At 67.7% G+C, this 56,079-nt stretch carries 51 protein-coding genes and 1 tRNA gene (2 of these 52 running past the window's edge); 19 read left to right on the plus strand and 33 right to left on the minus strand.

Annotated elements, in window-relative coordinates; all coding sequences use genetic code 11:
* The 5 genes from gcvT to O9Y01_RS17975 form a co-directional block, all read left to right on the plus strand.
* Positions 1-426, plus strand: partial view of a glycine cleavage system aminomethyltransferase GcvT gene (gene gcvT / locus O9Y01_RS17955; RefSeq protein WP_269632985.1) — the final stretch only. It extends 699 nt beyond the left edge of the window; the window shows 426 of its 1,125 coding nt (coding positions 700-1,125); its start codon lies beyond the left edge, outside the window; its stop codon occupies positions 424-426.
* Positions 427-530: 104 nt separating this feature from the next.
* Complete coding sequence (gene gcvH / locus O9Y01_RS17960; RefSeq protein WP_183104644.1) at positions 531-905, plus strand: glycine cleavage system protein GcvH; 375 nt, start codon at positions 531-533, stop codon at positions 903-905.
* A gap of 144 nt (positions 906-1,049) precedes the next feature.
* A complete protein-coding gene (gcvP, locus tag O9Y01_RS17965; RefSeq protein ID WP_269632986.1) occupies positions 1,050-3,950 on the plus strand; it encodes an aminomethyl-transferring glycine dehydrogenase in 2,901 nt (966 codons plus the stop codon).
* A 36-nt stretch (positions 3,951-3,986) separates the two neighbouring features.
* On the plus strand, positions 3,987-4,364 hold the full coding sequence (locus O9Y01_RS17970; protein WP_269632987.1) for a hypothetical protein: 378 nt from the start codon (positions 3,987-3,989) through the stop codon (positions 4,362-4,364).
* Positions 4,365-4,373: 9 nt separating this feature from the next.
* Complete coding sequence (locus O9Y01_RS17975) at positions 4,374-5,765, plus strand: L-serine ammonia-lyase (RefSeq protein WP_269632988.1); 1,392 nt, start codon at positions 4,374-4,376, stop codon at positions 5,763-5,765.
* 181 nt (positions 5,766-5,946) lie between these two features.
* On the opposite strand, the gene O9Y01_RS17980 is transcribed toward O9Y01_RS17975, so the two are convergent.
* A complete protein-coding gene (locus tag O9Y01_RS17980) occupies positions 5,947-6,801 on the minus strand; it encodes a PEP-CTERM sorting domain-containing protein (RefSeq protein WP_269632989.1) in 855 nt (284 codons plus the stop codon).
* Between the two features lie 198 nt (positions 6,802-6,999).
* Here O9Y01_RS17980 and O9Y01_RS17985 point away from each other — a divergent pair, with 198 nt between their 5' ends.
* The 8 genes from O9Y01_RS17985 (at position 7,000) to glk (ending at position 15,913) form a co-directional block, all read left to right on the plus strand.
* Positions 7,000-7,701, plus strand: coding sequence for a response regulator transcription factor (locus O9Y01_RS17985; RefSeq protein WP_269632990.1), 702 nt, complete (start codon positions 7,000-7,002; stop codon positions 7,699-7,701).
* Between the two features lie 18 nt (positions 7,702-7,719).
* Positions 7,720-9,186: a sensor histidine kinase gene (locus O9Y01_RS17990; RefSeq protein ID WP_269632991.1), complete on the plus strand. Its 1,467-nt coding sequence runs from the start codon at positions 7,720-7,722 to the stop codon at positions 9,184-9,186.
* 238 nt (positions 9,187-9,424) lie between these two features.
* Positions 9,425-10,603 (plus strand): maltoporin, encoded by a 1,179-nt coding sequence (locus tag O9Y01_RS17995; RefSeq protein ID WP_269632992.1) that lies wholly within the window; start codon positions 9,425-9,427, stop codon positions 10,601-10,603.
* A gap of 64 nt (positions 10,604-10,667) precedes the next feature.
* Positions 10,668-11,930: an ABC transporter substrate-binding protein gene (locus tag O9Y01_RS18000; protein ID WP_430765641.1), complete on the plus strand. Its 1,263-nt coding sequence runs from the start codon at positions 10,668-10,670 to the stop codon at positions 11,928-11,930.
* Between the two features lie 192 nt (positions 11,931-12,122).
* On the plus strand, positions 12,123-13,004 hold the full coding sequence (locus tag O9Y01_RS18005) for a carbohydrate ABC transporter permease (RefSeq protein WP_269632993.1): 882 nt from the start codon (positions 12,123-12,125) through the stop codon (positions 13,002-13,004).
* Positions 13,005-13,012: 8 nt separating this feature from the next.
* Positions 13,013-13,876 carry a carbohydrate ABC transporter permease gene (locus O9Y01_RS18010; protein WP_269633234.1) on the plus strand — a complete coding sequence of 288 codons (864 nt, stop codon included), beginning with the start codon at positions 13,013-13,015 and terminating at the stop codon, positions 13,874-13,876.
* 4 nt (positions 13,877-13,880) lie between these two features.
* Positions 13,881-14,945 (plus strand): ABC transporter ATP-binding protein, encoded by a 1,065-nt coding sequence (locus O9Y01_RS18015; RefSeq protein ID WP_269632994.1) that lies wholly within the window; start codon positions 13,881-13,883, stop codon positions 14,943-14,945.
* Positions 14,942-15,913, plus strand: coding sequence for a glucokinase (glk, locus tag O9Y01_RS18020; protein WP_269632995.1), 972 nt, complete (start codon positions 14,942-14,944; stop codon positions 15,911-15,913). The genes O9Y01_RS18015 and glk overlap by 4 nt, the downstream gene beginning before the upstream one ends.
* Before the next feature lie 4 nt (positions 15,914-15,917).
* On the opposite strand, the gene O9Y01_RS18025 is transcribed toward glk, so the two are convergent.
* The 5 genes from O9Y01_RS18025 to O9Y01_RS18045 all read right to left on the minus strand — a co-directional run bounded on the left by O9Y01_RS18025 (position 15,918) and on the right by O9Y01_RS18045 (position 23,267).
* Positions 15,918-16,643 carry a substrate-binding periplasmic protein gene (locus O9Y01_RS18025; protein WP_269632996.1) on the minus strand — a complete coding sequence of 242 codons (726 nt, stop codon included), beginning with the start codon at positions 16,641-16,643 and terminating at the stop codon, positions 15,918-15,920.
* A 291-nt stretch (positions 16,644-16,934) separates the two neighbouring features.
* Entirely contained in the window at positions 16,935-20,174 is a 3,240-nt protein-coding gene (locus O9Y01_RS18030; protein ID WP_269632997.1) for an efflux RND transporter permease subunit, read from the minus strand.
* 12 nt (positions 20,175-20,186) lie between these two features.
* Positions 20,187-21,404 (minus strand): efflux RND transporter periplasmic adaptor subunit, encoded by a 1,218-nt coding sequence (locus O9Y01_RS18035; RefSeq protein ID WP_269632998.1) that lies wholly within the window; start codon positions 21,402-21,404, stop codon positions 20,187-20,189.
* Positions 21,405-21,596: 192 nt separating this feature from the next.
* Complete coding sequence (gene aroC / locus O9Y01_RS18040) at positions 21,597-22,697, minus strand: chorismate synthase (RefSeq protein ID WP_269632999.1); 1,101 nt, start codon at positions 22,695-22,697, stop codon at positions 21,597-21,599.
* A gap of 102 nt (positions 22,698-22,799) precedes the next feature.
* On the minus strand, positions 22,800-23,267 hold the full coding sequence (locus O9Y01_RS18045) for a CBS domain-containing protein (protein WP_269633000.1): 468 nt from the start codon (positions 23,265-23,267) through the stop codon (positions 22,800-22,802).
* An 85-nt stretch (positions 23,268-23,352) separates the two neighbouring features.
* On the opposite strand from O9Y01_RS18045, the gene O9Y01_RS18050 reads away from it, so the two are divergent.
* The gene (locus tag O9Y01_RS18050; protein ID WP_269633001.1) at positions 23,353-24,672 is read left to right on the plus strand and encodes an O-acetylhomoserine aminocarboxypropyltransferase; all 1,320 of its coding nucleotides are present in this window, start codon (positions 23,353-23,355) and stop codon (positions 24,670-24,672) included.
* A 10-nt stretch (positions 24,673-24,682) separates the two neighbouring features.
* A complete protein-coding gene (locus O9Y01_RS18055; protein WP_269633002.1) occupies positions 24,683-25,489 on the plus strand; it encodes an alpha/beta fold hydrolase in 807 nt (268 codons plus the stop codon).
* Positions 25,490-25,492: 3 nt separating this feature from the next.
* Here the strand turns inward: O9Y01_RS18055 and O9Y01_RS18060 are convergent, their stop codons facing one another.
* Positions 25,493-26,293 carry a hypothetical protein gene (locus O9Y01_RS18060; RefSeq protein WP_269633003.1) on the minus strand — a complete coding sequence of 267 codons (801 nt, stop codon included), beginning with the start codon at positions 26,291-26,293 and terminating at the stop codon, positions 25,493-25,495.
* Positions 26,294-26,518: 225 nt separating this feature from the next.
* Here O9Y01_RS18060 and O9Y01_RS18065 point away from each other — a divergent pair, with 225 nt between their 5' ends.
* Entirely contained in the window at positions 26,519-26,836 is a 318-nt protein-coding gene (locus O9Y01_RS18065; RefSeq protein WP_269633004.1) for an Mpo1-like protein, read from the plus strand.
* 22 nt (positions 26,837-26,858) lie between these two features.
* Here O9Y01_RS18065 and O9Y01_RS18070 read toward each other — a convergent pair whose 3' ends face one another.
* From O9Y01_RS18070 to kbl, 3 genes are all read right to left on the minus strand, one after another.
* Positions 26,859-27,731 carry a MipA/OmpV family protein gene (locus O9Y01_RS18070; RefSeq protein WP_269633005.1) on the minus strand — a complete coding sequence of 291 codons (873 nt, stop codon included), beginning with the start codon at positions 27,729-27,731 and terminating at the stop codon, positions 26,859-26,861.
* Positions 27,732-27,814: 83 nt separating this feature from the next.
* A complete protein-coding gene (locus O9Y01_RS18075; protein WP_269633006.1) occupies positions 27,815-28,768 on the minus strand; it encodes an NAD-dependent epimerase/dehydratase family protein in 954 nt (317 codons plus the stop codon).
* Between the two features lie 48 nt (positions 28,769-28,816).
* Positions 28,817-30,022 carry a glycine C-acetyltransferase gene (gene kbl, locus O9Y01_RS18080; RefSeq protein WP_269633007.1) on the minus strand — a complete coding sequence of 402 codons (1,206 nt, stop codon included), beginning with the start codon at positions 30,020-30,022 and terminating at the stop codon, positions 28,817-28,819.
* Positions 30,023-30,156: 134 nt separating this feature from the next.
* Between kbl and O9Y01_RS18085 the strand changes: the two genes are divergently transcribed.
* Positions 30,157-30,735 (plus strand): helix-turn-helix domain-containing protein, encoded by a 579-nt coding sequence (locus O9Y01_RS18085; protein WP_183104620.1) that lies wholly within the window; start codon positions 30,157-30,159, stop codon positions 30,733-30,735.
* A 69-nt stretch (positions 30,736-30,804) separates the two neighbouring features.
* Here the strand turns inward: O9Y01_RS18085 and O9Y01_RS18090 are convergent, their stop codons facing one another.
* A complete protein-coding gene (locus tag O9Y01_RS18090) occupies positions 30,805-32,082 on the minus strand; it encodes a YihY family inner membrane protein (RefSeq protein ID WP_269633008.1) in 1,278 nt (425 codons plus the stop codon).
* A gap of 19 nt (positions 32,083-32,101) precedes the next feature.
* On the opposite strand from O9Y01_RS18090, the gene O9Y01_RS18095 reads away from it, so the two are divergent.
* Both O9Y01_RS18095 and O9Y01_RS18100 read left to right on the plus strand, forming a co-directional pair.
* Positions 32,102-32,521, plus strand: a complete 420-nt coding sequence (locus tag O9Y01_RS18095; RefSeq protein WP_269633009.1) for a DUF2069 domain-containing protein — start codon at positions 32,102-32,104, stop codon at positions 32,519-32,521.
* Between the two features lie 18 nt (positions 32,522-32,539).
* Positions 32,540-33,949, plus strand: a complete 1,410-nt coding sequence (locus O9Y01_RS18100; RefSeq protein ID WP_269633010.1) for an FAD-binding oxidoreductase — start codon at positions 32,540-32,542, stop codon at positions 33,947-33,949.
* A 15-nt stretch (positions 33,950-33,964) separates the two neighbouring features.
* Here O9Y01_RS18100 and O9Y01_RS18105 read toward each other — a convergent pair whose 3' ends face one another.
* The 22 genes from O9Y01_RS18105 to tpiA form a co-directional block, all read right to left on the minus strand.
* Positions 33,965-37,180 carry an efflux RND transporter permease subunit gene (locus O9Y01_RS18105; RefSeq protein ID WP_269633011.1) on the minus strand — a complete coding sequence of 1,072 codons (3,216 nt, stop codon included), beginning with the start codon at positions 37,178-37,180 and terminating at the stop codon, positions 33,965-33,967.
* Positions 37,181-37,183: 3 nt separating this feature from the next.
* Positions 37,184-38,341, minus strand: a complete 1,158-nt coding sequence (locus O9Y01_RS18110; RefSeq protein WP_269633012.1) for an efflux RND transporter periplasmic adaptor subunit — start codon at positions 38,339-38,341, stop codon at positions 37,184-37,186.
* Positions 38,342-38,515: 174 nt separating this feature from the next.
* Positions 38,516-39,028: a DUF1178 family protein gene (locus O9Y01_RS18115; RefSeq protein ID WP_269633013.1), complete on the minus strand. Its 513-nt coding sequence runs from the start codon at positions 39,026-39,028 to the stop codon at positions 38,516-38,518.
* A 13-nt stretch (positions 39,029-39,041) separates the two neighbouring features.
* Complete coding sequence (locus O9Y01_RS18120) at positions 39,042-39,662, minus strand: NUDIX domain-containing protein (protein WP_442952769.1); 621 nt, start codon at positions 39,660-39,662, stop codon at positions 39,042-39,044.
* Positions 39,649-39,957 carry a DUF2818 family protein gene (locus tag O9Y01_RS18125; RefSeq protein ID WP_269633014.1) on the minus strand — a complete coding sequence of 103 codons (309 nt, stop codon included), beginning with the start codon at positions 39,955-39,957 and terminating at the stop codon, positions 39,649-39,651. Before O9Y01_RS18125 ends, O9Y01_RS18120 begins: the two co-directional genes overlap by 14 nt.
* Before the next feature lie 6 nt (positions 39,958-39,963).
* On the minus strand, positions 39,964-41,442 hold the full coding sequence (gene nuoN / locus O9Y01_RS18130) for an NADH-quinone oxidoreductase subunit NuoN (RefSeq protein WP_269633015.1): 1,479 nt from the start codon (positions 41,440-41,442) through the stop codon (positions 39,964-39,966).
* 15 nt (positions 41,443-41,457) lie between these two features.
* Positions 41,458-42,930 carry an NADH-quinone oxidoreductase subunit M gene (locus tag O9Y01_RS18135; RefSeq protein WP_269633016.1) on the minus strand — a complete coding sequence of 491 codons (1,473 nt, stop codon included), beginning with the start codon at positions 42,928-42,930 and terminating at the stop codon, positions 41,458-41,460.
* A 21-nt stretch (positions 42,931-42,951) separates the two neighbouring features.
* Positions 42,952-44,994 (minus strand): NADH-quinone oxidoreductase subunit L, encoded by a 2,043-nt coding sequence (gene nuoL, locus O9Y01_RS18140; RefSeq protein ID WP_269633017.1) that lies wholly within the window; start codon positions 44,992-44,994, stop codon positions 42,952-42,954.
* 26 nt (positions 44,995-45,020) lie between these two features.
* A complete protein-coding gene (gene nuoK, locus O9Y01_RS18145) occupies positions 45,021-45,332 on the minus strand; it encodes an NADH-quinone oxidoreductase subunit NuoK (protein ID WP_183104610.1) in 312 nt (103 codons plus the stop codon).
* On the minus strand, positions 45,332-45,985 hold the full coding sequence (locus tag O9Y01_RS18150; protein ID WP_269633018.1) for an NADH-quinone oxidoreductase subunit J: 654 nt from the start codon (positions 45,983-45,985) through the stop codon (positions 45,332-45,334). Before O9Y01_RS18150 ends, nuoK begins: the two co-directional genes overlap by 1 nt.
* A 158-nt stretch (positions 45,986-46,143) precedes the next feature.
* Positions 46,144-46,626, minus strand: coding sequence for an NADH-quinone oxidoreductase subunit NuoI (gene nuoI, locus O9Y01_RS18155; protein ID WP_269633019.1), 483 nt, complete (start codon positions 46,624-46,626; stop codon positions 46,144-46,146).
* 6 nt (positions 46,627-46,632) lie between these two features.
* On the minus strand, positions 46,633-47,745 hold the full coding sequence (gene nuoH, locus O9Y01_RS18160) for an NADH-quinone oxidoreductase subunit NuoH (protein ID WP_269633020.1): 1,113 nt from the start codon (positions 47,743-47,745) through the stop codon (positions 46,633-46,635).
* Between the two features lie 4 nt (positions 47,746-47,749).
* Positions 47,750-50,074: an NADH-quinone oxidoreductase subunit NuoG gene (nuoG, locus tag O9Y01_RS18165; RefSeq protein ID WP_269633021.1), complete on the minus strand. Its 2,325-nt coding sequence runs from the start codon at positions 50,072-50,074 to the stop codon at positions 47,750-47,752.
* Positions 50,075-50,091: 17 nt separating this feature from the next.
* Positions 50,092-51,435 carry an NADH-quinone oxidoreductase subunit NuoF gene (nuoF, locus tag O9Y01_RS18170; RefSeq protein ID WP_269633022.1) on the minus strand — a complete coding sequence of 448 codons (1,344 nt, stop codon included), beginning with the start codon at positions 51,433-51,435 and terminating at the stop codon, positions 50,092-50,094.
* 8 nt (positions 51,436-51,443) lie between these two features.
* Positions 51,444-51,950, minus strand: a complete 507-nt coding sequence (gene nuoE / locus O9Y01_RS18175; protein ID WP_269633023.1) for an NADH-quinone oxidoreductase subunit NuoE — start codon at positions 51,948-51,950, stop codon at positions 51,444-51,446.
* Entirely contained in the window at positions 51,947-53,200 is a 1,254-nt protein-coding gene (locus O9Y01_RS18180) for an NADH-quinone oxidoreductase subunit D (RefSeq protein WP_183104603.1), read from the minus strand. Before O9Y01_RS18180 ends, nuoE begins: the two co-directional genes overlap by 4 nt.
* Positions 53,201-53,205: 5 nt before the next feature.
* Positions 53,206-53,802, minus strand: coding sequence for an NADH-quinone oxidoreductase subunit C (locus O9Y01_RS18185; RefSeq protein ID WP_269633024.1), 597 nt, complete (start codon positions 53,800-53,802; stop codon positions 53,206-53,208).
* A gap of 15 nt (positions 53,803-53,817) precedes the next feature.
* The gene (locus O9Y01_RS18190) at positions 53,818-54,294 is read right to left on the minus strand and encodes a NuoB/complex I 20 kDa subunit family protein (protein WP_046113908.1); all 477 of its coding nucleotides are present in this window, start codon (positions 54,292-54,294) and stop codon (positions 53,818-53,820) included.
* Between the two features lie 137 nt (positions 54,295-54,431).
* On the minus strand, positions 54,432-54,791 hold the full coding sequence (locus O9Y01_RS18195) for an NADH-quinone oxidoreductase subunit A (RefSeq protein WP_183104601.1): 360 nt from the start codon (positions 54,789-54,791) through the stop codon (positions 54,432-54,434).
* Between the two features lie 240 nt (positions 54,792-55,031).
* Positions 55,032-55,116, minus strand: a tRNA-Leu gene (locus O9Y01_RS18200).
* Positions 55,117-55,315: 199 nt separating this feature from the next.
* Positions 55,316-55,699 carry a preprotein translocase subunit SecG gene (secG, locus tag O9Y01_RS18205; protein ID WP_269633026.1) on the minus strand — a complete coding sequence of 128 codons (384 nt, stop codon included), beginning with the start codon at positions 55,697-55,699 and terminating at the stop codon, positions 55,316-55,318.
* Between the two features lie 70 nt (positions 55,700-55,769).
* On the minus strand, positions 55,770-56,079 hold the end of the coding sequence (gene tpiA / locus O9Y01_RS18210; RefSeq protein ID WP_269633027.1) for a triose-phosphate isomerase. The gene runs 431 nt beyond the window's last position; 310 of the gene's 741 nt are visible here — the last part of the coding sequence; its start codon lies beyond the right edge, outside the window; it ends in the stop codon at positions 55,770-55,772.

Below are 56,079 nucleotides of genomic sequence, written 5' to 3' on the forward strand. Positions count from 1 at the left end.
GAAGCCGGCCTGTGCCTGTACGGCCATGACATCGACACCACCACCACCCCCGTGGAAGGCGCCCTGACCTGGGCCATCCAGAAGGTGCGCCGCGCCGGTGGCGCCCGCGCCGGCGGCTATCCTGGTGCCGACATCGTCAACGAGCAGCTCGCCAACGGCGTGCAGCGCAAGCGCGTGGGCCTGATCTCCGCCGAGCGCATGCCCGTGCGCGAAGGCGCCAAGCTGGTGAACGCAGACGGCACCGAGATCGGCGTCGTGACCAGCGGCTCCCTTGGCCCCACGGTCAACCAGCCGGTGGCCCTGGGCTATGTGCAGACGGCCTACGCCCCGCAAGGCACGGAAGTCTTCGCCCTCGTGCGTGACAAGCGCGTCGCCATGACCGTGGCCGCCACCCCCTTCGCGCCGCACCGCTATTTCCGCGGCTGACATCCGCTTCCGGGGGGCCGATACTGGCCCCTCGCCGGCTATCTACGTCCAGTTTCTCCCGTCCAGTTTTCCCTGGTCTTTTCTCCCGACATTCGGAGCACACCATGAGCATCAAGTACACCGCCGACCACGAGTGGATCCAGATCAACGCTGACGGCACCGCCACCGTGGGCATCACCGTCCATGCGCAAGACGCGCTGGGCGACGTGGTGTTCGTGGACCTGCCCGACGTCGGCAAGAGCTTCGCCGAGAAGGAAGTCGCCGGCGTGGTCGAGTCCGTCAAGGCCGCCGCCGACGTCTACATGCCCGTCAGCGGCGAGATCACCGAGGTCAACGAAGCCCTGCGCGCCGACCCTTCCCTGGCCAACAGCGACCCGCTGGCCTCGGGCTGGTTCTTCAAGGTCAAGCTGTCCAAGCCGGCCGAGCTGGACGCCCTGATGGACGCCACCGCCTACGACGAGCTGGTCAAGAACAGCTGATCGCCGTGAGGTGAACAACGGGCACCGACAGTCCTGTCCGTGCCCGTTTCCGTATCTGCCGGGCGGCCCCTGCCTGCCGCCGCCCTGCCCCGGACTGCCGCCGCCGGCCATGAGCCCGCCGCGGTCACCGATGAAGGATTTGCCATGTTGATGTCTGCCCTGAAGCCCCTGCGCGAACTCGAGAACGCCGCCGAATTCCACGCCCGCCACATCGGCCCCGATGCCGCCGATGAAGCCGCCATGCTGTCCGTGATCGGCCAGGCCTCGCGCCGCGCCCTGATCGAGGCCATCGTGCCCGCCAGCATCAAGCGCACGGCCGGCATGCAGCTGCCGCCCGCCGCCACCGAGGCCGCCGCGCTGGCCGAGCTGAAGGCCGTCGCCAGCAAGAACCAGGTGCTCAAGAGCTACATCGGCCAGGGCTACTACGGGACCCTGACCCCGGGCGTCATCCTGCGCAACATCCTCGAGAACCCCGCCTGGTACACCGCCTACACGCCCTACCAGGCCGAGATCTCGCAAGGCCGCATGGAAGCCCTGGTCAACTTCCAGACCATGGTGACCGACCTCACCGGCATGGCCATCGCCAACGCCTCCATGCTGGACGAAGCCACCGCCGCCGCCGAGGCCATGACCCTGGCCGCCCGCGTGGGCAAGAGCAAGAGCCAGACCTTCTTCGTGGCCGACGACGTGCTGCCGCAGACGCTGGAAGTGGTGCGCACCCGCGCCGAGCCCATCGGCATCACCGTGGTCGTGGGCCCCGCCGCCGAGGCCGGCAAGACCGAGTGCTTCGCCGCCCTGGTGCAGTACCCCGGCGTCAACGGTGACGTGCGCAGCCTGCAGCCCATCGCCGACGCCGTGCATGCCCAGAACGGCCTGCTGATCGCCGCCGCCGACCTGCTGTCCCTGACCCTGCTGAAGGCCCCTGGCGAGCAAGGCGCCGACATCGCCGTGGGCACGACCCAGCGCTTCGGCATGCCCATGGGCAATGGCGGCCCGCACGCCGCCTACATGGCCTGCAAGGACGAGTTCAAGCGCAACCTGCCGGGCCGCCTGGTCGGTGTCTCGGTGGATGCGCAAGGCAACAAGGCCTACCGCCTGGCCCTGCAGACCCGCGAGCAGCACATCCGCCGCGAGAAGGCCACCTCCAACATCTGTACCGCCCAGGTGCTGCCGGCCGTCGTGGCCAGCATGTACGCCGTCTACCACGGCCCGCAAGGCCTGAAGCGCATCGCCCAGCGCGTGGCGGCCTACACCGCCATCCTGGCCGAAGGCCTGAAGGGTCTGGGCTTCGGCATCGCCAATGCCGCCGCCTTTGACACCCTGCACGTGCAGACCGGCACCAAGACCGAGGCCCTGCTGGCCGCGGGCGTCAAGGCCGGCATGAACTTCCGCCGCGCCTCGGCTCAGTCCCTGAGCCTGTCGCTGGACGAGACCACCACGCGTGAAGACCTCGGCGCCGTGCTGGCCGTCTTCGCCGACGGCAAGAGCCTGCCCGGCTTCGCCGCCTTCGAGAAGGGCGTGGCCGCCATGATCCCGGCCGAGCTGGTGCGCACCAGCAGCTACCTCGACCACCCGGTGTTCAACACCCACCACAGCGAAACCGAGATGCTGCGCTACATCCGCGCCCTGTCCGACAAGGACCTGGCCCTGGACCGCAGCATGATCCCGCTGGGTTCCTGCACCATGAAGCTGAACGCGACCAGCGAGATGATCCCCATCACCTGGCCCGAGTTCGCCCAGATCCACCCCTTCGCCCCGCGCGAGCAGCTGGCGGGCTACGAGCTGCTGAACGAGCAGCTGACCGCCTGGCTGTGCCAAGCCACCGGCTACTCCGGCATCAGCCTGCAGCCCAATGCCGGCTCGCAGGGCGAGTACGCCGGCCTGCTGGCCATCAAAGCGTGGCACGAGTCGCGCGGCGAAGGCCATCGCAAGATCTGCCTGATCCCCGAGTCCGCGCACGGCACCAACCCCGCCTCGGCCCAGATGGTGGGCATGCAGGTGGTGGTCACCAAGTGCGACAAGGAAGGCAATATCGACCTGGCCGACCTGAAGGCCAAGTGCGAGCAGCACAGTGCCAACCTGGCCGCCATCATGATCACCTACCCCTCGACCTACGGCGTCTTCGACACCCAGGTCAAGGAGATCTGCCAGCTCGTGAAGAGCCATGGCGGCCGCGTCTATGTGGACGGCGCCAACATGAACGCCCTGGTCGGCGTGGCGGCTCCTGGCGAGTTCGGCGGTGACGTGTCCCACCTGAACCTGCACAAGACCTTCTGCATTCCTCACGGCGGTGGCGGCCCGGGCGTCGGCCCGGTCTGCGTGGTCGCCGACCTCGTGCCCTTCCTGCCCGCGCACCGCAGCGCCGGCGTGGGCGTGGCCAGCAATGTGGGTGCCGTCTCGGCCGCCCCGCTGGGCAACGCCGCCGTGCTGCCCATCAGCTGGATGTACGTCCGCATGATGGCCGCCGACGGCCTGCAGGCCGCCACCGAGATCGCCATCCTGTCCGCCAACTACGTGGCCGCCCGTCTGTCGGATGCCTATGACATCCACTTCAGCGGCAACATCGCCGGCGTGAAGGGCGGTGGCGTGGCCCACGAGTGCATCCTGGACCTGCGCCCTCTGAAGGACAGCTCCGGCGTGTCCGCCGAAGACGTGGCCAAGCGCCTGATCGACTACGGCTTCCACGCCCCCACGCTGTCCTTCCCGGTGGCCGGCACGCTGATGGTGGAGCCGACCGAGTCGGAGTCCAAGGCCGAGCTGGACCGCTTCTGCGACGCCATGCTGGCCATCCGCGCCGAGATCGCCAAGGTCGAGGCCGGCCAGTGGGCCCGCGAGGACAACCCGCTCGTGAACGCCCCGCACACCGCCGAGGTGCTGCTGGCCACCGAGTGGAACCATGGCTACACCCGCGAGGAAGCCGCCTACCCGGTGGCCACCCTGCGCCGCCAGAAGTACTGGTCGCCGGTGGGTCGCGTGGACAACGTCTACGGTGACCGCAACCTGTTCTGCTCCTGCATCCCGATGAGCGAGTTCGAACAGGCATAAGGCCAGCGCCCGCAGCCCACGGCAGGAGCCCACAGCATGGACAGCCCGAGTGATTCGCAGTTGGACCAAAGCTTCACTGCTCTTGCCGTGCTGAGCCCGGCGGGCAAGCTGATTGCCCAGGGGCGGCACCGCCTGGAGCTGCGCTCCTGGTGCCCGCCGCAGGTGCCCCTGCGCGACCTGCTGATCATCGAGAGCCGCCGCCAGGTGGCCTCGGACGACCAGCTAGACCCTGAGGCGGCCGGGGTCGCCCTGGTCGATGTACTGTCGGTGGACCCTTGGCCGGGCACGCCGGGCATGTTTGCCTGGAAGCTCGGCAACGTCCGCCCCATCACCCCCAAGCTGAGCCCGCTGCCCGCGCGCGGCGGGCTCTACACCATCTGCCTGAGCAGCCTCGCCGAGACTGCCGACACCTGAGAGAGCACCATGGCCGTTTCCGTTTTCGACCTGTTCAAGATTGGCATCGGCCCCTCCAGCTCCCACACGGTGGGCCCGATGCGCGCCGCCCGCCTGTTCGCTTCGCGCCTGCGCAGCGAGGGCCTGCTGCCGCGCACTGCGCGTGTGCTGTCCCAGCTCTACGGCTCCCTGGGGGCTACCGGCAAGGGCCACGGCAGCGATACCGCCGTGCTGCTGGGCCTGGCCGGCCATGAGCCCGACACCGTGGACGTCGAGCGCGTGCCTCAGTACCTGGACGAGATCCGTCAAGGCAGCCGCCTGCAGCTGCTGGGCGAGCACTGGGTGGACTTCAACGAGGTCAAGGACCTGGTCTTCTTCCGCCGCCAGAGCCTGCCCTTCCACGCCAACGGCATGCGCTTCAGCGCCTTCGACGCGGAAGGCGCGCTGCTATCCGAGAAGACCTACTACTCGGTGGGCGGCGGCTTCGTCGTCAGCGAGGAGGTGGCATCCGACGGCAGCAAGCAGAAGGTGATCGCACCCGACGCCACCGTGCTGCCCTACCCCTTCAAGACGGGTGACGAGCTGCTGGAGCTGACCAAGACCCACGGCATCAGCATCGCCGAGGTGATGCGCCGCAATGAACGCCACTGGCGCAGCGACGCGGACACGCGGGACGGCCTGCTGCGCATCTGGCAGGTGATGCAGGACTGCGTCAGCCGCGGCCTGCGCACCGAGGGCATCCTGCCGGGCGGCTTCAAGGTCAAGCGCCGCGCCTCGCAGCTCTACCGCGACCTCACGGCCAACCCCGAGGCCGCCCTGCGCGACCCGCTGCAGGTGATGGACTGGGTCAACCTCTATGCCCTGGCCGTCAACGAGGAGAACGCCGCCGGCGGCCGCGTGGTGACGGCGCCGACCAACGGCGCGGCCGGCATCGTGCCCGCCGTGCTGCACTACTACAGCCGCTTCGTGCACGGCGCCAATGAAGACGGCGTGGTGGACTTCCTGCTCACCGCCGCTGCCATCGGCATCCTCTACAAGGAAAACGCGTCCATCTCGGGCGCCGAGGTCGGCTGCCAGGGCGAGGTGGGCGTGGCCTGCTCCATGGCCGCCGGCGCCTTGTGCCAGGTGATGGGCGGCACGCCCGAACAGGTGGAGAACGCCGCCGAGATCGGCATGGAGCACCATCTGGGCCTCACCTGCGACCCGGTGGGCGGGCTGGTGCAGATCCCCTGCATCGAGCGCAATGCCATCGCCTCGGTCAAGGCCATCAATGCGGCCCGCATGGCCCTGCGTGGCGACGGCACGCACTTCGTGAGCCTGGACAAGGTCATCAAGACCATGCGCGACACCGGCGCGGACATGATGACCAAGTACAAGGAAACGGCCCGCGGCGGCCTGGCGGTGAACATCGTCGAGTGCTGAAGCCCAGGGGGCGTGCGAGGCGAGCCCCTCGCACGTCCTGTCTCACACGCCCTGCCTCGGACACCGCCCTCCCGCCGGCCAGGCCCGGCTTCACCATCGGGCCCGGTTCAGCCGCAGGAGCTCCTGCGACCCGCGCCAGCTGACAAGGCCAGGAGCTGCCGCTGCGTCCGCGGATGCCCGCTCAGGCTGACTTGCGCCGGCGCGACACCAGGAAGCCGCCAAATCCCGCGGCGAAAAGCAGGGGCGTGGCCGGTTCGGGCACCTGGGTGACCGTGATGTCGAAGGAGGTCTCCCCCACGGGGCAGTCCGCCAGGCAATCCGAAGCGGTGTACGAGCCTTCGTTCTCCAGGACCACGAAGCCGAAGCCCGCGAAGCTGCTGGTGACCCGGGAAGTGAAGGTCTTGGTGGCCTGGTCCAGCTCGATGGCCACCTTCTCCTTGTGCGTCCTGCCGGCGTCGTCGACGACCCCGAGATCGCCGGACACCTTCAGCTTGCCGCCGCCCTTGTCCTTCTTGAGGCCAGCCGCCGAGGTCTTGATCTTCGGCGTGACACCGTCGGTCTCGATCTCGATTTCCAGATCGGCCGTATGGTCGGTCTTCTCGATGATCTTGCCCTTGTCCTTGAAGTTCTTGCCGGCGTACGGCCCCTTCTTCCAGGTCCCCTTGCTGTCCAGGTTCCATACCTTGTTCAGCGCGGCATCGGTCTCCATGGCCGCCCCGTACTCGACGGACCAGTTCTCGCCGAGATAGGTGCCGGACAGGATGCCACCGTAGCTGCCGGAGAAGATGCCCGGCGACGTTTCGGCAACCCGGTAGCGGCCTTCGTAATGAAGCTTCGCCCCGAAGTCGACAAGCCCCGCGCCCAGGAGCTGGGTGACGATGGCGTCCAGACTGGAATCGACGTGCAGCTGCTGCGCGACGACGAACTCCTCTTCGATGGGGATGGGGATCGCGGTGGACTTCAGCGGCGCTGCGGACGCGAGTCCCGCCGAAAGAAGAAGTGCCGATCCGATGAGCGCGATGGCTGTGGGTTTCATGTTCAGTTCCTCCAGAGGTTGAGCGACCCGGCGCCCGCCTGCGGGGCGTGGGCCTCGCGGGATCTTGGTCCAGCGCCCTGCGCGGCACAGCTACGAGCCCTGGTAGCTTGCGAAGCCACCGCTGGATCCGCCCTGCCCTCCCGAAACTGCAGGAAACTCCTGTCGCCTCTCGCCTGAACGGCTGTTAAGCTGCCATTCATGAACCTGCTGCTCGCTGAAGACGACCCTCTGCTCGCTGACGCCCTGTGCGCCCAGATGCGCCGCAGCGGCTTCGCCGTGGAGCACGCCCCCAACGGCGCGGTGGCCGAGTACCTGCTGGTCAAGCAGCCCTTTGACGTGGCCGTGCTGGACCTGGGCCTGCCCATGGTGGACGGCCTTACCGTGCTCAAGCATGTGCGCGTGGCCAAGCCCGCCCTGCCCGTGCTGATCCTCACCGCCCTGGACAGCCTGGAGGACCGCGTGGCCGGCCTCAACGCCGGCGCGGACGACTACCTCACCAAGCCCTTCGACTTCCCCGAGCTGGAAGCCCGCCTGCGCGCCCTGCTGCGCCGCAGCCGCGCGGGGGCCCAGCCCCAGCGCGCCGAGGTGGCCGGCCTGAGCCTGGACCAGGAAGCCCGCCGCGCCCTGATCCATGGCGAGCCCATCGACCTCAGCCCGCGCGAATGGATGCTGCTGGACCTGCTGATGGCGAACCGCGACCGCGTCGTCACCAAGGAGCAGATCAACCAGACCTGGGCCTCGGCCGATGGCGGCGGCAACGACCCCCAAGGGAGCGCCACCAACGCGGTGGAGGTCTACATCCACCGCCTGCGCCGCAAGCTGGAGGGCGCGGGCGTGGCCATCCGCACGGTGCGCGGCCTGGGCTATCTGCTGGAGGCCGAAGCCTCCTCCGGCGCCTAGGTCCACGCAGGCCCGAGCATGCTGCACCGCGTCCTGCGCTGGTTCGGCGCCGGCACCTCCCTGCGGCGTCAGCTGCTGCTGTGGCTGCTGCTGCCCCAGCTGGTGCTGTGGCTGGGCGGCGCCCTCTTCACCTTCAAGCTGGCCGAGCGCTATGCCAATCAGGCAGTGGACGCCAGCCTGTCCCAGGCCAGCCGCGCCCTGGCCCGCCAGGTCAAGCCCATGGGCACCGGCCTGCTGATCGACTTCCCCCGGGCCGCCCAGGACGTGCTGGAGGCCGATCCGGCCGACAAGCTGCTCTACACCGTCAGCTCGCCCCCCGGCGAGTTCATCCTGGGCAACCGCCAGCTGCCCCTGCCGCAGTCGGTGCCCGAGCATCCGCGCCTGGGCGAGCCCTACTATTACGACAGCCAGGTCGCCAACCCGCAGTCCGGCAGCACGGACCGGCTGCGCGTGGCCGCCCTGTACCTGCACTACGGCGATGTCGACGGCGAAGACAAGGGCCGCACCATGCTGGTCCAGGTCGCACGCTCCAGCGCCAACCGGGAGGAGCTGGCCCGCCGCCTGCTGACCGACATGGTCCTGCCCCTGTCCCTGCTGATGGTGCTGATGACCATGATCGTGGCCGCGGGGATCCGGGCTGGCCTGGCACCGATCGCGCGGCTGCGCAGCCTGGTCGAGGGCCGCAAGCCCAATGACCTGCGCCCCATCGAGCTGCACGTGGCACCGCAGGAGCTGCGCACCCTGGCCCACGCGATCAACGAACTGCTGGAGGCCGTGCAGAGCAATGTGCAGGCTCAGCGCCGTTTCATCAGCGATGCCGCTCATCAGCTGCGCACGCCCCTGGCCGGCCTCAAGAGTCAGACCGAGCTGGCCCTGAAGGAGGCCGCCGAGCTGCCCGGCGAGCCCGCGCTGCAGGAGCGCCTGCAGCGCGTGCATGAGAGCGCCAGCCGCAGCGCCCACCTGGTCAACCAGCTGCTGACCCTGGCGCGCACGGAGCCGGAGTCGCAGGGCGCGCAGTCCCGCGTGAAACTGGACCTGGCCCGCCTCGCCCGCGAGGTCACCGCCGAGCTGGTGCCCCGCGCGCTGCAGGCGGGCGTGGACCTGGGCTTCGAGGGCGCAGATGCCAGTGACGGCGCCACCCCCCTGTGGGTGCACGGCGTGCCCCTGCTGCTGAAGGAGGCGCTGGTCAATGTGATCGACAACGCCCTGCGCTACGCCGGCCGCGGCGCCACGGTCACCGTGCAGGCCAGCGGCGATGCGGACCGCGCCTGGCTCAGCATCCGTGACAACGGCCCCGGCGTCACGCCTGGCTCCGAGGGCCGCCTGTTCGAGCGCTTCTACCGAGCCACCCTCTCCGGCAATGGCTGCGGACTGGGCCTGGCCATCGTCAAGGAAATCGTGGAACGCCATGGGGGCCGCGTCAGCGCCACCCCGGTGCAGCCGCAGGGGCTGCAGCTGGATCTCATCCTGCCGCTGGCGCCCTGAGTGCCCGCCTGCCGCCCTCCCCGGGACGGCGCCTCGTCCACCCATGCCGTGCCTGATACCCGGGCTGCGCCGCCGCTGGCGCACTTCCCTGGGGCTTGCCGCACCCTAATGGTAATCACCGATAAACGTACATGAATGAATCATTAACATTAACGTCGCATGCACAAAACATAAATGCTTCATGAATGCTGGCGACCGGACGCTGGCGCTCAGGAGCCCCACGACGGAGACAATGCAAATGAAGTTCCCCCCGCAAGCGCTGACGCGCCTGACTCTCGTGCTGAGCCTCGGCCTCGCCGCCGCCAGCGCTCAGGCGCTGGACTGGACCGGTTACTTCCGTGCCGGCCCCGGCCTCACCTCCAACAACGCCTCCCGCGCCTGCTACGCCCTCAACGGCGGCAGTGCCGGCATCAAGTACCGCCTTGGCAACGAGTGCGACTTCTACGGCGAGTTCCAGCTGAGCCAGGGCTTCCAGAAGGACGGCGTGGACTACCGCGTCACCCTGATGACCAACCACTGGACCGGCGCCACCGACACCAATGGCAAGGGCCTGGCCATCGAGCAGATGTTCGCCGAGGCCAAGGGCTTCGATGTGGCGCCCAACGCCACCTTCTGGATCGGCAAGGAACGGGGCCGCCGCGGTGACGTGCACATCGTCGACACCTACTTCACCGAGATGGCCGGCGTAGGCGCGGGCGTCAAGGGTCTGGACGGCGGGCCCGGCAAGCTGGGCGTGGCCTTCTACAAGACCGAGGCCAGTGCCGTGAAGCCGGGCCATCGCGCCAATGTCGAATGGGTGGACATCGCCGCCAATGACGAGGGCAAGCTGAACGTGTTCTTCACGGCCACCAAGGGCAGCTTCGACGGCGGCACCTCGGGCCTGGGCGTCGCCCTGCGCCATGACCAGGCCAAGCTGTTCGGCACCGGCCTGTCCAACACCCTCTGGCTGCAGTACGCCCAGGGCTCGGCCGGCCTGAACTCCAACTTCGGTGATCTCGGCGCGGGTTCGTCTGCCAAGAGCTACCGCCTGGTGGAGTCCATCGGCTGGCAGGAAGGCGTGTTCGGCGGCCAGGCCATGCTGCTGCTGGCCAAGGAGACGGACGCGGCGGGCAAGAGCACCAAGTCGCTGTCCATCGGCGGTCGCGCGTCCTATGGCATGAGCCGCAACTTCAAGCTGGTCAGCGAGCTGGGCGTCTCGCAGTACAAGCCCGACGGCGGGGCCACCGCACGGCTGACCAAGTTCACCATCGCGCCCACGCTGTCCATCGCCAACGACTTCTGGAGCCGGCCCGAGTTCCGCGTCTACCTGACGCATGCCCGCTGGAACGACGCCGCCGGCAACGTCACCGGCCAGGCCGCCTTCGCGGACAAGACCTCCGGCACCAGCGCCGGCGCCCAGGTGGAATGGTGGTTCTGACCGTCCCTGAACGGCAGATGAACGCACAATCACGCTCAACGCACAAAAGAATCTGGAGACAAGCATGCAAAGCATGAACAAGGGCGCCGTGCGCCCCCTGGTCCTGGCCCTGATCACGGCCTGCGCGGCCACCGCGGCCCAGGCCGGCGAGGTCGAAGTCCTGCACTGGTGGACCAGCGGCGGCGAGGCCAAGGCGGCCGTCGCGCTCAAGGGCACGCTGCAGGCCAAGGGTCACAGCTGGAAGGACTTCGCCGTGGCCGGCGGCGGCGGTGATTCCGCCATGACGGTGCTGAAGTCCCGCGTGGTCTCGGGCAATGCCCCGGCCGCCGCGCAGATCAAGGGCCCCTCGCTGCAGGAATGGGCGCAGGAAGGCGTGCTGGCCAATATGGATGACCTCGCCAAGACCGAGAAGTGGGACGAGAGCCTGCCCAAGGTCGTCAGCGACATCATGAAGTACCAGGGCCACTACATCGCCGCGCCCGTGAACGTGCACCGCGTGAACTGGCTGTGGGTGAACCCGGAAGCCCTGAAGAAGGCCGGCGCCAAGGCCCCGACCACCTGGGACGAGTTCTTCGTGGCGGCCGATGCGCTGAAGAAGGCCGGCATCGTGCCCCTGGCCCATGGCGGCCAGAACTGGCAGGACTTCACCAGCTTCGAGGCCGTGGCCCTGGGCCTGGGCGGCGTGGACTTCTACCGCAAGGCCCTGGTCCAGCTGGACCCGGCCACGCTGAAGAGCCCCACGATGGACAAGGTGCTGAGCACCTTCCGCCGCCTCAAGGACTACACCGACCGCAACGCCCCCGGCCGCGACTGGAACCTGGCCACCGCCATGGTGATCAAGGGCGAGGCAGGCATGCAGATCATGGGCGACTGGGCCAAGGGTGAGTTCGTGGCCGCGGGCAAGACCGCCGGCAAGGACTTCCTGTGCCTGCCCGCACCCGGCACGGCCAAGGCCTTCACCTTCAACATCGACTCCTTCGCCTTCTTCAAGCTGAAGAGCGAGGCCAACCAGAAGGCCCAGCGCGACCTGGCCTCGGCCATCATGTCGCCGGACTTCCAGGAGCTGTTCAACCTGAACAAGGGCTCCATTCCGGTGCGGATGGGCATGAAGATGGACAAGTTCGACGACTGCGCCCGCGCTTCGTCCAAGGACTTCGCCGACAGCGCCAAGGCCTCGACCCTGGTGCCCTCCATCGCCCACGGCATGGCTGTGCCCTCGGCCGCCGAAGGTGCGATCAAGGACGTGGTCAGCCAGTTCTGGAACAGCGACAAGATGAGCACGGCCCAGGCCATGGACCGCCTCGTCGCCGCCGCCAAGCAGCGCTGAGCGCCTTGGCCGGTGCGTTCGTCATGACGAGCGCACCGGCCCCTTCTTCCTCAAGGATCTCTTGTAGCTCGGGTGCCCTCTGCGGACCCTTGCCTGCACGCCTGCGCTCGTCTGCAGGCGGCCTCCGGCCCAGGCCGGGCGCGGCGTGCAGGTCTTTTTGAGCTGCTTCCCGACGCCTTCCAAAGGCCTGCCATGAATGCCCCTCCCCGCAGCCCCTGGCTGCCCAAGCTGGTCCTGGCGCCCTCCTTCCTGCTGGCGCTGTTCTTCATCTACGGCCTGATGGCCTGGAACGGTGTGCTCTCGCTCACCGCCTCCCGCCTGCTGCCCAATTACGAGTTCGTGGGGCTGGCGCAGTATGCGCAGCTCTTCGAGTCCGAGCGCTGGACCCTGGCGCTGCGCAACCTGGCGGTCTTCGGCACGCTGTTCGTCGGCGGGGCCACGGTGATGGGCCTGCTGCTGGCCATCCTGCTGGACCAGCGCATCCGCGCCGAAGGCGTGCTGCGCACGATCTACCTCTACCCCATGGCCCTGTCCTTCATCGTGACGGGCACGGCCTGGAAATGGATCCTCAACCCCGGCCTGGGACTCGAGCACCTGCTGCAGCAATGGGGCTTCGAGAATGCACGCTTCGACTGGCTGGTGGATGCCGATATGGCGATCTACTGCGTGGTCATCGCCGCCATCTGGCAGAGCTCGGGCTTCGTGATGGCGCTGTTCCTCGCGGGGCTGCGCGGCATCGACGACAGCATCATCAAGGCCGCGCAGGTGGACGGCGCCAGCCTGCCACGCATCTACTGGCGCATCCTCATTCCCAGCCTGCGCCCGGTCTTCTTCTCCACGCTGATGGTGGTGAGCCATCTGGCCATCAAGAGCTTCGACCTGGTGATGGCGCTGACCGCCGGCGGCCCAGGCTATGCGACGGACCTGCCCGCCACCTTCATGTACACCATGGCCTTCAGCCGCGGCCAGATCGGCCTCGGGGCCGCCAGCGCCACGGTGATGCTGGCCACCATTGCGGCCATCGTGGTGCCCTATCTGTACTCCGAACTGCGTCAACGCGGGAGGCACGCATGAACGCTTCCATGACCGCCACGCCACGCCTGAGCCTCGGGCGCCTGGCCCTCTTCGCGGCCCTCGGCCTGCTGGCCCTGTTCTACCTGACCCCGCTCTACGTGATGGTGAGCACCTCGCTCAAGAGCATGGAGGAGCTGCGCCAGGGCAGCCTGCTGTCCATTCCGTCGTCACCGGAGCTTGGCGCCTGGGCCAAGGCCTGGTCCAGCGCCTGCACCGGCACCGATTGCAACGGGCTCAAGCCCTTCTTCATGAACTCGGTCGCCATGGTGGTGCCGGCGGTGATCATCTCCACGGCCCTGGGTGCCATCAACGGCTATGTGCTGACGAAATGGCGCTTCCGCGGCAGCGAGCTGGTCTTTGCGCTGATGCTCTTCGGCGTCTTCATGCCCATGCAGGTGGTGCTGCTGCCCATGAGCCAGGTGCTGGGGCAGCTGGGCCTGGCCAACTCGCTGGCGGGCCTGGTGCTGGTGCATGTGCTGGCGGGCCTGCCCTCCACCACGCTGTTCTTCCGCAACTACTACGCGGGTCTGCCGGACGAGCTGGTGAAGGCCGCCATGCTCGATGGCGCGGGCTTCTGGCAGATCTTCTGGCGCATCGTGCTGCCGCTGTCGGGGCCCATCCTGGTGGTGACGCTGATCTGGCAGTTCACCGCCATCTGGAACGACTTCCTCTACGGTGTGGTGTTCTCGGGCGCCGATGCCAAGCCCATCACCGTGGGCCTCAACAACCTGGCCAACACCTCCAGTTCGGTCAAGGAATACAACGTGGACATGGCCGCGGCGCTCATCGCCGCCGCGCCCACCCTGCTGGTCTATGTGCTGGCGGGCAAGTACTTCGTGCGCGGCCTCACCGCCGGCGCCGTGAAAGGATGACACCATGGGTGCACTGAACCTTCAACAGATCCGCAAGGGCTATGGCAGCGTCGAGATCCTCAAGGGCATCGACCTGGAGATCGAGGCCGGCGAGTTCCTGATCCTCGTGGGTCCCTCGGGCTGCGGCAAGTCCACGCTGCTGGCCATGATCGCGGGGCTGGAGCAGCCCACCACGGGCCGCATTCACATCGGCGAGCGTGACGTCACCGACCTGCCCTCCAAGGACCGCGACATCGCCATGGTGTTCCAGAGCTACGCGCTCTACCCCAACATGAACGTGGCCCAGAACATCGCGTTCGCGCTGGAGATGCGCGGCATGAAGCGCGCCGAGCGGGATGCCGCCGTGGCCCGCGTCGCGAAGATGCTGCAGATCGAGCACCTGCTGCAGCGCAAGCCCGGGCAGCTCTCCGGCGGCCAGCGCCAGCGCGTGGCCATGGGGCGGGCGCTGGCGCGCGACCCCAAGCTCTTCCTCTTCGATGAGCCGCTGTCCAACCTCGATGCCAAGCTGCGCGTGGAGATGCGCGCCGAGATCAAACTGCTGCACCAGCGCACCCGCACCACCACGGTCTATGTGACCCACGACCAGGTCGAGGCCATGACCCTGGGCGACCGCATCGCGGTGATGAAGGACGGGCAGGTGCAGCAGTTCGGCACGCCGGAGGACATCTACAGCCGCCCGGCCAATCGCTTCGTGGCCGAGTTCATCGGCTCGCCGACCATGAACTTCGTCGGCGCGCGCTTCGATGGCAGCAGTGCACAGGCCCAGGGTCAGGTGTTGCCCCTGTCGGAGGCCCAGCGCCTGGCCTTGCAGCCGCTGGCCGGCCAGGACCTGCTGTACGGCCTGCGCCCGGAGGACGTGCGCCTGTCCGGCGAAGGCCTGCCGGGCCGCCTGCACATGATCGAGCCCACCGGGCCGGACACCTACGCCACCGTCGAGACCGCCGTAGGCCGCCTCACCAGCCGCGTGCCAGGAGCGCTGCATGCCCAGGTGGGGGACACGGTCCATCTGCAGTGGGCGCCCCAGGCCGTCCATCTGTTCCAGGGCCAGGATGAAAGGCGCATCGCATGACGCAGGACTCCCTTCAAGCCCGGCCCCGGCTCGTGGGCGACATCGGCGGCACCAATGCCCGCTTCGCCTGGCAGGCGCATGCGCAGGCGCCGCTGGAATGCGTGGAGACCCTGCCCTGCCAGGACTATCCGCAGCTGCAGCAGGCCGTCGAGGCCTACCTCGAGCGCATCGGCCGCGAGCGCCCTGCCCAGGCGGCCCTGGGCCTGGCCAATCCGGTCACCGGGGACTGGATCCAGATGACCAACAACCACTGGGCCTTCTCCATCGAGGCCCTGCGGCAGGGCCTGGGCCTGCACAAGCTGGCCATCTACAACGACTTCTCCGCGCTGGCGCTGGCCCTGCCCACCTTGCGTGAGGACGAACTGCTGCACCTGGGCGGAGGCCCGGCCCTGCCGGACGCGGCGCGTGCGTTGATCGGCCCGGGCACGGGGCTGGGCGTCTCGGGCCTGCTGCCCCAGCCCGGCGGCGGCTGGCGGGCGCTGGAGAGCGAAGGCGGGCATGCCACCCTGTGTGCCAGCACCGAGCGCGAATGGCGGGTGCTGAGCCAGCTGCAGCGGCGCTTCGGCCATGCCTCGGCCGAGCGGGTGCTGTCGGGGCCGGGCCTGGTCTGGACCTACGAGGCCCTGTGCGCCATGGACGACTGCCCGGTGCGCTTCACGCAGCCGCCCGAACTGGCCGATGCCGCACTGGCGCAAGCCGATGCACAGGCGAGCGAGGCGCTGGCGCTGTTCTTCGGATTCCTCGGGGCCATGGCCGGCAACCTGGCACTGACCCTGGGCGCGCGCGGCGGGGTCTACCTGGGCGGTGGCGTGCTGCCGCGCATGGCCGGTGCCCTGCGGCAGTCCGCCTTCATGGAGCGCTTCCTCGCCAAGGGCCGCATGCGGCCGCTGCTGGAGACCATGCCGGTCTACCTCATCACGGCCCAGGAGTCGCCCGCGCTGCGCGGCATGGCCCTGGCCCTGGCCTGAGCCCTCACTGGGGCGGTGCGTCGTTGGGCAGCCAGCGCTTGTAGATGGCGCGGAAGCTGCCGTCACGCTTCATGTCACGCAGCTTCTCGTTCCAGAGCTGGACCAGGCTGTCGGGCGTCTCGTGAGAGAAGGCGATGTAGCCCTCGGAGCTGGCGTAGCTGTAGACGATCTCCAGGCTTTCCTCGGGGATGCCGGCTTGCGCCATGGTCTGGGGCATGGAGAGCCGCTCGGTCGCGAACAGCGTGGCGCGTCCGGCCAGCACCATGCGAATGCCCGTGACAGGATCGGCCACCGGCACCAGGTTCTTGAAGCCGACGCTGGCCAGCTGCTCGGCGGTGTACCAGTCCCGCACCACCAGCACCGATTCAGCGCGCTTGGCATCGTCCAGCGAGCGCAGGCGCAGGCCGCCCCGGGCCGGCGCATACAAGGAGCTGTAGAAGGTGACGATGGGACCCACCCACTTGAACAGCTTCTCGCGGGCCGGCGTGCGCGCCATCGCGAACAGGGCCACGCGGCCCGGCCCCTGCACCTCGCGCAGGGCCCGGGACCAGGGCATCAGCGTGATCTCATCCTTGAGGCCCAGGCGGCGCTCGATCTCCTGGACGATCTCCACGGACAGGCCCTTCACCACGCCATCCTGCTGGAAATTGACGGGCGGGAAGTCCTCGGTGAGCAGGCGCAGCGATTCGTGCCCCGGTCCGGCGGGCGCCTGTGCCCATGCCCGCGGCATGCAGCCAAGGCTGCAAAGGGTCAGGGCAAGGACGAGAGCGCGCATGGTGGACGAAGGCAGGGCTGGGCAAGCCGTGGACGGGCGGCGCGGATGATAGGCAAGTCTGCGCCTGCTTGCACGAAGCTGACGACGCCGCGATGACAAATATCCGGCCAGCGCGGCAACAGTGCACGCTTCGCACGCGGCTGGGACTGACCGGCACCGGCCCATGAAAAAGGCCGCGGGCAGAGCCGGCGGCCTGAAGGGTGACAGGCGGGGCGCATGGCCCCGCCGATCCCGCGCTACTTGGATTTACTTGGCGGGCACGACGCCTGCATTGCCGGTCAGCACCGGGCTGTGCGGGCCAGCCGCCGGCGCCTGGGCCAGGGGCTTGCGCTTCTTGTCGCGCACCAGATAGGAGTACAGCACCGGCACCACCACCAGGGTCAGCAGCGTGGAGGTGATCACCCCGCCGATGATGGCCCGGCCCATGGGCGCCTGCAGCTCGCTGCCCTCGTTGAGCGCCATGGCCATGGGCAGCATGCCGAAGATCATCGCCGCCGTGGTCATGATGATGGGGCGCATGCGGATCAGGCCGGCCTCCAGCAGGGCCTCGCTGACCGTGGCACCGGCCTTGCGGGCATGGTTGGCGAAGTCCACCAGCAGGATGGCGTTCTTGGTCACCAGGCCCATCAGCATCACCAGGCCGATCATGGAGAAGACGTTGAGCGTCGAGCCCCAGAACAGCAGGGCCAGCATCACCCCGATCAGGGCCAGAGGCAGCGAGGCCATGATGGCGATGGGCTGGATGAAGCTGCCGAACTGGCTGGCCAGCACGATGTAGATGAAGATCACCGCCAGGCCCATGGCCGAGAGCAGGCCCTTGAAGGCTTCGGCCTGCTGCTTGCCGGCGCCGTCCACCTTGAAGCTCACGCCCGGGGGCAGCTGCATGTTCTTGACGATCTTCTGCACGTCGGCATTGACCTCGCCGGCGCTGCGGTCCTTGACCGCGGCGTAGACGGCCTCGCGGCGCTGCAGCGATTCACGGCGGATCACCTCGGGGTTGAACACCGGCTCGATGGTGGCGACCTGGTCCAGGCTGATCGGGCTGCCGTCCTTGGCGAAGGCCACGGGCAGCTTCTGCATCTGGTCGATGCGCTCGCGCTGCGACTGCGGCAGGCGCAGCAGCACCTCGACCTGATTGCCGTCCGGCGTGGTCCAGTAGGTCGCGACCTCGCCATTGACATAGGCGCGCAGGGACGAGGCCAGCTGCGGAGCGGTCAGGCCCAGCTCGCGCACGGCCGAGTCTTTCAGCCGGACCGCGAAGGCCGGCAGGCCGGGCTTGACCGTGGTGTCGACGTCGACGGCGCCCGGCACCTTGCGGATGGCGGCGGCCAGCTCGTTGGCGGCCTTGGTCAGCTGCTCGGAGTCATTGCCCAGCAGGTTGATCCACACCGGACGGTCAAAGCCCACCGACAGCTCGATGCCGGGGATGCGGGCGAGGTCCTCGCGCATCGCGTTCTCGATCTCCTTCTGCGTGCGCTTGCGCTCCTTGCGGGGGGTCAGGGCGATGTTGAGCACCGCCTGGTTGCGGCCCGTGGCCATGCCGTCGCCCGAGGCGCCCACGACGGTGGACACGGTCTTGATCTCGGGATAGCTCTTGAGGATCTCCTCGACCTGGGCCACCTTGGCGTCGCCGCGGTCCAGGCTGGTCGCCACGGGCATGCGCAGGCTCAGCTGGGTGAAGCCCTGGTCGGTCTGGGGCACGAACTCGCTGCCCACGAAGCCGGCCAGCACGATGGCGACGACGAAGCTCATGAAGCCGCCCCACATCACCAGGCCGCGCGGCGTCAGGGTGGCGAAGCGCAGGCGGCGCTTCTGGCTGCGGTCGCGCTGGCCCTGGGCATCGAAGGGGCGGCCGTAGGCGGGCACGGGCGGCACGAAGACGCGGTAGCGGCGGCCGCTGAAGACCCAGCGGATCACGCGCTCATACGTGGTGTGCAGCACGTCCATCATGCGGTCGGTGCCGTTGATCAGGTGGCGCAGGCCCCAGAAGCGGCGCAGCCAGGTGCTGGGCGGGTCCTTCCAGATGCTGGACATCATCGGGTCCAGCGTGAAGCTCACGAACAGCGACACCAGCACGGCCACCGCCACGGTGATGCCGAAGGGATGGAAGAACTTGCCGATGATGCCGCCCATGAAGGCCACGGGCACGAACACGGCGCAGATGGCGAAGGTGGTGGCCATCACGGCCAGGCCGATCTCGTTGGTGCCGTCGAAGGCCGCCTGGTGGTGGTCCTTGCCCATGCCCACATGACGCACGATGTTCTCGCGCACCACGATGGCATCATCGATCAGCAGGCCGATGCACAGGGACAGCGCCATCATGGTCATGAAGTTCAGCGTGAAGCCGAAGGCATGCACGGCCAGGAAGCTGGAGATCACCGCGATGGGCAACGTCAGGCCCGTGATGATGGTCGAGCGCCAGCTGTGCAGGAACAGGAAGACGATGGCCACGGTCAGCAGCGCGCCCTCGATGAGGGTGTGGCGCAGGCCGTCCAGCGAGCCCTTGACCCAGTCGCTGTTGGCATTGATCAGGCGCAGCTCCACATCCTTGGGCAGGGTCTTGCGCAACTCCTCCATGGCCTCCTTGACGGCCTCGCCGGTGGCGACCACGTTGGCATCCTGCTGCTTGAAGACGCTGAAGGTGACGGCGGGCTTGCCGTTGATGCGCGCGATGGTGGTGGCCTCGCGCTCACGCTCGACCAGAGTACCCAGGTCGCCCAGGGTCAGCACCAGGTTGCCGCGGCGGGCCACGACGGTCTTGGCGAACTCCTTGGGGTCCTTGACGCGGCCTTCCACGCGCAGGATGGCATCGCTGAGCTTGTCGGACAGCAGGCCCACGGGCTGGTCGGCATTGGCCTCGCGCAGCGCGGTGGCCACCTCGGCCGGCGTCACGCCGTAGGCACGCAGGCGCTGCGGGTCCAGGTCCACGCGCACCTCGCGGGAGACCATGCCGCCGATGTCCACCAGTGCCACGCCCTCCACGCGCGTCAGGCGCTTGGAGACGGTCAGCTCGGCCATCATCGAGAGCTCGCGCGCCGAGCGGGTCTCGCTCATCAGTGACATCACGACCACGGGCTGCTGGTTGTCGCCCTGGAAGCGGGTGATGGTGGGCGCCTTCACGTCACGGGGGAAGCTGGCCTGCACCATGCCCACGCGGTCGCGAATCTCCTGCATGCCGCGGTTCATGTCGGCGTTCAGATTGAACATGACCCAGACCTGGCTGCGGCCCTCATAGGCCCGCGAGCGGATGGTGTCGACGCCGGAGATGGTGTTGAGGGACTCCTCCAGCGGGCGCAGGATCTCGCGCTCGATGGCCTCGGGCGAGGCGCCGGGGTAGGCGACGTCGATCTGCGCACCGGGGAAGGTGATGTCGGGCATGGGCTCGACGCCCAGCTTGGAATAGGCGAACAGGCCCATCACGCACAGGGCCACCATCACCATGGTCGCGAAGACCGGGTTCTGGATGGAGACGCGGGTCATCCACATGATGCGGTCTCCTTATTGCAGCGCGGGGGCGCTGGCGGCGGCGCTGGCCACGCGCGGGGCGCGGGCGTCCACGACCTTGGCCGCGGCGCCGTCGCGCAGATTGTCGAAGCGGGCGGCGAGCACCTGGTCCTCGGCCTTGAGGCCCTGCAGGATCTCGATGCGGCCTTCGCGGGCGTCACGGCGGCCGGTGGTCACCACGCGGCGGACCAGGGTGCCCTTCTCCAGCACCCACACATGATCCTGACCGGAGGCGTTGATCACCGCGGTGGCGGGCAGGGTCAGGCGTTGCGCATTGTCCGGCAGTTCGACGTGGGCGACGGCGTACTGGCCGGCGCGGAAGCGCTCCTCGGCATTGGCGATCTCCAGGGTCACGCCGATGCTGCGGGTGCCGGGCTCGGCGGCCGGGGCGATGCGCGAGATGCGGGCCTGCACCGGCTGCTCGTCACCTTCCACCTTCACGGCCACGGCCATGCCGGGCTTCAGGCGGGCGACCTCATGCGTGCCGACCAGACCGGCCAGCTCCAGCTTGCCCAGGTCCACGATGCTGAGCACCTGCTGCTCGGCGCTGAGCTTCTCGCCCGGCACGGCATGGCGCTTGGCCACGACGCCGCTGATGGGCGCCACGAGCGAGGCCAGGCGCAGGCTGCTCTGCGCGGTCTCCAGCTGGGCCTTGGCGGCCAGCCACTGGCCACGGGCGGCCTCCATGCTGGCGCGGAAGTTGTCCAGTGCGGTGCTGGAGATGAAGGCCTTGGCGGCCAGGTCCTCATTGGCCTTGTAGCTGCGCTCGGCCTGCTGGAACTGGGCCTGTGCAGCCTCCAGGCTGGCGCGGCGCTCGGCCACGCGGTAGCGCAGCTCCTCGAGATCCAGCTCGCCCAGGCTCTGGCCGCTGCGGACCCGGCTGCCCTCGGCCACGTGCAGGTTCAGCAGCACGCCGCTGGCCTTGCTGCGCACGACCACCGTGTTGGGGGCCACCAGGGGGCCCGAGAACTCGATGCTGCCGGGCATGGTGGCCATCTGGGGCTTGGTCACCTCGCGGGAGGCGAACTCCAGGGTGGCTTCCTTCTTCTTGTCGTCCTTGCCGTCCTTGGCGCCGTCCTTGGCGGCCTGCTTGGCATCCGAAGCCTTGCTGTCGGCCTTGCCGGCATAGACGGCAGCGCCAGCGCCTGCACTCAGGACGACAACGGCCGCCCCTCCCCACACCAGCCAGCGATTGCGCTTCTTCTTGTCCATGTGTCTCTCCATTGCTGCAGGGTTACCGCGAGTGTCTAACTGCGGCGCAGTCTAGGAAGAGCGCACGAGGCTTGCAGCGCGCCTGCGACGAAGCGCGCAAAAGAGGGGTCAGGGCGTCGCCCGTGGGGATTTGCTGCTGCAGTTGGGGACGAACTGCAGGAAGGCAAGGCCGGAGCGTCGCCCTGCCTTGGTTCAGCCGCGCTGGGCCGGAATCGGCGTCAGGGTGTGCCGAACGTCACCGCACTGCGCGCGGTGGCGCAGCGCATGATCCATCAGGACCAGGGCCAGCATGGCCTCGGCAATGGGGGTGGCGCGGATGCCCACGCAGGGGTCATGGCGGCCGTGGGTCACCACCTCGGTCACCTGGCCGGCGCGGTCGATGGACGCCTTGGGCAGGCGGATGGAGCTGGTCGGCTTGATGGCGATGGACACGCGCAGGTCCTGGCCGGTGGAGATGCCGCCCAGCACGCCGCCCGCATGGTTGCTGGCGAAGCCCTCGGGAGTGAGCTCGTCCCCGTGCTCGCTGCCGCGCTGGGGCACGACACCGAAGCCGTCGCCGATCTCCACGCCCTTGACGGCGTTGATGCCCATCATCGCGAAGGCGATGTCGGCGTCCAGCTTGTCGAAGAGCGGCTCGCCCAGGCCCACCGGCACACCCGTGGCCTGGACCTCGATGCGTGCGCCGACCGAGTCACCGGACTTGCGCAGCGCGTCCATATAGGCCTCCAGCTCCGCGATCTGGCTGGCGTTGGCGGCGAAGAAGGGATTGTTCGGCACATGCTCCCAGCCCTCGAAGGCAATGGGCAGCTCGCCCAGCTGGGTCATGTGGCCGCGGAACTCGGTGCCGAACTGGGCCTTGAGCCATTTGCGGGCCACGGCGCCGGCGCCCACCATGGGGGCGGTCAGGCGGGCCGAGGAACGGCCGCCGCCGCGCGGGTCCCGCAGTCCGTACTTGCGCCAGTAGGTGTAGTCGGCATGGCCCGGGCGGAAGGTGTCCAGGATGTTGCCGTAGTCCTTGCTGCGCTGGTCGGTGTTCTGGATCAGCAGGCAGATGGGCGCGCCGGTGGTCTGGCCCTCGTAGACGCCTGAGAGGATCTGCACGGCATCAGGCTCGTTGCGCTGGGTCACGTGGCGCGAGGTGCCGGGGCGGCGGCGGTCCAGCTCGGGCTGGATGTCGGCCTCGCTCAACTCGAGCCCGGGCGGGCAGCCGTCGATCACGCAGCCGATGGCCGGGCCATGGCTTTCGCCGAAATTGGTGACACGGAAGAGTTCGCCGAAAGTGCTGCCAGCCATGAAAAATCCAGGGTCAGTCCCCGGCAGGAGCGCCCGGGCATGCCCTGGATTCTATGGCGCGCCCCCGGGCCTCGCAGGCCGGCGGGCTTGGCGATCAACGGCTCAAAGCTTCGGCTCGTGCGAAGCACCCTCTTCCTCGACCGGCCAGTCGCGGATGTAGGCCTTGAGCATGCGGTTCTCGAAGTCCTGGCTGTCGACCACGGCCTTGGCGACGTCGTAGAAGGAGATCACCCCCATCAGCTGGCGGCCGTTGAGCACGGGCATGTAGCGGGCATGGCGGCCCAGCATCATGCGGCGGACTTCGTCGATCTCGGTCTCGGGCGTGCAGGTCAGCGGATGGTCGTCCATCACGGAACGGACCAGGTTGCTGCCCACGCTGCCGCCATTGCGGACCACGGCGGCGATCACCTCGCGGAAGGTCAGCATGCCCACCAGCTCGCCGAACTCCATCACCACGAGCGAGCCCATGTCTCGCTCGGCCATCGTGGCCAGGGCTTCGGCCAGGGGCTGCTCGGGCGGCACGGTGTACAGGGCGTTGCCTTTCACGCGCAGGATGTCGGCGACTTTCATGTGTTTTCTCCTCGACAGGCGGGCAGATCAGAATTGCGTCCAACATAGCACACAATCCCGGCATCCTGAAACCACGAAAGACAGCATGTCAGGCTACGGCGATCCCGGCTTCGACACCTTGGCGCTGCACGCGGGGGCGGCACCCGACCCCAGCACCGGCGCCCGGGCCGTCCCTCTGCATCTCAGCACTTCCTTCGTCTTTGAAAGCGCCGAGCACGCGGCCTCGCTCTTCAACATGGAGCGCGCGGGGCATGTCTACTCGCGCATCTCGAACCCGACCACGGCGGTCTTCGAGGAACGCATGGCCGCCCTGGAAGGCGGGGCCGGCGCGATCGCCACGGCCAGCGGGCAGGCGGCGCTGTTCCTCGCGATCAGCACGCTGGCGCCGGCGGGCAGCCACATCGTGGCCTCCAGCGCGCTCTACGGGGGCTCGCACAACCTGCTGCACTACACGCTGAAGCGATTCGGCATCAGCACCACCTTCGTGCGCCCCGATGAGCTGGACGCCTGGCGCGCCGCCATCCGCCCCGAGACCCGCCTGCTCTTCGGCGAGACCCTGGGCAACCCCGGCATGGACGTGCTGGACATCCCCGGCGTGGCCGCCATCGCCCACGAAGCCGGCCTGCCCCTGCTGGTGGACGCCACGCTGACGCCCCCTGCCCTGCTCAAGCCCATGCAGCATGGCGCGGACCTTGTCTTCCACTCGGCCACCAAGTTCCTCTGCGGCCACGGCACGGTGGTGGGCGGCGTGCTGGTGGACAGCGGCAACTTCGACTGGCAGTCGGCCTACGAGCGCAGCAAGTCCGCGGGCCTGGCCCGCTTCGCCGAGCTCTGCGAGCCCTACGAGGGCTTCCACGGCATGGTCTTCGCCGAGGAGAGCACCACCGGCGCCTTCCTGCTGCGCGCCCGCCGCGAAGGCCTGCGCGACTTCGGCGCCTGCATGAGCCCGCACACGGCCTGGCTGATGCTGCAAGGGCTGGAGACGCTCTCGCTGCGCATGGAGCGCCATGTGGGCAATGCGCAGAAGGTGGCCGAGTTCCTGGCCGGCCAGGCTCAGGTCGGCCGCGTCGCCTACCCGGGCCTGGCCTCGCACCCCGGCCATGCGCTGGCACAGAAGCTCATGCCCAAGGGCGCGGGCGCGGTCTTCAGCTTCGACCTGAACGGCAGCCGCGAGCAGGGCCGCCGCTTCATCGAGAGCCTCAAGATCTTCTCCCACCTGGCCAATGTGGGCGACTGCCGCTCGCTGGTGATCCACCCGGCCAGCACCACCCACTTCCGCATGGACGACGCCGCGCTGGCGCAGGCCGGCATCACGCCGGGCACCATCCGCCTGTCCATCGGTCTGGAAGATGCCGACGACCTGATCGCCGACCTCAAGACCGCCCTGAAGATCGCATCCAAGTGAGCGCCGCCCCATGCAAGTGACTGTTCAAGGCCGCGAGGCCTATGCCTACACCGGCGGGCGTGCCTTCGACCCTGCCCTGCCCTGCCTCGTCTTCGTCCATGGCGCGCTGCATGACCACAGCGTCTTCACGCTGCTGGCGCGCTGGTTCGCCCACCATGGCCACAGCGTGCTGGCCGTGGACCTGCCTGGCCATGGCCGCAGCGGCGGTCCGGCCCTGCCCAGCGTGGAGGCGGCCGGCGCCTGGGTGCTGGAACTGCTCAGCGCCGTGGGCGTCGAGCGCGCCGCGCTGGCCGGGCACAGCATGGGCTCGCTGATCGCGCTGGAGGCCGCCGCCCAGGCGCCCGAGCGCGCCCGCCAGCTGCTGCTGCTGGGCACGGCCTTCCCGATGAAGGTCTCCGAGGCCCTGCTGAACACCGCCGCCGAGGTGCCCGAGAAGGCCATGGCCATGGTCAACGTCTTCTCGCACAGCACGCAGGCGGCCAAGCCGGGCTATCCCGGTCCGGGCAGCTGGCTGCACGGCAGCAATCTGGCTCTGATGAAGCGCACGCAGGCCCGGTCCAGCGAGGCCAACCTCTTCCTGCATGACTTCCAGGTCTGTGACCGCTATGCAGGCGGGCTGGAGGCGGCGGCACGCGTCACCTGCCCCAGCCACGTGCTGGCCGCCGATCGCGATGTGATGACGGCCCCCAAGCAGGCTCAGGCCCTGAGCCAGGCGCTCAAGGCCCAGGTGCACCGCATCCCGGCCGCCGGCCACTCGATGATGGCCGAGGCGCCGGACGCCGTGCTGGCCGCCTTGCGCGCGGCGCTGGCTTGCTGAGACTCAGTCGCCGGTCGCGAGCTGGCGCTGCAGTTCCAGCTTGAACTGCTCCCACTGGTTGCCGTTCAGCTGCTCGGCCCGTGTGAAGCTGAGGCGCCAGTCGGTCCAGTCGGTGCTGGTAGGCATGGGATGTTCGGCATGCAGGAGCTGGCCCTGCAGGCTGCTGACGAGCAGGCCGGCCTTGCCGTCGAAGACCGGGCCGGCGATGCGGTACTGATGCGTCGGACGGCCCTGCCACGCGCGCTGCCCCAGGTACTCGAAGCGGGCCTCGTCCACCAGGGCCGGCTCGCCATGGCGTCCCGGCCTGTTGGGGTCGACCATGCTGAGCCGGAAGCCCTGCGTCGGCTGCTTCAGCATCGGCAGCAAGGGGGCCAGCGAGGCCAGGTCGAAGCCCCAGACATGCAGGGGCAGCGCGCCGCCGTCCAGCTCGAGGGACCCGCCCTTGGCGAAATGGACCTTGAGGCGCGAGGCCTTGGGGGCGGCGTCCGCGCTCAGCGTTGGCCGGCGTTCACCCTTGACGAGGTTCCACTGCTGCATGTGCACGGGCATGGCGCGAGCCGGGTCCAGATCCGCATGGACCTCCACCAGGTCCTCGCCCGGCAGCCACTTGAGCACCTCCACGCGGCTGGGGCTGGCGAAGTAGATCGCGAAGTGCCAGGCGTCGCTGCCGTCGCGGTTGGATTTCTCGTAGTGCCAGACGGTGCCGGGTGCCACCGGTGCGCCGGCTGCGCGTGAGAAGGCCGAGGCCTGCGCCAGCACGAGGCCTGGCAGCAGCCCGAGGCTCAGAAGCCCCAGTCGGGCCACGCGGGACGCTGCGCCGCGGGAAGAAGCTTGAAACGACGGCATGGTGCACAAAGCGCTGAAAGTGATGTCGCCACCTTATCGCTCGCCGCCCTGGCGCACGAGCCGCAGGCGACCAACGGCACGATGGGCGGGACAGGCCGTGCCGGCCTTGGTACCGTCCCCGATGCCGGCAGGCCCCGCCTGCGCTTCAATGCAGGCAGCGCCCCTCGCACTGCAGGAGTCCCCATGGCCCACGACGCCCTCGCTTCCATCAGCAGCTTCGCCGAGTTCTACCCCTTCTACCTGGGCGAGCATCGCCACCGCACGTGCCGGCGCCTGCATTTCCTGGGCTCCACCCTGGCGCTGCTGTGCCTGGGCACGCTCCTGGTGACGGGCCAGCCCCTGTGGCTGCTGGCCGGACTGCTGTGCGGCTACGGCTTCGCCTGGATCGGCCATTTCGGCTTCGAGAAGAACAAGCCCGCCAGCTTCCGCCGCCCGCTGTGGAGCTTCATGGGGGACTGGCGCATGTACTGGGAGATCTGGACCGGGCGCATCCCGTTCTGAGCGCCCGGCAGCGCCCGCCCCGTCAGTTCCGGTAGGCCAGCCCGATGGAGGCGCTGCGCTGGCGCGTCGTCTCCACGAAGGGGCTGGCGGCCGCTGCATCCAGCAGCCGGCCTTCACTCCAGCTGGCCACCAGCACCCATCGAGGGGTCAGGGCCTGCATGTAGCTGAGGTTGACGTAGGCACTGGTGAGCCCGCTGCCAGGCTCGTAGTGCCGGCCCAGGCGCTGGGCGGCCTCGCTGCCCTCGGGCACGCCGAAGTAGCTCTGCAGATGGCGGCGGTCGGAGGCCGACAGGCCCAGCCCCAGCGTCAGCGAGGCATGGCGGCTTCGGTACAGGCTGCGGCCGAAGTCCACGCTCAGCTCGGTGCCGCCGCGCCGGTTCAGCAGGTCGGGTGACAGGGAGGCGCTGAGGGTCCACTTCGGATTCAGCTCCACTTGCAGATTCAGGCGCCCCCGCAGCGTGCGCGGCACGTCCGGCAGGCCGCGGGTGATCTCGGCCTGATCGCTGTCTCGGCCGCTGTCGATGCGCAGGCCTAGGCCCAGCTTCCAGTGCTCGCCCTGCAGCCAGTCGCGTGAGGCGCCAGGGCCGGGACTCGCGGCTTCGGAGCCGAAGCCCATCATCGCGCCCGTGCCGGCCGTGGTGATGCGCCAGCGGCCCCAGTGGAGCGCCCACAAGGGGGTCAGGCCTTGCTCCTGGCGCCGTGAGCCGGGGTACTCCGGCCCGCTGGAGACCCGCAGGCCCAGCAGATAACGCAGCTCATCGGGCTTGGCGGCAGCCTCCTGCGCATGGACCGGAAGGGCCAACAGGGCCGCCGACAGCAGGCCCGCCGCCAGGCGAGGGGCGCCCCGGCGAGAGCGATGATCCTTGAAACCGCAGATCCACAGGCTTTGACCCATGGGCCCAGCTTAGCAGCAGCGGGCCGCCTCTCGCGCAGCAGCCCTGCTCGGAACCGGGAGCGCCGTGTGCCGTCTCGACAGATTCAGGCCTGCAGCAGCGGCTTGAGGTTGACGAGCATGTCGTCGACCATGGCGGAAAGGTCGAACTGCGGCTTCCAGCCCCAGTCGCGGCGGGCCACGCTGTCATCGATGGACTGCGGCCAGCTGGCGGCGATCTGCTGGCGGAAGTCCGGCGCATAGCTGATCTCGAAGCCGGGGATGCGGCGGCGGATCTCGGCGGCGATCTCGGCCGGCGTGAAGCTGCAGCCCGCCAGGTTGTAGGAACCGCGCTCGCTGATGGCCTCGGCCGGCGCCTCCATCAGCTCGATGGTGGCGCGCAGCGCGTCGGGCATGTACATCATGGGCAAGGCCTGACCCTCTTCCAGGAAGCAGGTGTAGGCGCCGGTCTTGAGCGCACTGTGGAAGATGTCCACGGCGTAGTCGGTGGTGCCGCCGCCGGGCGGGGTCTTGTAGCTGATCAGGCCCGGGTAGCGCAGGCTGCGCACGTCCACGCCGTGCTTGGCGTGGTACCAGGCGCACCAGCGCTCGCCGGCCTGCTTGGAGATGCCGTAGACCGTGGTGGGGTCCATCACCGTGCTCTGCGGCGTCATCACGGCCGGCGTGCTGGGGCCGAAGGCGGCGATGGAGCTGGGCCAGAAGATGCGGTCCAGCTTCTGTGTGCGGGCCAGTTCCAGCACGTTCAGCAGGCCCTTCATGTTGAGGTCCCAGGCCCACATGGGGTGCTTCTCGCCCGTGGCAGACAGCGCGGCGGCCAGCAGGTAGATCTGCGTGATCTCATGGCGCTTCACGGCAGCGGCGACGGCCGCGCCATCGGTGGCATCCAGCATCTCGTGCGTCAGTGCCTTCACGCGGCCTTCGGGCGCGAGGTCGCTGGTGATGACGTTGGCGTTGCCGTGACGCAGGGCCAGCTCCTGCGCCAGCTCGGTGCCGATCTGGCCATTGGCGCCGATGATGAGGATCTTGGTTTGGCGGCTCATGAATGGGCTCTTGATAGGTACTGCGGAAATCAGGATCGGGCGGCGGGATCAGGCAGGGATGAGGCCCAGCTCGCGGCCGGCCTGCGTGAAGGCGGCCACGGCCCTCTCCAGGTGGTGGCGCTCGTGCACGGCCGAGATCTGCACGCGGATGCGGGCCTGGCCCTTCCCCACCACGGGGTAGAAGAAGCCCACGGCGTAGACGCCCAGCTCCAGCAGGCGCGCGCTGAGCTGCTGGGCCTTGACGGCGTCATAGACCATGATGGGCGTGATGGGGTGGGTGCCGGGCTTGATCTCGAAGCCGGCGGCCTGGATGGCCTCGCGGAAGTAGGCGGTGTTGGCCTCCAGCTTGTCGCGCAGCGCGGTGGAGCCTTCCAGGATGTCCAGCACGGCGATGGAACCGCCCACGATGCTGGGAGCCACGGTGTTGGAGAACAGATAGGGGCGCGAACGCTGGCGCAGCAGCTCGATCACTTCCTTGCGGCCGGTGGTGAAGCCGCCCGAGGCTCCGCCCAGGGCCTTGCCCAGGGTGCCGGTGATGATGTCGATCTTGCCGAAGACGCCGCGGTGCTCGTGCGTGCCGCGGCCGGTCTTGCCCAGGAAGCCGCTGGCATGGCATTCATCGATGCCCAGCAGCGCGCCGTGGCGGTCGCAGATCTCGCGGATCTTGTCCAGCTGGGCGATGGTGCCGTCCATGGAGAAGACGCCATCCGTGAAGACCAGCTTGAAGCGCGCGCCGGCGGCCTCGGCGGCCTGCAGCTGGGCTTCCAGGTCGGCCAGGTCGTTGTGCTTGTAGCGGAAGCGCTTGGCCTTGCACAGGCGGATGCCGTCGATGATGGAGGCGTGGTTGAGCTCGTCGCTGATGATGGCGTCCTGCTCGCCCAGCAGGGGCTCGAAGAGGCCGCCGTTGGCGTCGAAGGCTGCCGCGTAGAGGATGGTGTCCTCGGTGCCCAGGAAGCGGGCGATGCGCTGCTCCAAGGTCTTGTGGATGTCCTGCGTGCCGCAGATGAAGCGCACGCTGGACAGGCCGTAGCCGTGCGTGCGCAGGGCCTCGTGGGCAGCCTCGATCACCTTGGGGTGCGAGGACAGGCCCAGGTAGTTGTTGGCGCAGAGGTTGATCACCTCGCGGCCCTCGCTGGTCTTGACCACGGCACCCTGGTGGCTGGTGATGATGCGCTCGCTCTTGAAGAGGCCGGCCTCGCGGATGGACTGCAGCTCGCTGCGCAGGTGGGCGTAGAAGTCTTCAGCATTGGCCATGTTCGGTCTCCTGGGGCACAATCCATTAAATCGAATTCAGTTCACTATATCGAACTTTCGTGCAGTATCTGGGAATTGCATCCCAGGGTCAAGTGAACAAGCTGCCGTTGCCGGTCCTTCCGAGAGTCGCCACCATGTCCGTCCCCCATCCCGACAGCCTTGAGCCGCCCCGCGTCGGCGCCACCCTTCAGGCGCTGCGCCAGGCCCAGGGCCTGTCGCTGGACGAGCTCTCGCGGCGGGCCGGGGTGAGCAAGAGCATGCTCTCGCAGATCGAGCGAAACCAGGCCAACCCGACGGTGGCCGTGGTCTGGCGCCTGGCCAATGCGCTGCGGGTGGAGCTGTCGGAGCTGCTGGGCGGTGAGAAGCCGGCCGCGCCGGCCATCGAGGTGGTGCCGGCGCATGGCATTCCCGGCATGAGCAGCCCCGACGGCAAGTGCCTGCTGCGCATCCTCGGCCCCATCGACATGGCCGGCCAGTTCGAGTGGTACGAGCTGACGGTGCAGCCCGGCGGCGCGCTGGAGTCCGGCGCACATGAGCCCGGCTCGCGAGAGCACCTCAGCGTGCTGGGCGGCCAGCTGGAGGTCTCGGCGGGCAACACCACGCAGAAGCTCAAGACGGGCGAGACAGCACGCTACGCCGTGGACGGCCCGCACGCCATCCGCAACACGGGCAAGCAGGCCGCGACGGCGCTGCTGGTGGTCATCCACCCCTGATCCTGACCGCCCCGAAGGCATCCGCTGCGCGCCAGGGCCTCGGGACCTCGGCAAGCGAGGCCTGAGGAATCAGAGCAGCTCGGACAGGCGGATCTTCGTCCAGTCGCTGCGGGCCCACAGCAGGGCCAGCGATTCGCTGTGCTCGGCCAGCAGCGCCTTGATCAGGGGCGCGGCCGGCGTGTGGGTGGGCTCGCACAGCAGGGTCAGGCGCTGGGCGCCGGCTTCCTCGAGGCGGCCGACCAGGCTCATGCCGATGAGGGTGTCGACCACGGGCTCCAGCTGCAGCGCATCCACACGCAGCGCCGTGGCCAGGCTCAGGCTGCTGGCGCCGCCCTCGCCGGCGTCCCGCGAACGGCGCAGCTCGCGGATCACCTCCAGTGCCAGCTCGAAGGCCAGGCCCGGGGCGTCCCCTCGCCTGAGCATCTTGTGCGTGAGCGCCGGCGCGTTGGCCGCCAGGATGGCGCCCAGCAGCACGATGGCCCAGGCCACATAGATCCAGATCAGGAAGATGGGCACCGTCGCGAAGGCGCCGTAGAGCGTGGAGAACGTCGGCACCTGCTTGACGTACCAGGCCAGCAGGCCCTTGGCGAGCGTAAAGGCCACCGCCACGAAGACGCCGCCCAGGATGGCATGGCGCCAGCGCACATGGGTGTTGGGCACGTAGTGGAACAGCGCGGCCATGGCGGCGGCCAGCACGACGATGTCCATGCTGTTGAGCACCACCGAAAGGCCCTGGGGCAGCTTGTCCACCAGGCCCTGGCCGGCGGAGATGGCGTAGCTGGTGAGCGTGAGGCTGCCGCCCAGCAGCAGGGGGCACAGGGTCATGGCCGCCCAGTAGACCAGCACCCGCTGGGCGATGGGCCGCGGCTTCTTGACCCGCCAGATGGCGTTGAGCGTGCGGTCGATGGTGAGCATCATCGCGCTGGCCGAGAAGCCCAGGGCGATCAGGCCCACCACGCCCAGCTTGTTGGCCTTGGCCGCGAACTGCGTCAGCGAGGCCAGCACCGGCTTGGCGATGTTGGGCGGGATCAGGCTCTTGAGGAAGTACTTCTCCAGGGCCGCCTGGAAGGCCGAGAACATGGGGAAGGCGGTGAACAGGGCCAGCATCACCGTCAGCAGGGGCACCAGGGAGATCAGCGTGGTGAACGTGAGGCTGCCTGCGGTGAGGCCCAGGCGCTCTTCCTTGAATCGCACCTTGAAGGTCTGCAGGGTCTGCAGCCAGGGCCAGCTGATGAGTTCGTCGAAGAACTCATGGATCAGGGCGATGGGGTTGTGGCTGCGCCCCTCCAGGCGGCTGCCGTCCTGCGGGTGGGCCATGCGGCTCTCGTTGCGGCTCTCTTCACTCATGCTGGCTATGATGCCAGCCATGTCAAGCCACCCCACCGCCCCCCTGCCCCCGACGGACCGCGTCGCCCCCAGCGGCGCCGAGACGCTGTCGCGCAACCTGGCCTTCTACAGCCTGCTGGCGCTCTTCGTCCTGTGCCTGGCCTGGGAGCTGTGGCTGGCCCCTGTGGGCCGAGGCACCCTGGCCATCAAGGCCCTGCCCCTGCTCGTGCCCCTGGCCGGCCTGTGGCGCTACCGGCTCTACACCTTCCGCTGGCTGAGCCTCATGGTCTGGCTCTATGTGGCCGAGGGCCTGGTGCGCGCCACCAGCGACCGCGGGCTGTCCGTCTGGCTGGCCTGCCTGGAAGTGCTGCTGGGCGTGCTGATTTTCGTGGCCTGCTCGATGCAGGTGCGCCAGCGCCTGGCCGCGGCCCGGGCTGCCCATGCCCAGCCGGAGGCCTGAATGGACGAGGCGGCGCGCATGGCATTTCTCGCGCAGGCCCGCCAACTGATCGGTGCCGAGCAGTTGCTGGTCGGCGAAGGGCTGGACGCCTACGAGAAGGACTGGCGCAAGCGCTACGCCGGCCGCGCCCTGGCGGTGGCAAGACCTGGCACCACGGCCGAGGTGGCCGCGCTGCTCAGGCTCTGTGCGGTGCATGGGGTGAGCCTCGTGCCCCAGGGCGGCAACACCGGACTGGTCGGCGGCGGCGTGCCGGATGGCAGCGGGCAGCAGCTGCTGCTGTCCCTGCGCCGCCTGCGGCAGATCCGGCAGGTCGATCCGGCCAACCTGACCCTCACCGCCGAGGCCGGCTGCCTGCTGGCCGAGGTCCAGGCCGCGGCCAGTGCCGCCGGCCTGCTCTTCCCGCTGAGCCTGGGCGCCGAGGGCAGCTGCACCCTCGGCGGCAATCTGGCCACCAATGCCGGGGGCACCCAGGTGCTGCGCTATGGCAATGCGCGCGAGCTGTGCCTGGGCCTGGAGGTGGTGACGCCGCAGGGCGAGGTCTGGCAGGGCCTCAGCGGCCTGCGCAAGGACAACACCGGCTACGACCTGCGCGACCTCTTCATCGGCAGCGAGGGCACGCTGGGCGTGATCACCGCCGCCACGGTCAAGCTCTACCCCGCCCCGCAGGCCTGCATGACGGCGCTGGCGGCCTGCCCCACGCTGGACGCGGCCCTCGCGCTGCTCAAGCGCGCCCGGGCCCTGGCCGGTGCCACGCTCACCGGTTTCGAGCTGATCAGCCGTTTCTGCCTGCAGCTGGTGCGGCGCCATTTCCCGCAGATTCCCCAGCCCCTGGCCGACGACGCCGCCGCGCCCTGGGCTGTGCTGCTGGAGCTGTCCGACCACGAGGACGAGGCCCATGCCCGCCAGCTACTGGAGCGCATCCTCGGCGAAGCGCTGGAGGCCGGCGAGGCCCTGGATGCCGCGGTGGCTCAGTCCATGAGCCAGGCGCGGCAGCTGTGGCACCTGCGCGAGAGCATCCCGCTGGCGCAGAGCGAGGAAGGCCTCAACATCAAGCACGACATCGCCCTGCCCATCTCGGCCATCCCGGCCTTCGTGGCGGACTGCGAGGCCGCGCTGCAGGCCCACTGCCCCGGCGTGCGCCTGGTCTGCTTCGGCCACCTGGGCGATGGCAACCTGCACTTCAACGTGCAGGCGCCCGAGGGCCAGGACCCAGCCGCCTTCCTGCGCGCGCAGGAGCCGGCCATCAATGCGCTGGTCTACGAGCGGGTCCTGCAACGGGGCGGCTCCATCTCGGCCGAGCATGGCATCGGCCAGCTCAAGCGCGAGCAGCTCGCAATGACCAAGGACCCCGTGGCCCTGGCGCTGATGCGGCAAATAAAAAAGGCCCTGGATCCCCAGGGCCTCCTGAATCCGGGCCGGCTGCTCTGAGCCGGCCGGGCCGGGTCACTTGACGGGCTCGAAGGTGACCGCACCCCGGTTGCGCCACCATTGCAGCGGCTTGACGACCAGCAGGCGGTAGACGGCACGCACCATCACCAGGGCCAGCAGGGCCTCGACGAAGGTCAGCACAAAGGCCACGAAGGCGTTCCAGCGTTCAGCACGGCGACCGAACTTGGCGAACATGCGGTCTTTGGCGATCTCGATGCTGTCATAGAAGCTCGGCACCACCAGCAGCGTCAGCAGCGTCGAGGTGATGGTGCCGCCGATGATGGCCACGGCCATGGGGCGGTAGAACTCGCCGCCGTCGCCCACGCCGATGGCCACCGGCAGCATGCCGGCGATCAGCGCGAAGGTCGTCATCAGGATGGGGCGCAGGCGCTTGCGGCCGGCGTGCATCAGGGCCTCTTCACGGTCCATGCCCTCGGCCTCTTCCTGGCGTGCGGCGTCCAGCAGCAGGATGGCGTTCTTGGCCACCAGGCCCATGAGCATGATGATGCCGATGAAGCTCATCAGGTTCAGCGTGCCCTTGGTCAGCAGCAGGGCCACCACCACGCCGATCAGGGACAGCGGCAGCGACAGCATCACGCCCAGGGGCGCGGTGAAGGAGCCCATCTGCATCACGAGGATGAGGTACATCAGGCCCACGCCGCTGATCAGGGCGATGAACATGGCACCGAAGACCTCGGCCTGCGTCTCCGAGTCACCGCCCAGCTCCAGGCCGAAGCCCGGCGGGAAGTCGATGGCCTTGGCGATCTTCAGCGCGTCCTGCGTGACCTCGCCCGGCGAGCGGTCGTGGGCATTGGCCGAGACGGTGATCGTGCGCTTGCCGTTGGCATGCTCGATCTGCGCCGGGCCGCGGCCCATGCGGATGCTGGCGATCTGCTCCAGCGGCACCATGCGGTTGGTGCCGGTGACGGCCACGGGCAGGCGCTCGATGTTGCTGAGGTCCACGCGATCCTGCGGGTGCAGGCGCACGGCGACGTCACGGGTCTCTCCGGTGGGATCGACCCAGTCGCCCACCTCGACGCCGGCGAAGGCCACGCGCAGCGCCTGGGCGGCATCACCCACCGAGATGCCCAGCGAGTTGGCCAGGCCGCGGTTGAGCTCGATCTGCAGCTCGTCCTGCGGCGCCTGCTCGGACAGGCCCACGTCCACCGCGCCCTTGACCTCGCGCAGCTTGGCGATGAAGTCGTTGCTGATGTCCAGCAGGCGGCGGGCATCCGTGCCGTAGAACTGGATCTGCACCGGCTTCTGGCCGCCGTTGTTGAGGTTGGACTGCACCGTGTACTCGGCGCCGACCAGGCGCGAGATCTTGCCGCGCAGGTCAACGGCGATCTCCTCGGCGGAGCGCTTGCGGTCCTTGGCCTTGCCCAGGTCCACGTAAATGGTGCCGCCACTCACCGTCACGCGGCTGTTGGTGGCCACGGTCTCGGGGATGGTCCGGGCCAGGCCGGCCGCAGCCTCCAGCTTCAGCTTGGCGTACTCCAGGTTGGCGCTGGCGGGGGTGCGCACGTTGACCATCAGCATGCCGGCGTCAGACGAAGGCAGGAAGGTCGTGCCCAGGAACTTGGCGGCCAGCACGATGGCGCCGATCAGGCTGCCCACCGCAAAGGCGGCCATCCAGCGGCGGTGATGCAGGGCCCAGGCAATGACCTGGCCGTAGCGGTCGGACTGGTGGTCGAACCACTTGTTGAAGCGCTCCAGCACGCGGCCGATGCCCTTGCGCGGCGCGTCATGGGCATGCGGCGGATCACCCCAGTAGGCCGACAGCATGGGGTCCAGCGTGAAGGAGATCAGCAGGCTCACCAGCACCGAGGCCACGACGGTCAGGCCGAAGGGCCGGAACCATTCGCCCGACACCCCGGGCATGAAGCCCACGGGGATGAACACCGCCACGATGGAGAAGGTGGTGGCCGCCACCGCCAGGCCGATCTCGGCCGTGCCGTTCAGGGCCGCGGTGCGGCGGTCGGCGCCGCGCTCCATGTGGCGCACGATGTTCTCGCGCACCACGATCGCGTCGTCGATCAGCACGCCGATGGCCAGCGAGAGGCCCAGCAGGCTCATGAAGTTCAGCGTGAAGCCGCACAGCCACACGGCGATGAAGGCCGCGATCACCGAGGTGGGCAGGCTCAGCGCGGTGATCAGGGTCGAACGCCAGGAGTTCAGGAAGACGTAGACCACCGCGATGGTCAGGCCCGCACCGAAGACCAGGGCGTGGATGACGTTGTTGAGGTTCTCCTGCGATTCCTTGCCCTCGTCACGCGTGACCTCCAGCGTAGTGCCCTTGGGCAGGGTCGGGGCGATCTGGTCGACCAGCTTGCGCACCTCCTTGGCCACGGTCACGGTGGAGGAATCGCGCGAGCGCGTCACGGCAATGCCCACGTTGGGATGGCCGTTGCGCACGCTGAAGCTGCTCAGTTCTGCAAAGCCGTCCTCGATCTGGGCCAGCTGGCCCAGGCGGATGGACTCGTCACCATTGCGCTTGACCACCACCTGCTGGAAGTCCGCCGGGCGCTCGATGCGACCCTGCAGCCGGATGCTCTGGTCCTCCATGGCGCCGCGCACCTTGCCCACCGGCACCGAGATGTTCTGTGCGCGCAGGGCGGCGACGACGTCGGTCACCGAGACGTTGAACTCGCGCAGCTTCTCCGCGCGCAGCAGCACGCTCAGCTCGCGGTGCAGCGCGCCGTTGACGTTGACCGTGGCCACGCCGTTGATGGCGCGGAACTTGTCGGCCAGCTGGTCCTCGGCGATGTGGCTGATCTCGGCATGGCTCTGCGTGGTGGACGAGAGCGAGACCTGCATCACCGGCTGGGCCGAGACGTCGAAGCGCTGCAGCACGGGCTCGCGCATCTCGACCGGCAGCTTGTAGCGCACGGTGGCGATGGCGTTGCGCACGTCATCTGCGGCCTCGATCAGGTTCTTGCTGAAGTTGAAGATCAGCTGGAACTCGGCCAAGCCCTCGCGGGAGGTCGAGTAGACCTTGCGAACGCCGGAGAGGCCCTGCAGGGACTTCTCGATGCGATTGACCACCTCGCGCTCCACCGTGTCCGGCGAGGCGCCCGGGTAGGCGATGCTCAGGAAGAGCATGGGCTCCTGGACGTCGGGGATGGAGTTGACGCGCAGCTTGTTCAGCGCCATCAGGCCCAGGGCCATCAGCGAGATGATCACGACGATGGTCGCGATCGGCTTCTTGATGCTGAAGTTGGAAAGGAACATGGATCAGCCTCCTGCCACGGCGGCCGACGCAGCGGATGCCGCCGGTGCCTTGGCCAGCTCGACCGCCTGGCCGTCCTTGAGCGTGCTGGTCGGCTTGCGCAGCACCATGTCGCCCTTGCTGAGCCCTGCGGTCACCGCGACCTGACCGGTGCGGGTGTCGCGCTCGCCCAGCTTCAGGGCCACCTTGGACAGTTTGCCGTCCTTGATGCGCCAGGCATGGGCCTGGTCCCCGGCCCGCACGATGGAGGCCTCCTCGAGCATCAGCGCCTCGGAGGAGCGGGCCTCGACATTGCCTTCGGCGTAGAGGCCGGCAGCCTGCGGCTTCTCGCCCTCGCCCAGGTCCACCAGGACCTCGACCTGACGGGTCGTGGCATTGGCTGCCACATCGATGCGCTTGATCTTGCCCTGGAACTGCTTGGTGCCGTAGCCGTTCACCCGGAAGTGCACGCCCTGCCCCAGCTTCAGCTCCGCCAGCTTGTCGGCCGAGACCAGGCCCTCGAAGCGCAGGCTGTGCGGATCGATGACCTTGACCAGCTCCTTGCCCATCTGCGCGGTGTCACCCGGCGAGACCTTGCGGTCGCTGACCACGCCGTCGAAGGGGGCGCGGACCTCGGTGCGCTGCAGCTGCTGGCGGGCCGTGACCACGCGGGCCTTGGCGGCGACCAGATCGCTCTGCGCGTTGTTGCGGCGCATCTCGGCGTCCTCCAGCCCCTGCATGGAGGTCATGCCCTGGGATTGCAGCGTCTTCTGGCGCTGCAGCTGGCGTTCGGCCTGCTCGAAGCTCTGGGCGGAGGCGCGGGCCGCTTCCTCGGCGGAGGTGAGGCTGTCGCGGATCGCGGTGTCGTCCAGGCGCACCAGCAGGTCGCCCTTGCGCACCGCCTCGCCGTTCTCCTTCAGGACCTGCAGCACCACGGCCGAGACCTCGGCCCGCAGGTCGGCCCGGCGCTCGGGCTGGATGGATCCGGTGATCACGGGGCCCGAGGCCTGTGCGCTGAGACCCAGGTCTCGGACGTCTTCCTTGGCGAGCAGCAGGGGCGCCGTGGCGCGCTGCTCGGCCACATCGGCCTTGGGGCCCTTGCCGCAGGCGCTGAGCAGGGCGGCAGAGAGAACGAGCAGGGCCAGGCCATGGCCGGACGGAACGATGCGTTGCTTCTTGTTCATGATGGCTTGCGGGAGATCAATCGCCGGAGCATAGGCCCGGTCCGGGTTACATCCGCTGGTCATGGTGCCCGAAGAAGGGACAAGCCGTCGCGGACTTGCGACGAATGGCAGGGCGGGACGGCTGTCCGGCATGTATCGACGCCGGACGGCGTCAGCCGGCGAGACCGCCCGCGCTCAGTGGAGCTCGCCCTCCGCGCCGGGTGGCAGCAGCAGAGGCAGCAGCTCGATACCCTCTTCCCTCAGCGCCCTGGCTTCCTCGGGCTGTGTGCGTCCGCGAATCGCACGCTCCTCTGCTTCGCCGTAGTGGATGCGGCGGGCTTCCTCGGCAAAACGCTCGCCGACGTCCTCGCTGTGACGGGCGAGCTCGCGGGACGCGGCCATCCACAGCGACTGCAGGGCCTCGCGAGCCTCGGCCTCGGTCGGGCGCCCTGCCACGCATGCAGCCGCAGCCGTGGCCGCGTCTTCTGGCGGGCAGGCCGGCGCAGGCGGCGGGGTGGTGAGGGCCTTGCCGGCGCGCAGATGGGACACATTGAGCCGCGGCGCGGAGGGCCGTCGCTCCACGCGCGAGGAACCGCACACCGGGCAGCTCAGCAGGCCGCGGGACTGCTGCTCGCTGCAGTCGGCGGAGGAGCCGAACCAGCCTTCGAAGACATGGTCGGCCTCGCAGGCCAGGTTCAGCACCACCATGGTCGGGTGCCTCTCAGGCGGGCGCCGTCTGCCAGTCCAGCGCCCAGGCGCCCTGGCGCCAGCGCTGCAGCCACAGCAGGCCGATGAGGGTCTTGGCGTCGGTGACTTCACCCCGGCGGCAGGCCTCGTCCAGCGCATCCGTCGTCATGCCGAGGCACTCGACGAACTCGCCGGCATCCAGCTGGGCAGGGCCCGGGCTGAGCTGGCGGGCAAAGTAGATGTGGATGCCTTCGTCGGAGTAGGCGATGGCGTTGTGCAGCACGCCGGCATAGGCCCACTGCGCCGCGCTGTAGCCAGTTTCCTCGCGCAGCTCACGGATCGCACAGGCCAGCGGGCTCTCCTGCGGGTCCAGCTTGCCGGCGGGAAACTCCAGCATCACGCGGCCCATGGGATAGCGGTACTGGCGCTCCAGCAGCAGCTGCTCGTCGTCCAGCAGCGGCACGACCATCACGGCGCCGGGATGGCGGATGTACTCGCGGACGGCCTCTCGGCCATCGGGCAGGCGCACCACGTCGCGCTGCACCTTGAGGAAGCCGCCCTGGTAGACCTCGCGGCCGTCCAGGCGGATCTCGCGCAGGCCGGCATCGGGATCGGTGCCCTCAGCTGGGGCGCGCTGGTCCTCAGGCTTGCTCACGGTGCTTCTTCAGGTAGCGCCAGACGAAGCCCGGGAAGGCCAGCGTCAGGAACAGGCAGGCTGCGGCGGCATAGAACTCCCAGCCTTGCGGCTGGCGCTGGCCGACGCGCGCCTCCAGCCCCATGCCCAGCGCCAGGGTGAGCAGCGCCATCAGCAGCAGCTCCAGCAGCCGCCACCAGCCCGACTTCATCGGATCAGGGCGGCCCACGATCAGGATTCGCTGGCTCAGGAAAGGTGCGTTGGCCGCCAGGACGGCGACCAGCAGCACCAGCCAGGCGGCGGCGGATTGGTTCACGGGCGATCAGTTGGCCAGGGTCTTCACGGCCACGACGCACATCGTGAGCAGACCGTCGGGCATCAGGCCGAAGAGCACCACCGCGATGCCGTTGAGGGACATGACCAGGCGTGCATCCGCCGGGGCGCTGAGGGCGCCACGCTCGGAGGGCTCGTCGAAGAACATGACCTTGATGACGCGCAGGTAGTAGAAGGCGCCGATCAGCGACAGCACCACGGCACCGATGGCCAGCTTGATGTACAGCGGGTCATTGGTGGCGATCATGGCCTGCAGCACGGCCAGCTTGGCGTAGAAGCCGGCGGTCGGCGGGATGCCGGCCAGCGAGAACATGAAGATGGTCATCACCAGCGCATACCAGGGGCTGCGCTTGGCCAGGCCGGCGAAGTCGACGATCTGCTCAGACTCATGCCCCTGACGGGCCATCAGCATGATCAGGCCGAAGGTGCCCAGCGTGGTCAGCACATAGGTGACCACGTAGAACAGCGCCGAGCTGTAGGCATTGGCGGCCGACAGCGTGTTGCCGTTGACCACGCCCGAGGCCAGGCCCAGCAGCATGAAGCCCATCTGCGCGATGGTCGAATAGGCCAGCATGCGCTTGAGGTTGCTCTGGGCAATGGCGGCCAGGTTGCCGATCACCAGCGAGACCACGGCCAGCACCAGCAGCATCTGCTGCCAGTCCACGGCCAGGCCCAGCATGCCGTCGACCAGCAGGCGGATGGTGATGCCGAAGGCGGCCAGCTTGGGCGCGCCACCGATCAGCAGCGTGGCGGCCGTGGGGGCGCCCTGGTAGACGTCGGGGACCCACATGTGGAAAGGTGCGGCGCCCAGCTTGAAGGCCAGGCCGGCGACGATGAAGACCACGCCGAAGACCAGCACGGACGGATTGGGAGCACCGCTGCTCACCACCTGCAGCACGGTCGGGATGGTCAGCGAGCCGGTGGCACCGTACATCATGGACATGCCGTACAGCAGGAAGCCGCTGGCCAGCGCACCCAGGACGAAGTACTTCATCGCAGCCTCGGTCGAGACGGCATGGTCACGGCGCAGGGCCACCAGCGCGTACAGCGACAGGCTCATCAGTTCCAGGCCAAGGTAGATGACCAGGAAGTTGTTGGCCGAGACCATGATGCTCACGCCCAGGTAGGACAGCAGGCTCAGCGTGAACAGCTCGCCCTTGAGCATCTCGCGCGGGGCCGCATAGGGTCGCGCATAGACCAGGGTGATCATCACTGCGATGCCGGCCACGGCCGACAGCAGATGGCTCAGAGGATCCACCACCACCATGCCCTGCATGGCGAAGACCTCGGCACCGCCGTAGAAGGCGTTGAAGTGCAGCAGGGACACCAGGGCCAGCGTCAGCTGGGTCAGCCAGTAGGTGGGCGTGCGGCGCTCGTCCTTGACGAAGAGATCCACCAGGGCCACCAGGCAGGACAGGCCCAGCAGCAGGATCTCCGGGGTCACCGCGTTCCAGTTCATGTCATTCATTTTTCAGCGGCCCTCTTATTGCAGCTTGGACACGGCCACATGCTTCAGCAACTCGGTGACCGAGGCATGCATCACGTCGGTGAAGGGCTTGGGATAGACACCCATCCACAGCACCGCCACGGCCAGCACGGCCAGCATCAGGAACTCACGGCCATTGATGTCGGTGAGGCCACGCACGTTGTCGTTGGTGACGGCGCCGAAGTAGACGCGCTTGTACATCCACAGCGTGTAGGCCGCGCCGAAGACCAGGGCGGTCGCCGCAATGGCGCCCAGCCAGAAGCTGTACTTCACCGTGCCGAGGATGACCATCCACTCGCCCACGAAACCGCCGGTCGCCGGCAGGCCGCAGTTGGCCATGGCGAACAGCAGGGCGAAGGCAGCGAACTTGGGCATGGTGTTGACCACGCCGCCGTAGGCCGCAATCTCACGCGAATGCACGCGGTCGTAGAGCACACCGATCGAGAGGAACATGGCGCCCGACACGAAGCCGTGCGAGATCATCTGCACGATGGCGCCCGAGACGCCCAGCTCGTTGAAGATGAAGAAGCCCAGGGTCACGAAACCCATGTGCGCGATGGACGAGTAGGCCACCAGCTTCTTCATGTCCTTCTGCACCAAGGCCACCAGGCCGATGTAGACCACGGCGATCAGCGACAGCGCGATGATGAACCACGCGTACTCACGCGCGGCATCCGGCGCGATGGGCATGGAGAAGCGCAGGAAGCCGTAGGCGCCCAGCTTCAGCATGATGGCAGCCAGCACCACGGAACCGCCGGTGGGCGCTTCCACGTGGGCGTCCGGCAGCCAGGTGTGCACCGGCCACATCGGCACCTTCACCGAGAAGGCGGCGAAGAAGGCGAAGAACAGCAGGGTCTGCGCGTCCAGCGGCAGGGGCAGCTTGTGCCAGGCCTGGATGTCGAAGCTGCCGCCGCTCTTCAGGTACAGGTACAGCAGCGCGATCAGCATTAGCAGCGAGCCGGCCAGCGTGTACAGGAAGAACTTGAAGGCCGCATACACGCGACGCGGGCCACCCCAGACGCCGATGATGATGTACATCGGGATCAGGGTCGCCTCGAAGAACACGTAGAACAGCATGCCGTCCAGGGCCGAGAACACGCCGACCATCAGGCCGGACAGCACCAGGAAGGCGCCCATGTATTGGTTGACGCGGTGCTCGATCACCTCCCAGGCCGCCAGCACCACGATGATGGTGATGAAGGCCGTGAGCGGCACGAACCACATGGAGATGCCATCCACACCCAGGTGGTAGTGGATGTTGAAGCGCTCGATCCAGTAGAAGTTCTCCACGAACTGCATGGCAGCCGTGTCGACCTTGAAGCCGGTGATGAGCGGGAGGGTGACGGCAAAGCTCGCGATGGCGGCCACCAGGGCCAGCCAGCGCACCGTCTTGGCCTGGTCGTCGCGACCCAGGGCCAGCAGGATGAGACCGCTGACGATGGGCAGCCAGATGGAAAGACTCAGCAACATTCTTTTTCTCCGTCTCCGTGCTCAGAGACCGGTCAGGGCCTTGAACTGCGGCGCGATGAAGGGCCACAGCTTCCAGGTCATCAGGCCGATGACACCCAGGATCATCACCAGGGCGTACCAGTACAGGTGACCCGTCTGGACACGACGGACCAGGCCGGCAATGCCGCCCACGGTCTTGGCCGAGCCGTTGATGATCACGCCATCGATCAGACCGGCATCCCCACCCTTCCACAGACCCACGCCAATGGCGCGCGCTGCGGCGGCAAGGATGTTCTCGTTGATCCAGTCCATGTAGTACTTGTTCTCGAGCACCTTGATCACCGGTGCCAGCACACGGGCGATGGCGGCCGGGATCTGCGGAGCGACCATGTAGAACACATAGGCCGTCACCACGCCGCCCAGCGCCAGCCAGAACGGCAGCGTCGTCACACCGTGCGTGGCCATGGCCACGGCACCGTGGAACTCTTCCTTCAGCTCACCCAGGGCGTGGTGCACGTCGTGGTTGATGAAGATGGCGTCCTTGAAGAAGTCGCCGAAGAGCATGGGCTCGATCGTGTAGAAGCCGACCAGCACGGACGGGATGGCCAGCAGCACCAGCGGTGCGGTCACGACCCAGGGCGACTCGTGCGGCTCGTGGTGCTCGCCGTGGTCATCGTGGTGGTCGTGCTCGCCCGGGAAGGGCTTGTGGTGGAAGTTCTCCTTGCCGTGGAAGACCAGGAAGTACATCCGGAAGCTGTAGAAGGCCGTCACGAAGACGCCGATGATCACCGCGGCATAGGCGAAGTGCGCAGCCGGCAGGTGGCTGGCGTGCACGGCCTCGATGATGGAGTCCTTCGAGTAGAAGCCCGAGAAGAACGGCGTGCCGATCAGGGCCAGCGAGCCCAGCAGCGAGGTGATCCAGGTGATGGGCATGTACTTGCGCAGGCCGCCCATGTTGCGGATGTCCTGGTCATGGTGCATGCCGATGATCACCGAGCCGGCACCGAGGAACAGCAGGGCCTTGAAGAAGGCGTGCGTCATCAGGTGGAACACCGCGACCGAGTAGGCCGAGGCGCCCAGGGCGACCGTCATGTAGCCCAGCTGCGAGAGCGTGGAGTAGGCCACGACGCGCTTGATGTCGTTCTGGATGATGCCCAGGAAGCCCATGAACAGCGCCGTGATGGCACCGATCACCAGGATGAAGTTCAGCGCGGTGTCCGAGAGCTCGAACAGCGGGCTCATGCGCGAGACCATGAAGATGCCGGCCGTCACCATGGTGGCGGCGTGGATCAGCGCGGAGATGGGGGTCGGGCCTTCCATCGAGTCCGGCAGCCACACGTGCAGCGGGAACTGCGCCGACTTGCCCATCGCACCGATGAACAGGCAGATGCAGGCCACGGTCAGCATCATCCAGTCGCTGCCCCACAGCGGGGCCGGGAACTTGATCTGCGCCAGCTCGTTGGCCTTGGCAAAGGTCTCGGTGTAGTTCAGCGAGCCGCCGTAGGCCACCAGCAGGCCGATGCCCAGGATGAAGCCGAAGTCACCGACCCGGTTCACCAGGAAGGCCTTCATGTTGGCGAAGATGGCCGTCGGCTTGGTGTACCAGAAGCCGATCAGCAGATAGGACACCAGGCCCACCGCTTCCCAGCCGAAGAACAGCTGCAGCATGTTGTTGCTCATGACGAGCATCAGCATGGAGAAGGTGAACAGCGAGATGTAGGCGAAGAAGCGCTGGTAGCCCGGGTCCTCTTCCATGTAGCCGATGGTGTAGATGTGCACCATCAGCGACACGAAGGTCACCACCACCATCATCATGGCCGTGAGGCCGTCGACCAGGAAGCCGACTTCCATCTTGAGGCCGCCCAGCACCATCCATTCGTAGATGGTCTGGTTGAAGCGCGCGCCGTCCAGCACGCTGAACAGCGTCATCACCGAGATCGCCAGGGCGATCGCCACCCCGAGGATGGTGATCGTGTGCGCGCCCTTGCGGCCCACTTGCTTGCCGAACAGGCCGGCCACGATGGCTCCGACCAGGGGCGCCATGGGCACCGCCAGCAGCATGTTCTGAGAGAGTTGTGCAGACATCTTGTTATCCCGTGCCTTGTGTCCGATCAGCCTTGCAGGGCGTCGAGTTCTTCCACATTGATGCTGGCGCGATTGCGGAACAGCACGACGAGGATGGCCAGGCCGATGGCGGACTCGGCGGCCGCCACGGTCAGGATGAAGAACACGAAGACCTGGCCGGCCATGTCACCCAGGTAGTGGGAGAAGGCCACGAAGTTCAGGTTGACCGCCAGCAGCATCAGCTCGATGGCCATCAGCAGCACGATCAGGTTCTTGCGGTTCAGGAAGATGCCGATCACCGACAGCGCGAACAGGATCGCGCCCAGCGTCAGGAAATGGCCCAGAGTCAGCGCTGCCATCATGCGGCTCCCTTGTTGTCGGCCGCGGCTTCAGCGGCGCTTGCTGCGGACGGGGCTTCGACCGTGGCCTGCACCTTCACGATGCGCAGGCGGTCGGCCTTCTGGACCTTCACCTGCTCGGACGGATCCTGGGCACGGCTGTCCTTGCGGCGGCGCAGCGTCAGCGCGATGGCGGCGATGATGGCCACCAGCAGCAGCACGGCGGCGATCTGCAGCGGGTACAGGTAGTTGGTGTAGATCTGGATGCCCAGCATCTTGGTGTTGCCCAGCTTCGCGGCCTCGGCGCTCAGCTCGGGTGCGGCGCGCAGGTTGAAGCCCGGCATCAGCACGGCGGCCATTTCCAGGGCGATCAGCGCGCCCACCAGCAGGGCCAGCGGCATGTGCTTCCAGAAACCCTGCCGCACCTGGTCTGAATTGATGTCGAGCATCATCACGACGAACAGGAACAGCACCATCACGGCGCCGATGTAGACCAGCACCAGCGTGATCGCCAGGAACTCGGCCTTCAGCAGCATCCAGATGCAGGAGGCGTTGAAGAAGGCCAGGATCAGGAAGAGCGCCGAATGCACGGTGCTCTTGGCCGTGATCACACGGAAAGCTGAACCCAGCAGCACGGCTGAGAAGAGGTAGAACAGTGCGGTGGTGATGTCCATGGTGTTCTCACAAATTCGTTGACCCGAGGTATTGCCGTTCTGGCCGTCCGCCGGGCCGCCCCAAGGACGGCCGCGTGGCGGAGGTCGATGGCTGAAGGCCGTCGGCCTTCGGCGTCCCCTCGGGGGACCGACCAGGGCGTTCCGCCCTGGGCGAGGGGTCAACGGAACTTTGCGTCGGCCTCCTTGTTGGCTGCGATCTGCTTCTCGTAGCGGTCGCCCACGGCCAGCAGCATGTCCTTGGTGAAGTACAGGTCGCCGCGCTTTTCGCCGTGGTATTCGAAGATGTCGGTCTCGACGATGGAATCGACCGGGCAGCTCTCTTCGCAGAAGCCGCAGAAGATGCACTTGGTCAGGTCGATGTCGTAGCGCGTGGTGCGGCGGCTGCCGTCTTCACGCACATCGGACTCGATGGTGATGGCCATCGCCGGGCACACGGCCTCGCAGAGCTTGCAGGCGATGCAGCGCTCTTCGCCGTTCTCGTAGCGACGCAGCGCGTGCAGGCCGCGGAAGCGGGGCGACAGCGGGGTCTTCTCTTCCGGGAACTGGACGGTGATGTTGCGCGAGAGGAAATGTCGGCCGGTCAGGGCCATGCCCTTGAACAGCTCGGTGAGCATGAAGCTCTTGATGAAGTGTTTGACCATGGCGGCTTACTTCCAGATGTTCAGCGGCGACTGGATCCACAGGCCGACGACGACCAGCCAGATCAAGGTCACGGGAATGAAGATCTTCCAGCCCAGACGCATGATCTGGTCATAGCGGAAGCGCGGGAAGGTGGCGCGCACCCACAGGAACATCGTGACGACGAAGAAGGTCTTGCCGAACAGCCAGGCCCAGTTCCAGAAGGCCATGGTGTTCTGGATGAACTGCGGCGTCTCCATGCCCAGCAGGCTGAAGGAGATCGGTGCGCTCCAGCCGCCCAGGAACATGACGACGGCCAGGGCCGACACCAGGATCATGTTGGCGTACTCGGCCAGGAAGAACATCGCGAAGGACATGCCCGAGTACTCGATCATGTGGCCGGCCACGATTTCCGATTCGCCTTCGACCACGTCGAAGGGGTGGCGGTTGGTCTCGGCCAGGCCCGAGATGAAGTACACGACGAAGATGGGCAGCAGGGGCAGCCAATTCCAGGACAGGAAGTTCACGCCCATCGAGGCGAAGGTGCCCTTCTGCTGGGAGGTGACGATGTCCGTCATGTTCATGCTGCCGGTGACCATCAGCACCACCACGAGCGCGAAGCCCATGGCGATTTCATAGGACACCATCTGCGCCGAGGCCCGCAGCGCGCCCAGGAAGGCGTACTTCGAGTTGGAGGCCCAACCGGCGATGATCACGCCGTACACCTCGAGCGAGGTGATGGCCATCAGGAACAGCAGGCCGGCGTTGACGTTGGCCACCGCGGCATCCGGGCCGAAGGGCACCACAGCCCAGGCGGCCAGGGCCGGCATGATGGTCATGATCGGGCCGAGGAAGAAGAGCCCGCGGTTGGCGGCGCTGGGGAGGATGATCTCCTTGAAGATCAGCTTCACCGCGTCGGCGATCGGGGTCAGCAGGCCGTAGGGACCCACGCGGTTGGGGCCCGGACGGATCTGCGACCAGCCGATGGCCTTGCGTTCCCACAGGGTCAGATAGGCCACGCAGAGCATCAGCGGTGCGACGACCGCGAAGATCTTGAGCAGGGCCCAGACCACAGGAAACAGCGAGGGCCAGAAACTGCCGAACACAAAAGTGCCGGCTTGGTTGAGGAGGCTTTCGATCATCGCGTCACACCTTGGCAATCGTCAGGCTGCCGAACGCGGCACCCAGGGCGGCGGTTTCGGGCAGGCCGGCGGGCACGCGCACCACGTTGGCGGGCAGCGTGGCGTCCAGCTTGGCCTTGAGGCGGGCCGAACCGGCGCCGTCCTGGCTCACCTGCACTTCGGCACCCTCGCCCAGACCCAGCTGGGTCCACAGGGCCTGGCTCACATGAGCCACGGCGGCGTTCTTGGCGTCGGTGGTCAGCTGCAGCGAGGTGGCGTGGCGCACCAGCGCGTCGGTGGCGTAGATGGGCACGTCAGCCAGGCGCTCGATGGCAGCGGCCGTGCCGAACTGCACGGCGGCGGTCGAGCGGTTGTCCAGGCGGCTGCTCAGGTCGGCATCGACGCCCAGGGCCTCGTTGCGCACCTGCTCGGAGCTTTCCTGGCCGAAGCCGGAGAGGCCCAGCAGGCTGCCCAGCACGCGCAGGATCTTCCAGCCCGGGCGGGTCTCGCCCAAGGCCTTGGCCACGCCCACGAAGCTCTGCAGGCGACCCTCGGCATTGACGAAGGAGCCTGAGGTCTCGGTGAAGGGAGCCGTGGGCAGCAGCACGTCGGCGTAGTCCATGCCGGACTTGAAGGGGCTCATCACCACGACCATCTCGGCGGCGTTGACGGCCTTCACGGCGGCGGCGGGGTTGGCGGTGTCCAGGGCTGGATCGACGTTCAGCAGGATCAGGGCCTTGGCGGGCTTGCTGGAGAGCAGCTCACCCGCGTTGGCACCGCCCTGCCCCGGCACCGCGCGGACCAGCTGGGCACCCACCGTGTTGGCGGCGGCGCTCAGATAGCCGACGGTGGCGCCGGTTTCGTGGGCGATCCAGTTGGCCAGGCTCAGCAGGCTGGCGGCCTGCGGATGCTCGGCGGCGGCATTGCCCAGCAGCACGGCCTTGCGCGTGCCACCCAGCAGGCTGCTGGCAATGGCTTGCGCTGCGGCGGTGGCGCTGCCGGCGGCCGGGGCGCTCACACCCTTGGCAGCGGCGATGGCGGCGGCCACATTGGCCAGCTCCTGGACCCAGGCCGACGGGGCGGCCGTGATGCGGTTCGCGACGGGCAGCAGCCAGTCGTCAGCCGAGCCATGCAGGGACGAGACCTGGGCGCCGTGGCGGGCGGCCTGGCGCAGGCGCTGCGCGAACAGCGGGTGGTCCTTGCGCAGGAAGGAGCCGATCACGAAGGCACGGTCCAGCGAGGTCAGCGCGGCAATCGAGCTGCCCAGCCAGCGGGCCCGGCCTTCGCCGGCACCGTTGTCAAAGGCGGCGTGGCGCACGCGGTGATCGATGCTCTGGCTGCCCAGGCCGCGCACCAGCTGGCCCAGCAGGAAGAGTTCTTCCACCGTGCTGTGGGCCGAGCCCAGCGCCGCGATGCTGCTGGCGCCGTGCGTGTCCTTGATGGACTTCAGGCCGTTGGCCACGTACTCCAGGGCCACGGTCCAGTCGACGGCCTTCCACTGGCCGCCCTGCTTGATCATGGGCTGGGTCAGGCGCTGATCGCTGTTCAGGGCCTCATACGAGAAGCGGTCGCGGTCGGCGATCCAGCACTCGTTGACGTCTTCGTTCTCCAGGGGCACGACGCGCATGACCTGGTTGTTCTTGACCTGGACGATCAGGTTGGCGCCGGTGGAGTCATGCGGCGACACGCTCTTGCGGCGCGAAAGCTCCCAGGTGCGGGCGCTGTAGCGGAAGGGCTTGCTGGTCAGCGCACCGACCGGGCAGACGTCGATCATGTTGCCCGAGAGCTCGGAGTCGACGGTACGTCCCACGAAGGTCTGGATCTCGCTGTGCTCGCCGCGGTGGGCCATGCCCAGTTCCATCTTGCCGGCGATCTCCTGGCCGAAGCGCACGCAGCGGGTGCAATGGATGCACCGGCTCATCTCTTCCATCGAGACCAGCGGGCCCACGTTCTTGTGGAAGACCACGCGCTTCTCTTCTGTGTAGCGGCTCTTGCTGCCACCGTAGCCCACGGCCAGATCCTGCAGCTGGCACTCACCGCCCTGGTCGCAGATCGGGCAATCCAGCGGGTGGTTGATCAGCAGGAACTCCATCACGCCCTGCTGGGCCTTGATGGCTTTCTCGCTCTTGGTGCGCACGATCATGCCCTGCGTGACCGGGGTCGCGCAGGCGGGCATGGGCTTGGGGGCCTTTTCCACGTCCACGAGGCACATGCGGCAGTTGGCCGCGATGGAGAGCTTCTTGTGGTAGCAGAAATGCGGGATGTAGGTGCCGGCCTTTTCAGCAGCATGCATGACCATGCTGCCTTCCTGGACCTCTACCTTCTTGCCGTCGAGTTCGATTTCAACCATGGTTCGTGTCCTGGCGTTCAGGCGGCTTTGGCGCCAGCCCGTTGTGCCTGTTCGATCTTCTGCACGAACTCGTGCTTGAAGTGCTTGATCATGGCGCGCACCGGCATCGCGGCGGCGTCGCCCAGGGCGCAGATCGTGCGGCCCTGGATGTTGTCAGCGACCGAGTTCAGCAGGTCGATGTCTTCCATGCGGCCTTGGCCGTGGGCGATGCGCTCGATCACGCGGTGCATCCAGCCCGTGCCTTCGCGGCAGGGCGTGCACTGGCCGCAGGACTCGTGGGCATAGAAGTAGGACAGGCGCAGCAGGCTGTTGACCATGTCACGCGAGTCGTCCATCACGATGACGGCGCCCGAGCCCAGCATGGAGCCGGCCTTGGCGATGGAGTCATAGTCCATCGTGCACTGCATCATCACCTCGGCCGGCAGCACCGGGGCGGACGAGCCGCCCGGGATCACGGCCTTGAGCTTGCGGCCGGTGCGCACGCCGCCGGCCAGCTCGAGCAGCTTCTCGAAGGGCGTGCCCAGCGGGATCTCGTAGTTGCCGGGCTTGTTGACGTCACCCGAGACCGAGAAGATCTTGGTGCCGCCGTTGTTGGGCTTGCCGATCTCGAGGTAGGGCTGGCCACCGTTGCGGATGATCCAGGGCACCGCCGCGAAGGTCTCGGTGTTGTTGATGGTCGTGGGCTTGCCGTACAGGCCGAAGCTGGCCGGGAACGGTGGCTTGAAGCGCGGCTGGCCCTTCTTGCCTTCCAGCGATTCCAGCAGCGCCGTCTCTTCACCGCAGATGTAGGCGCCGAAGCCGTGGTGGGCGTGCAGCTGGAACGAGAAGTTCGAGCCCAGGATGTTGTCACCCAGCAGGCCGGCGGCGCGTGCCTCTTCCAGGGCCGCCTCGAAGCGCTCGTAGACCTCGAAGATCTCGCCGTGGATGTAGTTGTAGCCGACCTTGATGCCCATGGCATACGCCGCGATCGCCATCCCTTCGATGACGATGTGCGGGTTGTACATGAGGATGTCGCGGTCCTTGCAGGTGCCCGGCTCGCCTTCGTCGGAGTTGCAGACGAGGTACTTCTGGCCCGGGAACTGGCGGGGCATGAAGCTCCACTTCAGGCCGGTCGGGAAGCCTGCGCCGCCACGGCCGCGCAGGCCGGAGGTCTTGACCTCGGCGATGACCTGGTCGGGGGTCAGGCCTTCACCGCCGTCCTTGCCCAGGATCTTGCGCAGCGCTGCGTAGCCGCCACGGGCTTCGTAGTCCTTGATCGACCAGTTGCTGCCGTTCAGGTCGGCGTAGATCTGCGGGCCGAGGTGGCGGCCATGGAAGCAGGTCTCGACGCCCTTGCTTTGAAACTTGGAGAGATCCAGCATGCTTGCCCTCAGTTCTTGGCGTGGGCCTTCAGCGTGTCGACGAGTTCGTCGAGGCGCTCATGGCTCATGAAGCTGCACATCTGGCGGTCGTTCACCAGCATCACCGGCGCATCGGCGCAGGCGCCCAGGCACTCGCACTTCTGCACGGTGAAGACGCCGTCAGCGGTGGTGCCGCCCTCTTCCACGCCCAGCTTGGTCAGCAGATGGTCCAGCGCCTGCTGGCCATTGCGCAGCTGGCAAGGCAGGTTGGTGCACACGTTCAGCTTGAACTTGCCGACCGGGCGCTGGTTGTACATGTTGTAGAAGGTCGTGACCTCGTACACCGCGATCGCGGGCATGCCCAGGTACTCGGCGATGGCGTCCTCGCTCTCGCGGGACACATGGCCCTGCTCCTGCTGCACGATGGACAGGCAGGCCATCACGGCGGACTGGCGCTGCTCGGCCGGGTACTTGGCGACCTCGCGGTCGAAGCGAGCGCGGGTGGCGTCGCTGAGCTGGTAGGGAGTGCTGCTCATCGGTCAATCTCACCGAAAACGATGTCCATAGTGCCGATCACGGCGACGGCGTCGGCAATCATGTGGCCACGGGACATTTCGTCCAGGCCGGCCAGGTGGGCGAAGCCCGGGGCGCGGATCTTCAGGCGGTAGGGCTTGTTGGCGCCATCGCTGACGATGTAGATGCCGAACTCGCCCTTGGGGTGCTCGACGGCCGCATAGGCCTCGCCCTCAGGCACGCGGAAGCCTTCGGTGAAGAGCTTGAAGTGGTGGATCAGCTCTTCCATGTTGGACTTCATGTCCACGCGGGCGGGCGGGGCCACCTTGTGGTTGTCCGTGATGACGGGGCCGGGATTGGCACGCAGCCACTTCACGCACTGCTCGACGATGCGGCAGGACTGGCGCATTTCCTCGACGCGCACCACGTAGCGGTCATAGGTGTCGCCGTTGGTGCCCACCGGGATGTCGAAGTCCATCTTGGCGTAGACATCGTAGGGCTGGCTCTTGCGGAGGTCCCAGGGGATGCCCGAACCACGCAGCATGGCGCCGGTGAAGCCCATGTTCAGGGCGCGCTCGGGCGTCACGACGCCGATGCCCACGGTGCGCTGCTTCCAGATCCGGTTGTCGGTCAGCAGGGTCTCGTAGTCGTCGACGTTCTTGGGGAAGCGCTTGCAGAAGTCCTCGATGAAGTCGAGCAGCGAACCCTGGCGGTTCTTGTTGAGCTCGGCAATCGTCTTGGCGTTCTTGATCTTGCTGACCTTGTACTGCGGCATGGTGTCCGGCAGATCGCGGTAGACGCCACCCGGACGGAAGTAGGCCGCGTGCATGCGCGCGCCCGACACCGCCTCGTACATGTCGAAGATGTCCTCACGCTCGCGGAAGCAGTAGATGAGGATGTTCATCGCACCGCAGTCCAGGCCGTGGCAGCCCAGCCAAAGCAGGTGGTTCAGGATGCGGGTCAGCTCGGCGAACATCACGCGGATGTACTGCGCGCGCTCCGGCACCTCCAGCCCCAGCATCTTCTCGATGGCCAGGCAGTAGGCGTGCTCGTTGGCCATCATCGACACGTAGTCGAGGCGGTCCATGTAGGGCAGCGACTGGATGTAGGTCTTGCTCTCGGCCAGCTTCTCGGTGGCGCGGTGCAGCAGGCCGATGTGCGGGTCGGCGCGCTGGATCACTTCACCGTCGAGTTCCAGCACCAGACGCAGCACGCCGTGCGCGGCCGGGTGTTGGGGACCGAAGTTGAGGGTGTAGTTCTTGATGTCGGCCATTTGGATCAGATCCCGCCGTAGTTGTCTTCACGGATCACGCGCGGCGTGATCTCACGCGGCTCGATGGTCACCGGCTGGTAGATGACGCGCTTCTGCTCGGCGTCGTAGCGCATCTCGACATGCCCGGTGGTCGGGAAGTCCTTGCGCATGGGGTGGCCGATGAAGCCGTAGTCCGTCAGGATGCGGCGCAGGTCCTCGTGGCCTTCGAAGATGATGCCGTACATGTCGAAGGCTTCGCGCTCGAACCAGTTGGCCGAGTTCCAGATCGGCGTGACCGAGGCGACGCAGGGGAAGTCGTCGTTGGCGGCGAGCACCTTGAGGCGCAGGCGCCAGTTCTTGGCCACCGACAGCAGGTGCGAGACGGCGGCGAAGCGCGGGCCTTCGTAGGCGCCTTCGCCGAAGCTGCTGTAGTCCACGCCGCACAGGTCGATCAGCTGCTCGAAACGCAGCTCGGAGTGGTCACGCAAAGTCTTGGCGACGGCAGCGTAGTGCTCGGGCGCAACGCGGATGGTGATCTCACCGAACTCGCGCTTGAGGTCGAGGATCTGCTCGCCCAGCACCTTTTCCAGGGTGGCCTGCAGGGTGTCGAGTTTCATGGTCATGGAGCCCTGCCCTCTTCAGCGTGCGATGGTGTTTTCGCGGCGGATCTTGGCCTGCAGCTGCAGGATGCCGTACAGCAGCGCCTCGGCGGTGGGCGGACAGCCCGGCACGTAGACGTCCACCGGCACGATGCGGTCGCAGCCGCGCACGACGGAATAGCTGTAGTGGTAGTAGCCGCCGCCATTGGCGCACGAGCCCATGGACAGGACCCAGCGCGGCTCGGCCATCTGGTCGTAGACCTTGCGCAGGGCCGGCGCCATCTTGTTGCACAGCGTGCCGGCCACGATCATCAGGTCGGACTGACGCGGGCTCGGGCGGAACAGCATGCCGAAGCGGTCGATGTCATAGCGCGCCGCGCCGGCGTGCATCATCTCGACCGCACAGCAGGCCAGACCGAAGGTCATGGGCCACAGAGAACCGGTCTTGGACCAGTTGATCAGCTTGTCGACCGAGGTGGTGACGAAGCCTTCCTTCAAAACGCCTTCAATACCCATAGCACGCTGCTTTCATTCTGTCTGCCCGCCTTCGGGCCGAGCGCCGGGCCGCGCCCCAAGCCGGCCCACATGCCAGCCGCAGGCTGGCGTCCCTCGGGGGGGACCGTCCAGCGCCTAGCGCTGAACGAGGGGCAACGTCACTCCCAATCGAGAGCACCCTTCTTCCACTCGTAGGCAAAGCCCACGACCAGGATGCCCAGGAAAACCATCATCGCCCAGAAACCTGTCGCCCCGATTTCACGCAGGGTCACGGCCCAGGGGAAGAGGAAGGCGATTTCCAGATCGAACAGGATGAAGAGAATGGCCACGAGGTAGTAGCGCACATCGAACTTCATGCGCGCGTCTTCAAAGGCCTCGAAGCCGCATTCGTAGGGGGAGTTCTTGGCCTGATCCGGCCGGTTGGGTCCGAGGAGGTAGCCCAGGATCTGGGGCGCTATACCCACCACTGCGCCGACCAGAATGAAGAGGATGACGGGGAGGTACTGTTCCAGACTCACAGCTTTGCTCTCGGTTGCGCCGATGCTCCCGGCCTCCAGGCCGAAGGGCATCGACAGAGTCGACAAAAGCAACGGGCGCGCCGCTGGCGATAGAAAATCGCTCACGGACCGCGCCCGGCTTGTCCCTTAGCAGGTTCGATCTTGCGACCACCCCTGCCACAGGGCGCTTCAACCAGGATCGCTTGCACACCATCGGGCTCCAACCCGGGGATGTTAACGCACGACCTCGATTGAGGAATTTGGTGCCGACGGCGAGACTCGAACTCGCACAGCTTTCGCCACTACCCCCTCAAGATAGCGTGTCTACCAATTTCACCACGTCGGCGGTTTTTGCTGTCTGGTAGCGTGAGGAATTGCGTTCCAGACAGCCTCGAATTCTATACCGAAAAATTCGCCCTTCAGAGAGAAACAGCGGATTTTTGCGATGCAGGCGGATTGATCTGCAACAGACTTTCCACCCGTCTCCCGGCAGACAGGGGGACAGGTCTTGCCTCCCTGCCCTGCCGGGCCTTCACTGCTGGGGCTCAGTGGCTGGCTGCAGATGCCGCCGGCTGGGCAGCCACAGGGGCCTCGGGAATGGCTGCAGCGCCGGAAGCGGCGGCGGCCGGCGCAGGCGCGCTGGCGGGAGCGGCACGCTCCAGCAGGCTGTCCTGGGACGCGGCGGCGTCACGGTGGCTGCCGAAATAGGCCAGGCCCAGGGTGCAGACGAAGAACAGCGTGGCGCAGATGGCCGTGCTGCGCGACAGGAAGTTGGCGCTGCCGGTGGCACCGAACAGGCTGCCGGAGGCGCCGCTGCCGAAGGAAGCGCCCATGTCGGCGCCCTTGCCGTGCTGCACCAGCACCAGGCCGATCATGACCAGCGCGCTCAGCAGCTGGACCACGAGGATCAGGTTCATCAGGACTTGCATTCGTATCTCCAAATCGAATCAGCCGCCCAGCCCCTCATGGGCAGGCGCACAGGAAAAGCACTCTTGAGCCTCAGCCCGCCGCGCGGCAGATGGCCGAGAAGTCCGCCGCCTTCAGGGCGGCACCGCCGATCAGACCGCCATCGATGTCCGCCTGGGCGAACAGCAGCGCGGCATTGTCGGCCTTGACGCTGCCACCGTAGAGGATGCGCATGGCATCCGCCTTCTGCGTGGCGGCGCGCAGCTGCTGGCGCAGCACCGCATGCACGGCCTGCGCCTGCTCGGGCGTGGCCGTGAGGCCCGTGCCGATGGCCCACACCGGCTCGTAGGCCAGCACGATCTCGCCGATGCAGTGCGTCAGCGTGTGGATCACCGCGGCCAGC

The sequence above is a fragment of the Pelomonas sp. BJYL3 genome (assembly GCF_027257975.1).
GTDB classification, from domain to species: Bacteria; Pseudomonadota; Gammaproteobacteria; order Burkholderiales; family Burkholderiaceae_C; genus Roseateles_B; species Roseateles_B flavus.

What these genes read in the sequence shown, in the direction of transcription:
- O9Y01_RS17975 (WP_269632988.1), top strand. Translation starts at nt 4,374, where the DNA reads ATGGCCGTTTCCGTTTTCGACCTGTTCAAGATTGGCATCGGCCCCTCC.
- O9Y01_RS18045 (WP_269633000.1), bottom strand. Translation starts at nt 23,267, where the DNA reads ATGAAAGTCGCCGACATCCTGCGCGTGAAAGGCAACGCCCTGTACACC.
- O9Y01_RS17980 (WP_269632989.1), bottom strand. Translation starts at nt 6,801, where the DNA reads ATGAAACCCACAGCCATCGCGCTCATCGGATCGGCACTTCTTCTTTCG.
- O9Y01_RS18180 (WP_183104603.1), bottom strand. Translation starts at nt 53,200, where the DNA reads ATGGCCGACATCAAGAACTACACCCTCAACTTCGGTCCCCAACACCCG.
- O9Y01_RS18000 (WP_430765641.1), top strand. Translation starts at nt 10,668, where the DNA reads ATGCAAAGCATGAACAAGGGCGCCGTGCGCCCCCTGGTCCTGGCCCTG.
- O9Y01_RS17995 (WP_269632992.1), top strand. Translation starts at nt 9,425, where the DNA reads ATGAAGTTCCCCCCGCAAGCGCTGACGCGCCTGACTCTCGTGCTGAGC.
- aroC (WP_269632999.1), bottom strand. Translation starts at nt 22,697, where the DNA reads ATGGCTGGCAGCACTTTCGGCGAACTCTTCCGTGTCACCAATTTCGGC.
- O9Y01_RS18010 (WP_269633234.1), top strand. Translation starts at nt 13,013, where the DNA reads ATGACCGCCACGCCACGCCTGAGCCTCGGGCGCCTGGCCCTCTTCGCG.
- O9Y01_RS18075 (WP_269633006.1), bottom strand. Translation starts at nt 28,768, where the DNA reads ATGAGCCGCCAAACCAAGATCCTCATCATCGGCGCCAATGGCCAGATC.
- O9Y01_RS17990 (WP_269632991.1), top strand. Translation starts at nt 7,720, where the DNA reads ATGCTGCACCGCGTCCTGCGCTGGTTCGGCGCCGGCACCTCCCTGCGG.
- O9Y01_RS17985 (WP_269632990.1), top strand. Translation starts at nt 7,000, where the DNA reads ATGAACCTGCTGCTCGCTGAAGACGACCCTCTGCTCGCTGACGCCCTG.
- O9Y01_RS18115 (WP_269633013.1), bottom strand. Translation starts at nt 39,028, where the DNA reads ATGGTGGTGCTGAACCTGGCCTGCGAGGCCGACCATGTCTTCGAAGGC.
- nuoN (WP_269633015.1), bottom strand. Translation starts at nt 41,442, where the DNA reads ATGAATGACATGAACTGGAACGCGGTGACCCCGGAGATCCTGCTGCTG.
- nuoG (WP_269633021.1), bottom strand. Translation starts at nt 50,074, where the DNA reads ATGGTTGAAATCGAACTCGACGGCAAGAAGGTAGAGGTCCAGGAAGGC.
- nuoL (WP_269633017.1), bottom strand. Translation starts at nt 44,994, where the DNA reads ATGTCTGCACAACTCTCTCAGAACATGCTGCTGGCGGTGCCCATGGCG.
- O9Y01_RS17970 (WP_269632987.1), top strand. Translation starts at nt 3,987, where the DNA reads ATGGACAGCCCGAGTGATTCGCAGTTGGACCAAAGCTTCACTGCTCTT.
- nuoF (WP_269633022.1), bottom strand. Translation starts at nt 51,435, where the DNA reads ATGCTGGATCTCTCCAAGTTTCAAAGCAAGGGCGTCGAGACCTGCTTC.
- O9Y01_RS18105 (WP_269633011.1), bottom strand. Translation starts at nt 37,180, where the DNA reads ATGTTCCTTTCCAACTTCAGCATCAAGAAGCCGATCGCGACCATCGTC.
- O9Y01_RS18055 (WP_269633002.1), top strand. Translation starts at nt 24,683, where the DNA reads ATGCAAGTGACTGTTCAAGGCCGCGAGGCCTATGCCTACACCGGCGGG.
- O9Y01_RS18035 (WP_269632998.1), bottom strand. Translation starts at nt 21,404, where the DNA reads ATGGACAAGAAGAAGCGCAATCGCTGGCTGGTGTGGGGAGGGGCGGCC.
- O9Y01_RS18085 (WP_183104620.1), top strand. Translation starts at nt 30,157, where the DNA reads ATGTCCGTCCCCCATCCCGACAGCCTTGAGCCGCCCCGCGTCGGCGCC.
- nuoE (WP_269633023.1), bottom strand. Translation starts at nt 51,950, where the DNA reads ATGAGCAGCACTCCCTACCAGCTCAGCGACGCCACCCGCGCTCGCTTC.
- O9Y01_RS18070 (WP_269633005.1), bottom strand. Translation starts at nt 27,731, where the DNA reads ATGGGTCAAAGCCTGTGGATCTGCGGTTTCAAGGATCATCGCTCTCGC.
- O9Y01_RS18015 (WP_269632994.1), top strand. Translation starts at nt 13,881, where the DNA reads ATGGGTGCACTGAACCTTCAACAGATCCGCAAGGGCTATGGCAGCGTC.
- O9Y01_RS18190 (WP_046113908.1), bottom strand. Translation starts at nt 54,294, where the DNA reads ATGGGTATTGAAGGCGTTTTGAAGGAAGGCTTCGTCACCACCTCGGTC.
- O9Y01_RS18095 (WP_269633009.1), top strand. Translation starts at nt 32,102, where the DNA reads ATGTCAAGCCACCCCACCGCCCCCCTGCCCCCGACGGACCGCGTCGCC.
- O9Y01_RS18110 (WP_269633012.1), bottom strand. Translation starts at nt 38,341, where the DNA reads ATGAACAAGAAGCAACGCATCGTTCCGTCCGGCCATGGCCTGGCCCTG.
- O9Y01_RS18025 (WP_269632996.1), bottom strand. Translation starts at nt 16,643, where the DNA reads ATGCCGCGGGCATGGGCACAGGCGCCCGCCGGACCGGGGCACGAATCG.
- O9Y01_RS18135 (WP_269633016.1), bottom strand. Translation starts at nt 42,930, where the DNA reads ATGTTGCTGAGTCTTTCCATCTGGCTGCCCATCGTCAGCGGTCTCATC.
- nuoH (WP_269633020.1), bottom strand. Translation starts at nt 47,745, where the DNA reads ATGATCGAAAGCCTCCTCAACCAAGCCGGCACTTTTGTGTTCGGCAGT.
- nuoI (WP_269633019.1), bottom strand. Translation starts at nt 46,626, where the DNA reads ATGGTCAAACACTTCATCAAGAGCTTCATGCTCACCGAGCTGTTCAAG.
- glk (WP_269632995.1), top strand. Translation starts at nt 14,942, where the DNA reads ATGACGCAGGACTCCCTTCAAGCCCGGCCCCGGCTCGTGGGCGACATC.
- O9Y01_RS18065 (WP_269633004.1), top strand. Translation starts at nt 26,519, where the DNA reads ATGGCCCACGACGCCCTCGCTTCCATCAGCAGCTTCGCCGAGTTCTAC.
- O9Y01_RS18150 (WP_269633018.1), bottom strand. Translation starts at nt 45,985, where the DNA reads ATGGACATCACCACCGCACTGTTCTACCTCTTCTCAGCCGTGCTGCTG.
- gcvP (WP_269632986.1), top strand. Translation starts at nt 1,050, where the DNA reads ATGTTGATGTCTGCCCTGAAGCCCCTGCGCGAACTCGAGAACGCCGCC.
- O9Y01_RS18100 (WP_269633010.1), top strand. Translation starts at nt 32,540, where the DNA reads ATGGCATTTCTCGCGCAGGCCCGCCAACTGATCGGTGCCGAGCAGTTG.
- O9Y01_RS18050 (WP_269633001.1), top strand. Translation starts at nt 23,353, where the DNA reads ATGTCAGGCTACGGCGATCCCGGCTTCGACACCTTGGCGCTGCACGCG.
- O9Y01_RS18185 (WP_269633024.1), bottom strand. Translation starts at nt 53,802, where the DNA reads ATGACCATGAAACTCGACACCCTGCAGGCCACCCTGGAAAAGGTGCTG.
- secG (WP_269633026.1), bottom strand. Translation starts at nt 55,699, where the DNA reads ATGCAAGTCCTGATGAACCTGATCCTCGTGGTCCAGCTGCTGAGCGCG.
- O9Y01_RS18030 (WP_269632997.1), bottom strand. Translation starts at nt 20,174, where the DNA reads ATGTGGATGACCCGCGTCTCCATCCAGAACCCGGTCTTCGCGACCATG.
- O9Y01_RS18005 (WP_269632993.1), top strand. Translation starts at nt 12,123, where the DNA reads ATGAATGCCCCTCCCCGCAGCCCCTGGCTGCCCAAGCTGGTCCTGGCG.
- kbl (WP_269633007.1), bottom strand. Translation starts at nt 30,022, where the DNA reads ATGGCCAATGCTGAAGACTTCTACGCCCACCTGCGCAGCGAGCTGCAG.
- gcvH (WP_183104644.1), top strand. Translation starts at nt 531, where the DNA reads ATGAGCATCAAGTACACCGCCGACCACGAGTGGATCCAGATCAACGCT.
- nuoK (WP_183104610.1), bottom strand. Translation starts at nt 45,332, where the DNA reads ATGGCAGCGCTGACTCTGGGCCATTTCCTGACGCTGGGCGCGATCCTG.
- O9Y01_RS18090 (WP_269633008.1), bottom strand. Translation starts at nt 32,082, where the DNA reads ATGAGTGAAGAGAGCCGCAACGAGAGCCGCATGGCCCACCCGCAGGAC.